Origin of the sequence: Oryzomonas rubra (assembly GCF_008369015.1) — a bacterium.
Classification (GTDB): Bacteria; Desulfobacterota; Desulfuromonadia; order Geobacterales; family Pseudopelobacteraceae; genus Oryzomonas; species Oryzomonas japonica.
Map to the genome: position 1 here is coordinate 171,222 of NZ_SRSD01000008.1, position 57,671 is coordinate 228,892.

Consider the following 57,671-nt stretch of genomic DNA (forward strand, 5'->3'; position numbering starts at 1 on the left):
GCTTTGAGAAGGACCCCTTCTTTGGTCTGGATATCCCCACCAGCTGCACGGGGGTGCCGGCGGAGGTGCTGAATCCGCGCAACACCTGGGCCGATAAGGCCAAATACGATGAAGCCGCCCGGAAGCTCGTCGAGTTGTTCCGGGGAAATTTCGAGAAGTATCGGGCCTCTGTCCCGGATGACGTGGCAAACGTCATGTGATCCGGCTCTAAAGCAAAAAAGGGCGCTGCTTCCGGCAGCGCCCTTTTCTATTCATCCACCTCGATTTCCCGGACCCGCATCTCTTCCCCTGTTTCGATGGTCACCCGATAGCCGCCGCAGCGGCTGCACGATCCAAAGGCCGCGGTGAGCGGCGTGTCCGTCCCGCAATCCAGGCAATGCCCCCGGCCCGGAATCCGCAGGATATTCAGGCGCGCCCCCTCCAGCAGGGTGCCGCGGCTGCATGCCTCGAAGCAGAACTCCACCGCGTCGGGGACAACGCTGCTCAGTTCCCCGATCTCCACGTCCAGTGAGAGCACGCGCCTGCCGCCGGCATGTTGTTCGCAAATATCGATGATTCCCTGGGTTATGGACATCTCGTGCATGGTGGGCTCTCCTGCGGTAGCGCGCATTCACCCGCTGCGCTGCATTGGTACTGCTCGAACTCGGATAATTGAACACAAAAAAAGCCTGCGGGTTACCCCGCAGGCTTGTGCAATCCACACAGGGAAAGCAGAATTACTTCTTGTCGGCAGCAGGAGCTTCCGGAGCCTTAGGAGCTTCAGCAGCAGGAGCTTTAGCGGAAGACATCGGTTTCTGCTCAGGAGCCGGAGCAGCGGCAGGAGCCGGAGCAGGAGCAGGAGCTTCTTCCGTTTTTTTCTTGCAGCCAGCAGCAAAAACGGTAGCAAGGGCCAGTACCAGCGTCAGGGAGATCAGTTTTTTCATTTTGTGTCACCTCTTTCTCTTAGAATTCACCATTTGAACGCTATGCGCATGGTTTTGAAAATCAAACACGAAATATACTCGCAAAAAAAACTATGTCAATATTTTTTTGTGCAAATAGAGCTATTTTTTTAGAAAAAATAATTAGAACACAAATTAAACCGTCTGCGGCACCGGTGCGCTGTGGGCCGCGGAGATCAGTGGTGAAAGCGCCCTTTACGCCCCTGATGCGCCGGCGTCGGTGATTTGTGACAATCAAAACATGCCAACTCCTCGACCTTTTTGGTGTCAAGGGGAGATTGCTGTTTGCCCTGCTGGGAGAGGTTATATTCCGGCGTCTGGAAATATTGCCTGCCCCGTTCATCGGACACCATGGCCGGTTGATAGGTGACCTGCCAATTGGTGGAGATCGCCAATGTGTGGCACTGGTCGCAACCGCCGGGTGGCGGGATGCTCTTCCAGGCGGAGAACATGGTGCAGCCGCTGAGAGCCAGGCCAAGGGTCGCCGCAACAGAGGCAACAAGATATTTCATGATGGTGCTCCTCGCAAGGGTTGACGACAAAGCTTACCCTCTGATCTTGACCTAAGCAAGTCATTTTAAGCAAATTCGCTAAAAATAGCTGGAACCATCCGCCTGAAGCATCCAGTACGGTTGATTTTGTGGTCAAGACCTTTGCGGCATCAGGGAGCGGTTTCTGCGCATCGGTTGCGTCACCAAGAGGTCGAGGGCACATGAAAACGGGCCGCACTTGACGGCCCGTTTTCATGCCTGCCGGTGTCCCCGGCGTCTTACGGCGCGACAACCTCGAATGGCCGCATCATGTCGTTATCCTCGTGTGAGAGGATGTGGCAATGCCACATATAGATGCCGAGGCGGTCGAATTTTGCGCGGATGCGCACATATCCCCGATTGTTGGGGTCCGGGTCGCCATTCGGGTCCAGACCGCCCGGTGGGACCTTTACCGTATCCTTCAAGCCTGTTTCGTTGCCGGTGACGGTGTAATTCCGGTCGAATTCGGGGTCAAGCGGCGTCCGTCCGGCCGGGTCGGTATCTTTATTGAGTGCGGCATAGCGGGGCGGCAATCCGAGGGCGGCCGGGATGTAGCCGGTCAGGGTTCCCTTCTCCACGACCTCGAAGCCGACCAGATGGAGGTGCATCGGATGCATATCGACGGTGCCGTTGACGATGATCCAGTCCTCCACGGTATTCAAGACCGGTTTTTCCGTGATCGGGTCCGAAAAAAGGTTTCCGTTCAGGAGCAGGAGGTGACGGTAGAAGAGGGTCCCCTCGCCGGCCGGATCATAATTGATGCCGAAGATATCGCGCAACTCCTGGAGATCGACGATACGGACGTTATCCGCAGCCGCCAGAGGCGTGTGCGGCCGGGAGGCGGTGGCCGCGCTGGTATCGGTGCCTGAAAGGGGTTTCGTCACCGTAAATTGCATGATCTTGCCGGTGGTCTTCGGATCGGGCGGGTTGCCGCCGGGGTAGGGGCCGTTGGCATTATTGCGCATGGTGATCTTGGTACCGGGCGGTACCTTTGAAAAGTCGATGATGAGATCGGCACGTTCGGCAAGCGCGAGCAGGATGCCATTGTCCTCCGTGTCGCCCACTGTGGCGGGCTTCGGGAGCAGACCGCCTTCATTGCCGATCTGGGTGATCATGCCGGCGGGGAGCGGGCTGCCGCCGGGCAGTTCGATCCACAGGTTGTAAAAGCGTGAATCGGAACCGTTGAGCAGCCTGAAGCGATAGCGCCGTGGCTCGACCTCGAGTTTTGGCCAGACCTTCCCGTTTACCGTGATGGTGTTGCCGAAGAACTCGGGAAGGGACGACAGAACAGGCTTGCCGTTTGCGCCGATGATCGGCAGGTGGGTGTAGGGGTCGAGCAAGGGGGTTGTGGGGTAGGCGATGGAGCCGTCCTCGTAGAATGATTTGTCCTGAATGACCAGGGGAATCTCGTAGTTCCCCTTGGGCAGGTTGAGGCTGTCCTCGTAATTGTCCCGCAGGATATAAAAGGCGGCAAGCCCGGCGTAAACGTTGAGCCGGGTAATCCCCATGGCATGGTCGTGGTACCACAGTGTGGTGCCCAATTGGTCGTTGTCATAGGTATAGGTAACGGTATTCCCGGCCGGCCCCCCCATGCCGTTGGCGGGAGCGTTCGGGTTGTTGGTGAACCAGTACAGCGGATTCCCGTCAAAGCCAGACTGGGTGTGGCCGCCATGGAGGTGGGGAACGATACGGATTTCCGGCTCTCCATTGTTGGTCCCGTCCAGCGTCGGATCAACGTACAGGAGGTGTTTCGTGAGCAGGTTGCCGGCAGCGTCACGGAGATCATTGATATATTTAACCACAACCTTTCTACCCGATGTGTCGAGGGTCGAGCGGGCCTCGATGGTCGGCCCCAGATATCCTGCGCTGAGGCCGTTCACCGAGTAGCCCCAGACCGTGCTTCGGACGGGTTTGCCGGTGTATGGGTTCTTGAGCTCGCTGCCGTCACTATTCCTCAGCCCGAAATCATAGTCGGCGCTTTGCTGGGCCTTGACCACGTAAAAGTCGGATCCGGCGACGGATGTCGTGTCGGCGGTGGCCGCCGGGATGATCGGCAGGGGTGTGGCAAATTGTTGGAGCATCAATGGGTTGAGCGGGCTCTTCGAACCGGAAGAGGCGGAAAGTGTCGAAATATTTGTGGTGTCGCCGTTGCATCCCCACATCGCCAGGGCGCAGCCGGCAAGCAGTATGGAACGATAGTACAGATACACCCGGTATGTCCATTTCCCCATTGCCATGTTGAACCTCCCCACTGTTTTTGTTGGATCGTAGAGGCGGACTGGGGGCGTATTGCTGACACGACGCCCCCCAACTCATGATTTTCGCGAGTGAGTTTGCAACTATCGAGCCCCAAAAAATAGATTAATAATAACGGGATGTTATTGAGATGTTTGCACGGGGTGGCGAGACGGTGCTGCAAGAAACATTGCAGAAGATGCGCGGCAAAATGCGTGGTCTAAGCCCGCGAGAGATAAGGAAAGAAGCCGATGTCAATATTTGTGGATTGTGCAACAAATATGGATAGGGAGCGTTGCTGATGTGGCTAAATCACGAGAGGAGGGATGGCGCCATGGGGGATGGGGGCGCTGCAACCGGCCGATAATGAACAGGTCTACGACATTGTGCCGTTTGTTGCGGTACGGCCGCTACGGGATAAGGCGAGTCAAGAGACGTTGCTCTCCCCGGAGAGGCTGAGTATCCTGACGGCATTATCCCGTGTGGCTGCGGCAACGATTTCCGGCGTGCTGTCTTTGGCCGCCGCGAGGGCGAGCAGGGTCTCGACCATCCAGGCCGGCTGGTTGGCGCTTCCCCGGTGGCCTTGGGGGGACATGTCGGGGGCGTCGGTTTCCAGAACCAGATGTTCCAGCGGGACCTCCCTGGCGAGGCGCAGGGGGCGCACCGCGCCTGGCCAGGTCAGGGTGCCGGACAGGGAGATGAGGAAGCCGAGGCGAATAAACTCCCGCGCCATCTCCAGGGACCCGGAAAAGGCGTGCATGATGCCCCCAACCCGGTCGGCCCGTTCCTCCCGCATGATCTGCAAGGTCCGTTGGAAGGCCCGGCGGCAGTGCACCAACACCGGGAGTCCCCGGGAGACGGCCAGTTTGAGTTGCCCGCGGAATGCGGCCTCCTGGATTTCGAGGGGGACGGGGTACGTCGGGTCCAGGCCGATCTCGCCGATGGCAACGCTGCCGGCGGCCAGCCGGGCCAGGGCGGAGAGGGCGTCATCGTCCGCCAGAGCGGCATGCATGGGATGGATGCCGACGGCGGGCAGGATCTCGTGGTGCGCTACCGCCAATGCCCGGATCCGCTTCCAGCCGTCGGGATGCACCCCGGGCACCACGAACCGGGTCACGCCGGCCCGGCGCGCCGCTGCAAGCACCTGGGGCAGGTGCGGGGCAAGCGGCTCCAGGTCCAGGTGGCAGTGGGTGTCGATCAATCCCGCGTGAGCTTCGGATTGCAAATATGGCTGATTCGGATACACTGGTCTTCATTCTCCCGGAGCGCCCATGACCAACGATTACACCCCTGAACTCTCCATTATTGTGCCGGTTCTCAACGAGGCCGCCCACGTGGCGCCCCTGTTCGCCACCCTTACCGCCCAACAGGGCATCCGTTTCGAATTGATCCTCTGCGACGGCGGCTCGGGCGATGGTACCCCGCAGCGGGCCGCCCAGCTGGCCCGGCAGGCGCCGTTTGCAACGGAGGTCGTCCCGGCGCCCCGCGGTCGCGGCCGCCAGATGAATGCCGGCGCCGTGGTTGCCCGTGCCGGTACGCTGCTGTTTCTGCACGCCGATTCGACGTTCGCTGCGGCAGATGCCCTGGCCTGCGGAGTCGCGGCGCTGCGGGCCCGGCAGGCCGCCGTCGGGTGCCATGAGGTCGCCGGGCGTTTCGCCCTTGGTTTCCTCCGGAGTGACGCCACACCATCCCCGGCCTACTTCTTCTACGAGGCCAAGGCGCGCCTCGACCGCCCGGAGTGCATCCGGGGCGACCAGGGCTTCATGCTGCCCCGCCCGTTCTTCCGGTCCCTCAACGGTTTTGACGAGCAGATGCCCTTTCTGGAGGACCTCCGCTTCGCGGATGCGGTGGCGGCGCGGTGCGGCTGGCTGCTCCTGCCCGCCGAGATCGGCACCTCGGCCCGCCGCTTTGAAGCGGAAGGGCTGTGGGAGCGGCAGGTGCTGAACGCCATCATCGTCAACTGCCTTGTGGCCGGCTGGACGGAGTTTTTCACCACCCTTTCCGGGCTGTACCGCTTCGACGCCGTTACCGGCCGGCTCTCGCTCCACCCGATCCTGGACGGCATCCGCACCCTGCTCGCGTGCCGCTCAGGGGAGTGGCGCCGCTCCTTTTGGCGTATTACCGGCCGCCATGTGGCCGCCAACGCCTGGCAGATCTTCTTCTGGCTGGATACCCGCCGCGCTTTTTCACAAGGGAGGGGGCCGGGAGGGGTTGCGCCTTGTTGGCTTCGGCTGTACGAGCGGCGCCTGAAGCAGCTCTTTTGCACGCGCCCCGCGGCGATGGCGGCAGCAGGGTTGGTCCGGCTCTGGTTCGCCTTCATGCTCATGCGCCCTTTGCAGGGACCGGCTACAAAAACCAGGCAAACAGGTTGACCAGCTTCTCCAGCAGCTGAGACAGCTTGCCCCGGCGCTCGTGGTCTGCAAGGGTGATGGCCCGCGAATTGCGGAAGTCCTGTTCCAGCATCCGGGCGATCTGTTTGCCGAAGGAGTTGTTGTCGATGATGCAGTTGATCTCGAAATTGCGATGGAAGCTGCGCTGGTCCAGGTTGGCCGAGCCGATCACCGTCCGCTCGCCGTCGATCAGCATGACCTTGGCGTGCAGCACCTCCCGCTCCACCTCGCAGATCTCGATGCCCACCTTGAGCAAGGCCGTATAGTAGCTGCGTCCCACCAGCCGCATCAACGGCACGTCGCTTTTGGCCGAGAGCAGTATGCGCACCCGCACGCCGCGCCGGACCGCCCGTAGCAGGGAACGAATGATGCGCGGACCGGGAACGAAGTAGGGGGTGACGATGAGGACGCTCTCCGAGGCGGAGGTGATGGCGGCCAGGAAGGCGTTGCGTATGTAGGAACTGCGATGGTGCGGTCCCCCGCTGACGATGATGACGTTGGCCCGTCCGGGGCGGGGTGCGCCCGGGCCCCTGCCGCCGGTGGGAACCCGGGGCGGTTCGTCCCGTTCCATCTGCCAGGTTTCGGAAAAGATGCGTTCCAACTCATGCACGGCGCTGCCGGTGATGCTGAAACCCACGTCGCGGAATTTGACAGGGCTCGAGACCAAACCGGCATATTCGTCGCCGATGTTGAATCCTCCCAGAAATGCCCGGCGGCCGTCGATGATGGCCATCTTGCGGTGGTCGCGTTTGTCGAACCAGTGGATGCCCCGCTTGAATGAGGGCACGTTGAAGGAGATGGGCTTGATACCGTGCTGGGTCAGGTTTCTGAAGTAGGCGGAGGGGGTTTCGACGCAGCCGATGTAATCGTAGATCAGGAACACCGGCACGCCCCTTTGCTGTGCATCGAGAAGTTCGGCGGCAAAGGCGGAGCCGGTGGTGTCGTTGCGGATCAGATAATATTCCAGGAGGATGTACCGCTCTGCCGAGCGGATGGCGCCGAAGAGGGCCTGAAAAAAATCAGGGCCATCCGGGTGGAGCACGACCCGGTTGCGCCGGTAGGTGACCGGCTGGCCCACGAAGCGGATATGCCGGAACAGGCGCAACATCCGCACCAGGCGCTTGTTATGCCGAATGGGAGTACCCTTTGCCATGACACCCCGCCTCGCATCCCGTCTTCACGGCATCTTTGCCCCGGCCTCAATCGCAAAATCCTCGACGTAGCCCTGCTACGCCTGCGGTTTTGCTCAATCGGCCAAGTCAAATCTGCCGCAAATCCGGGCGCGGTACTCGCAGCAGTTATTTACGGACAAGCTCATTGATTTGGAATCGGTATTATTCGACAGTAACGCTCATCCGCCCCACGCCCGTGATCTCGGCAACCATGCCGTCCCCCGGCTGGACCCGGCCCACGCCGGCGGGGGTGCCGGTGAGGATCACGTCCCCCTCTTCCAGCGTAAAGATGGTGGAGAGATAGCTGATGATTCTGGCCACCGGATTGATCATCAGGCCGGTGGAGCCGTTCTGGCGTTCTGCGCCGTTGAGCAGCAGCCTGATGGTCAGATCCTGCGGATCGGGAACCTGCGCCGCAGGGGTAAATACCGACAAGGGGCAGGAGGTGTCGAACCCCTTGGCGATCTCCCATGGCAGCCCCTTCTTCTTGAGGCTGTCCTGCACATCCCGCAGGGTCATATCGATGGCGACCCCATAGCCGGCTACATGGGACAGTGCCTCAGCCTCGGGGATATCCTTGCCGTCCGTGCCGATCAATACCGCCAGTTCCGCCTCGTAATGGCATGCCGTGCTGTAGGGGGGGATGACCACGGTGCCGCCGTCGTCCACCACCGCGGTGGCCGGCTTCAGGAAGACCACCGGCGCAGCCGGGGTCTCGTTTCCCAGCTCCTTGATATGGTCCACATAGTTGCGGCCGATGCAGAGGATCTTGCCGATCAGGTATTCATTGTCCGTGGCGGGTATCTTTGCGGTTTTCATAGCAGACTCTCTCCTGTCATCTCAGTGGGTTGGGCCAGGCCCAACATCTTCAGCATGGTCGGTGCGATGTCGGCCAGCCGGCCCCCTTCGCGCAACACGGCATCTTTACGGCTGTCGTCCACCAGGAGCAGCCACACCGGATTGGTGGTGTGGGCCGTGAACGGCTCGCCGTTGTCGTCCGCCATCTGCTCGGCGTTGCCGTGGTCGGCCGTGATCAGCGCCGCGCCTCCCTTTTCCCGCACCTTGGCCACGATCCTGCCCACGCAGTCGTCAACGACCGTGACCGCCCTGGCGGCCGCCTCCAGGATGCCGGTGTGTCCCACCATGTCGCAGTTGGCGAAGTTGAGGATGATCACATCGTAGAGGTCCCGGTCCATACGCTTCAGCAACTCCTCCGTCACCGGGTAGGCGCTCATCTCCGGCTTCTGGTCGTAGGTGGCTACCTCCTTGGGGGAGGGTATCAGACAGCGCTCCTCGCCGGGGAACGGGGTTTCCACGCCGCCGTTGAAGAAAAAGGTCACATGGGCGTACTTTTCGGTCTCCGCGATGCGCAGTTGCTTCAATCCGGCATGGGCCAGGACATCGCCCAGGATGTTGGTCAATTGCTCGGGCCCGTAGGCTATGGGCAGGCCGAAGGTGGCGTCGTATTCCGTCATGCAGACATAGTCGGCCAGCTTCGGACGGCAGCGGCGCTGGAAACCGTCAAAACCGTCGAGGGCCAGGGCGCGGGTGATCTCCCGGGCCCGGTCGGAACGGAAGTTGAAGAAGATGAAGCCGTCGCCGTCCCTGATCGTGCCGACCGGCGCGCGGTTTTCCGTGATCACGGCCGGGACGACGAATTCGTCGTGCACCCCGCCGCCATAGCTGGCCTCGATGGCCTCCCGGGCCGAGGTGCGCTGTTCCCCCTCGCCGCACACCATGGCGTTGTAGGCCTTTTCGACCCGTTCCCAGCGGTTATCCCGGTCCATGGCGTAGTAACGTCCCATGACCGTGGCGATCCGGCCGGTGCCGATTCGCCCGATCTCCGCCTCCAACTGGGCTAGGTAGTCGCTGCCGCTCTGGGGCGGGGTGTCGCGGCCGTCCAGGAGGCAGTGCACGAACACCTCCTTCACCCCTTCCCGTTTGGCCATCTCCAGCAGGGCATACAGGTGGCTGTTGTGGGAGTGCACCCCGCCGTCGGAGAGGAGCCCCGCCAGATGCAGCCTGCCGCCGCCGGCCTTGGTCTTGGCGATGCACTCCAGCAGCACCGGGTTGGCAAAGAAATCGTTGTCCCGGATCGATTTGGTGATGCGCGTTAGGTCCTGATACACGACCCGGCCGGCGCCGATATTGAGGTGGCCGACCTCCGAGTTGCCCATCTGGCCGTCGGGTAGGCCCACCGCCATGCCGGAGGTATGGATCTGGACATGGGGGTATTCCGCCAACAGCCTGGTCAAGTTGGGGGGGTGGGCCAGGGCGACGGCGTTATTCTCGGGATTGGCGTTGATCCCCCAACCATCGAGGATCATCAGGAGAAGCGGTTTTTTCATGGGCGGACCCCGTATTCATGGAATGGTGGGTACTGTAAACACGTGGCATAACTGTAAGTCAAAACAGCCGGGGCTTCAAGCGCTATATCGAGCAAGGGCGCACACAACAAAAAGGGCCCCGAAATCGGAGCCCTTTTTGTTGCTATAACATGCTTAAATTAATAGGAGACTGCCGCTATGGCGGCAATCTGGGCTGCCGTCAGCCCAAGGGACCCCATTCCGCCCCGGTTTGCCGTGATCGCCGTCTGAATCTGGGCGGCAGTCCTGACGCCCAGCGAACCGTGGCATCCGAGGCAGACGGAATTATAGTATGCCAAGGCATCAAAGGCCGGCGCCGAGGTGGCTGCCGATATCTGGGCCGAAGCGGCACTTTCACCGGTGCTGTTTACTGCGGTTACTATGTAGTAGTAGGTGGTGCCGGCCGTCAGTCCGGTCTGGACATAGGGAGTGGTGGCTCCGGCGATCTTGGTGCTGTTGGCGGTCGTGACCCCGCTGGTGGTGGAATAGTAGAGGTTGTACGAGGTAGCGCCGCTGACCGTCGACCAGGAGACGGTCACCTGGTTGGCACCACCGGTGGCGGTTACCCCGGTCGGTACGGCCGGTACGGTCGGAGCCGGCACGGCCGCCAGGGTTGTCGCGGCAATCTGCACGGAGGCGGCGCTCTCGCCGACGCTGTTGACGGCGGTTACCACATAGTAGTAGGTGGTGCTGTCGGAGAGCCCGGTCTGGACGGCGGGGCTGGTGGCGTTGCTGATCTTGGTGCCGTTGGCGGTGGTGACGCCGGAAGCGGTGGCATAGTAGATATTATAGGAGGTGGCTCCGGAAACTGCCGGCCAGGAAATAGTCACCTGCTTGGTTCCGCCGGTGGCGGTTACGCCGGTCGGCGCTACCGGTGCGGCCGGGGTCGCCACGGCGGCGCTGGTGGTGGCCGATACCTGGGTCGAGGCGACGCTTTCGCCGGTGCTGTTGACGGCGGTGACCAGATAATAGTAGGTGGTGCCGGCGGAGAGACCGGATTGGACGTACGGGGTGGTGGCATTGGCGATCTTGGTGCCGGAGGCGGTGGTGACGCCGGAGGTGGTGGCGTAATAGACGTTATAGGAGGTTGCATTGCTGACGGCGGTCCAGGAGACGGTCACCTGGCCGGCGCCGCCGACTGCGGCTACCCCGGTCGGCGCTACAGGGGCGGTTGGGGTCGAGGGGATGTTGCCGGGGTAGAAGTTCCCGTTGGCAATGTCGGTCAGGTTGCCGCTGTAGATAACGCCGCCGTTGTTGTTGAGGATCGACAGCACCCCGTTGGCCACGGTGATTTTCACGTTGTCGAACATGCCGTCAAGGTCCATATGATTGGCAATGTAGCGTGACGTGATCGGGTTGGTGTTTTGGGCATTGTATTTTTGGAGGAGGAGTTGCAGCTTATTCAGCAGGGCATCCACGGTCGCCGCCAGGTTCCCCTTGATCTTGATGAGTTTGTCGTGATCGGCGTTGTCGTAGGATTTTGACGCGTCGGCATCCCCTGCGGCGCTGGCTACTATGGCGTCGGAAAGCGGGTTGATGTTGGCGGTGCCGGTGCCTTCGGCAAAGGAGTGCAGTTTATAGCTGGTCCCGGAAGCGCTACCGGTCGCCTGGAGGATAAAGGGGGCCTGCAGGCCGGTGACATCGATGGCAAACGTGCCGTCGCCGGCGATCACGGTCGTTCTTGTCTGGGGTGCATTCGAGGAGTCCTTGAGGCTTACCTGGCCGGACAATGGCGCCCCGACGGCGGCCGTGCCGCCTACGGTCTGGGAGGAGAGCCCTCCTCCTCCGCTGCCGCAGCCGGCAAGCATGAGGCCAACCGTTGCCAGAGAGAATACCGTGATTGCTGCAAGTGCTCTTTTGATCAGGTTTGTCATTGATGCTCCTTTCTTTGATTCATGTGGTGTGCGGTCTGCCCTGTCCATATGAGTCTCCACTTGTTCTCCTTGCTTCCTGCTGCGCTCGGTCGAAGGATGAGCAGCATTTGTCTGTTATTTTTCAGTAGGTTCTGCTTGCCGTCCTGCAGGATGCCGGGCACAAAAAAACCGGGGCCCAATATCGAGAGTGATATTTCGGCGACCCGGCTGTCTCGGTGAGACCCTGTAGGCTTTCCGTCCCATCCTCGCGGATGGTTTAGTAGTATCGTGTATCACGGGTATCTTGTACCGGTTTTACAGGCAATCTTGCCCGGTACAAATGTCCGCCCTTCAGGCGTTGCAACGCTGGTGTTCTCTCTACCCCCTCATTTTCGATTTCGGGTACAAAAAAACCGGGGCCGAATATCTGGTATGATATTTCGGCGACCCGGCTGTCTCGGTGAGACCCTGTAGGCTTTCCGCCCCATCCTCGCGGATGGTTTAGTATTGTCGTTTATCTTGATCGATGCTATTTTGATTAAAGTTGTTTACAGAATATAAAATGATACCATTAAAGTCAAGAATAAATTTTCACAATGGTTGTCATTTTGAGTTTAGCGCACAGGGGAGGCTGGCTGTCAGGCTGAAAATGGGGCGTAACGGGGGATGGACGGGAATCCTTGCCCTGGCGTGCCAGATGATGTATTCTGCATCCGCCTGACAGGGGTGCGACGGTTTTCAGCGGCGTTACCCTGTGATACTATTGCAGCATGTAGAAAAGTAAAAGAGTTTGTCATGTGTGTGTAATTGAGTTTGTCACGCAAAACTAACCGGATTTAAAGGAAAATCTAGTTTAGAGGTTTAGCATGGCCCAACTGCAGCAAATGCAGTTGGGTTTTTCTGTTTACAGCAAAATTTTAATCGGCAAAGTGTGTAAAAGAGTTTGTCACGTGTGTAATTAAGTTTGTCGCACTTAACTTATTAAAAATAAATTGATTCTGTGAATTGGTGGTGGGCATCATGCGCTCAGGCATGACACATTAAGAATTGAAGAAGTTGTGAGAAGTTGTGCAGCAGGAGTTCGCGCGACTTGGTAAGAAACGTTCATAGCGGAGTCATTCCGTCACTTTGCAAAACAGCTATTGAAGTCCACCGGTATATCAAGCTCAATTGTCATTTTGGCCACCAACATCTTTTTCTCCTGGATCAGATGGGCCGGCAAACGTGCGATCCTCCTTAAGCCATTCATTGAGAGAATCATGTCGGTTCCCACATACTGTTTGATGGCCCATGTGATGCGGCGGACAACGAACTCATCATAGGTTTCAACATGCCGGGATAGAGCCTCCGAAAGTTTTGGAAACTTATCTACATTCATGCGATATCTGCTTTGGATGCCAAGCTTCTTAAGAAGCGCGTTTTTGCTCAGATAGACTGGACAGTCATTGGCTGCGCACTGTTCAACCGTTTGGCGCTCCAACTCCTCCGTCTTATCTCGATCAAAGCCTTCCCAGTCGCAACGCGGAGTACGCTGCCTGGCCGCCGCCTTTTTTCTGGTCGGGAACTGCTTCAGAAACCACTCTCTATCGCAACGAGCCATGAAGTCATACGACCCGGGCAACCGTGTCATAATGTCACAGCGAACAGCACCAGGGTTTTCCTGAATAAACTTTGTCACCGCACGACGATGATTGTCCCTCGTTGCCGCCCTTGCTGATTCGCGATGCACCCCGTTGAGATCCGGCTGGTCCAGTTCGATTAGGATGATGGTCTCCTCGCATAAGCCATACTGCCGCATGATTGCGTTCTTAGGCTTCCCTGCTCTCAGATCTGCGCGGACCTGTTCGAGGATTGGTCCCAGCTTCTTATGCATTTTCGGCGACAGTGGCACAGTCGCTTTCAGCCGGCGCAACTCTCTGATCAGCGTGCCATAACTCGCATGAAAGTGGTCCATCACATTCTGAAGCTTGAAATCCTTTTCAACGAGAACCTGCAATACCCCTGGAAGCCGTTCGTTAAGTTTCACTGGTGCATGAGCAACTGGTGCGGAGACAGTCCCGGTACCCTCATGCAACTCCTCGAAATTTTTTACAGACCGAAAGACTGAGCCCAGTACCAGAAGCATAAGCACTGCGGGCTTACCTACAAGATCTCTCTGCTTGACATCGAATAGACGTCGTAGCCATGAAGCTGGTCGAGCCCCTTGCCAGGTATTGATGCCGAGCAGTTGCAGAGCCTCCATCCCGAATCGCTCATCGATCGCATCCGCGATTTTTTCAGGAAGAACCAGACCACCCTTGCACATTCCCTTGTCAAGCATGGCGTTTTTGATGGCAACTCGTGGAGTGCCATGGATAGTGCCATTGCTCTTGAGCAGGTACTCGCTTTCTCTGGCCAGCCAGATCAGCGGTTCAAGGTTTTCTGGTGCAGGAACGACTGGAAGAGGAGCGTAATTTTCGCAAAGACAGCAGCCTGGTATGAGAGCATGCCGTCTTATGGGATACGTTCCGCAGATTGCGCAGCCGTGGTACAAGACCGATTTGTGTTTGGCACAGACAAGGACACCCGGCAATTGGTGCTGCCTTTGAAAAAAGGAAAAACCATATACTTGTTTTTGCTGGGCTGTACACTGCGGGCAATATCTATGTGTTGGCGGTTGAGCAGGTATGGGGTATCTTGTCAGCCCGAGGCTTAACCGTATGGTGCTGATATGGTCCACCTCTGTAGTTTTTTTGAAAAGCTCGTGGCGGACAGATGCTGGTGCAAAGAAGGTGAAATAGGGAAAGCATGTGTGGTTGGCAACGATGTAGCCGGGATCCTGGAACAGATGTCCTGAAGGTACATGATAGGCAATGGAGGCAATGTACCCAGGGATCGAGCCATTCAGAGCGTATTTGAAGCGTTGGCCCGTCAAGACTCTGAGGATTACTTCTTCCAAAAGCCCGGAGCGTATTACGCTGCGCACAAAAACGGAATACACGGTTTCATCAGGTGCGGGCGCTGGGAATGACGGAAGCTGTCTTGCGTCCGATGGCATGGCTTAGGAATTTAAGAGGTTCACTGCCTGGCTCCCATCAATGGCCAAATGTTCCTTCATTTGATCATGGGACAGAGCAGGACGAACATTTTTTCGTTGCGAGCGGGGTAACCTTGGTGTCTTACTGGTGGTATTTGCAACAGCAGCAGAACTTTGAAAAAACTCTTCATAGAGCCGAATACGCTCGGGAATCTTTGACTTCCAGGCTTCAAGAGCGTCGTGAAGCGGCCACAAATCGTATTGGTAAACTTCCTTGAGCAATGGCGCATCAATGTACTCTTGGCCGCCAATCGCTCGTTGTTGTGCGTTTATGAAAAGCGTGAGCAGAATCCCCGTTATGCCCTGGCTCTTATCAAACAGGGCCTCGATAATCTCCTCTGTCAACTCGCGGGGGTCTTTCACCCACTGGTAAATCCAGAGAATTTTGCAGAACTGCAACCATTCAACGTCATCATGAGAGCGTGGCGGGAGAAGTTCCAGGAAACCGCCCTCAGATACCCGGCGGGCGACACTCATCCGCCCTTGCAACAGTTCGAATAACTCTGTGGTTCCTACCAGGATTAGGGGCACCCCCAGCTCATCCCGGAAATTGCCAATCATGGCCAGCAGTTCATCTCGATTAGTACCTCTACCGTGTAAGAGATTCTGGATCTCGTCAATGATGATTGCGCCGACATTAAAGTTACGAACCGACTTCTGAAGCAGCCCCACGTAGTCGTTCTGGGTCATATTCCTTGCTAGCGACCGGCCGAAAAGTTCCTGACCAAGGACGATGTCAACCTCGCGGACGAGTTTTTGGCAGAGCCCCTTTGTAGTACATATCTCCGGTACGTTTTGCATAAGGTACAGTATCTGTGTGTCGGCATAAGGAACACCTTGATACTCGGTATGTTTTATCACCTGTTTGCCTATAGCTCTCATGATTCCTTTAACCAGTGCTGATTTGCCCATTCCTGAGAGTCCGGTCAAAAGATATATCGAGGACGGCAGTCTCGCTCCGTGTTGCCATTGCTGCCCTTCCGGCGTCAGCGGATTTCGCTTGGCATAACCGTAGAGGATGTTGTTATAGAGCTTGGCAAAGACTTTGACCTGCTGATCCATGGGAAACATGAAGTCAATCAGACGGCATGTAGCCGCTTTACGGCTCTCTTCGGGAAGATTCAGTTCACCTTCATCAAAATCAGGCTCTCGCATGAGGGCCTGGATAAGGCTCTCCTGACTTTGATTTTGTTCAAGCGGAGCAATGACTGCAGCCGCTGGATTTCCCCTGAGTTCTTTCAGAGCATGGTTATGGTATGTCGTCGGAGCATCTTCATTCATTATCGTTTGCCCCACAGGCGTGCACTTATCTCAGCTACGCTCGGATTCTTGACAGATTGATCGTTACGAGTTGAAGTATCCGCAATAGTCTTTTGAGGCGCCGTATCAATGGGTTCAGTTTCGACCTGCTGCCTCATCACCAGTTTTTCAATTATCCTGTTCTCCCTGATGGCCTCCTTGCCCTTTCGGGTTTTCGTGCCCATCCTTGCATTGGCGGTTGCAGTTATTGCATCTTTCTGTATTTTTCTTATCTTTCTATTTCGCTCAGCCTTCTGATGCTCTCTTTCCAACGACGATGCATCGATTAACGCCGCCTTCATTTCGAGATAATTATCGAATTCATAGGCAGAAATAGGCTTATTGACATATGCACTCGTCGCCTGCTCCCACTTATTTGTCAGGCGGTTATTAAAGTAGATGAATGACACGTCATGCTCGTTCAACCTGACTTCAACTTTCATGGAGGTATTGCTACGGCCCAGAAGCGCGCGCGGCAGACCTGGCTGCAGCCTATATAGATTGCGGTTAAATTTTATCCCTTCCCTGCTGACGAATCCCCAGCCTGGCGTCAACAGCCCGTATAGGACTTCTTGTTCCGTCATCGTGCGGGTGTATCCTGGTTTATGCTCGATTCCCCAAGTATAAAGCCCGATCCTGCTTACATCGGTCTCGCCACGAGCAACCATTTCTGACGGGATGCGTGCGTGATGCACTGCTTGGCTGTTCAGGTCGAGGATGATTTCGACGAGTATCTGCTCCAACTCAAACAAAGTCAGAACTGCGTCATCCTTGCCGTCTTTTTCGCCGCGCACACGGAATTTGGGGTACTCACCCGCAAGCTTCACGCCTCGCTTATTCTTTATTTCGTTGAATTTCTCCTCAATGGTCCCTTTCATGTCGCCGCGATACGGTGGACAAATCTGAACATTGATGCCGATCTTCGGGACATTCCCACTTTTGTTGGAGACCAATTCTGCCCTGTCGGCAGTAAGAAATGTTGGTAGATGGTGGCATGGCCAGTCTTTATCGGTATATGGCAGAGTAAGTCGCCTAAATATCGATATTTTCTCTTCGAAAGCATTTCTTAGCGCTGCAGCAGCCATCGTCCAGCTAAAGTTTTCGATTGAAAGACAATACCCGACGATGGCACTGGACCAGACATCGACAAGGATATACAGAGATGGTGCCCCGATTAATTTCGTCCGGTCATATTGTGATACCAGCTGTATCTGCAGTTTGGTGGCGTCAATTTCGAAACGGAAACCGGGCCCTGGCACGTGATCAGTAGCCTTCCCCCGTCTCTCATGTTCAACCTCACGAGGTCGGGCATACCCTGGGATGTGACGTCTCACAAGCCCCTCATTGATCATCCTCTTGTATTCATAGCAAAACTGCCCAAGCGATGGGCGCCGCTCTTCGGATATCAGGATGTCTTCCAGTCTTGTGGCTGCTGGGTCAGTATCGGGACGCCTGAAAAATTCTTTCAGTGATTGAACATATGCATGCCGTAACGAGGCCTTTTGATGAAGCAGATATTTATTGATCCCTTTACGGTTCAAGTCTTTAATTTCGGGACGTGTCAGTTTGAACTTGGTGCGTCCGCTTGATGATTTTTTCCCGCGCCTTGCTGTCCCAGGTCTTTGTTCATTGCCACCGCAGTTCCTGTAGGAGGGGACAAGGGCAAGAGGGGTCCTGCCTCCGGCAAGGTACCCATATAAGATTCTTCTGAGATTTCGCTCCGAATGAGCGTGCTCTTTGGCTTGCGTCTGAATCCATTTGAGCATGACCTGCTGGTCGAAGAGTATCTCATCGCTTTGAGGTATATTGGCAATAATCCTCTTTCTAGCCTCCCAAATTCGTCTACATGAATCCGACAGACCATCCGTGCCGACTTCCGGATGGTCATAGTCAGCCTTCGTGACGTTGTTGATCCGGATTTGATGCACCAACTCCGTCAATGAGACTATTACCGGTCCTCGGTATGTCTTAGCCGTCATCGGGTTTTTTTCAGAAGATGGGATCTCGATGATGGCGGCTTGATCTTCATTGGCGGCAAGGAATCGACATAAACCATGAAATGGCGCCTGCTCCCATTGGTTCGAGATGTTATAAACAGTATCCCTGTCCAGCATGAACTTCTACTCCTAACTCTGAATGAGTCTCACCGGAGAAAAATGATCTATTGGTACTTCAAGATCTATCGTCAGAAGGCGCAGCCATACTGCTCGCCCGAATATGCAGAAGCATTCCTTGACGGGAAGGTCAAGCTCCTTACCGACGTCCGCCAGAATTTGATCAAGGTTTTTATGAGGCCCCCAGAATAACGGAAACAGCGCCACAAACTCTGCAATGAAGCCGTTCAACCAGTCCAATTCCCTGGAGACCATTGAAATTCGAAGGTTTGTCAAGTTCCTCGCTCGGACTAGGGATATTCTTCGCTCCGTTGAAATGGTCCAGGCGATGCCTCGTCTTCTCCAAAACTCCTTCTCGATGGACAGCTTCTCCAGCATGCGGGGGGAGGGCGATGCTGCATCTACCACCGCCGAAGGCTTTATGCAAAAAACCACCAACGTATTCTTGGTCGTAGTTAGGACGATATCTGAGGTCATCACGATGGGGACCTGGGTACCCGGGTATCGTGGATGGATGATGCCGAACTGCGTAGCAATTGTTTGTGTCTCTTCCCACGGCAACAACGCATACTGCTCCCTGATATCCACCACATCTGGACAAAACTCGGCGCATATATGGTGATAAAACTCTATATCGGACAAGTAGTGATGTGTTCTGTTGGTTTTGAGCCCATGAACCATTGTTGATCGGCCAAGGGAGGGGACGTCGCGGACATGAAAAAATGGTCGGTAAGCACGCCCTTCCCCTTGTCCGTCACCGCGCTTGATCCATTTTCTGACTAGCTCGTATGTTGGCTTACTACTTTTTCTCATGTCGCACCAAAAAGATCTTTATTGATCGAGACTCACGTAATACCTGTGGCCGCCATCCTCTTGTGATTCACCTCAAAACATCCTGTATCGAGGATTTTCGAGTCCTCATGATAACTTCCAATATCGACAGCATCAGCAGTCAGCAGGGCAACGTTTTTTCGCCATGCAAAAATGCTATCATAAAATACGCCCATTTGCTATAAAAACTCTTTAATTCCAAATATATACGCTAATTTTGTCAGTATAGTTTCTATAAGTTAATTGACATCGTTTAGGCACTTGTATTTATTGCAACATCATGTGTCAGGGTTGTTCCCGTGGATAGTTAAACAAAAACGGCAGGTTGTTGTTACTGTCAGTATTGTTCTGTCACTTAATCGGCAGGCTCCTGTAAATTTTTTTTGTTATGTCAATTTCAGTCCACTTTTGTGATCCGTTGACAGGTGCGCTCTGCCGGGGTAAGGTGATGCATTTTTATGATATGGATATGGGGATGGCGGGATAGAGCAATCGGACGACTATAAAGGCATGAGAACCGCATAAGATTGGGTCTTGCTGTCTGATTACTCAAGTTCCCCCACAGGATTTTCCTGCATGAAAACTGAGCGCCAGACAAGACAGGAAAAAATCGACCTTCAACTGGGGCGGGCCGGTTGGGCCGTAGGCAGCAGGCGGTTGATTGAAGAGTTTATTATCGCGCCAGCCTCCTCTTTACACGAATCGGGGGCCGATTACCGTGCAGTAAATCAGTTTGCTGATTATGTGCTCTTGGACCGTTTCGACCGGCCACTCGCCATTGTTGAAGCCAAGCGTTCCAGCCGAAATCCGCTCGAAGGGGAACGCCAGGCAGCCGACTACGCCGATTCGCTACGGGTCAAGCACGGGACCGATCCCTTCGTTTTTCTAGCCAACGGCAATGAAATCTGGTTTTGGCATCGAAACCTTTACCCGCCTCGGAAAGTTAGCGGATTTTTTACAGAAGAAGACCTGCTGCGCCTCGCCCACCTAGACAAATTCGGCCAACCGCTCACAGGGGCCATGCCGCTTGAAGGCATCATTGATCGTGCCTATCAAATCGAGGCGGTCAAAACCATCGCAGAGCGGATCGAATCAGCCAAGCGGAGTTTTCTCATGGTGCTCGCCACCGGCACCGGCAAGACCCGTGTCGCTGTGGCCTTGGTAGAATTGCTCCAACGACAGGAGCGCATCCAGCGTGTGCTCTTTCTTGCCGACCGCAGGGAACTGGTGAAGCAGGCGCTCGGGGCTTTCAAGGAGCACCTTCCCGGCGCTCCCCGGTGTTGGATTGAAGGGGGCACCATCGATAAGGATGCCCAGATTCACTTTGCCACCTATCCGGGGATGATGGCGCTCTACCAAAGGCTCTCTCCCGGTTATTACGACTTGATCATCGCGGATGAAAGCCACCGTTCGATCTACGAAAAAGAAAGCTACGGCGGCATCTTTGATCATTTTGATTCCCTGCTGCTCGGGTTGACCGCTACGCCGACCGACTTTCTCGATCATAATACCTTCAAGTTGTTCGATTGCCCCGATGGCAACCCAACTTTCTACTATGGCTACGATGAGGCGGTGCGAGACAAACACCTCGTCCCCTACCGTCCGGTTCATGTGGCCCGCACAGGTTTCCAGATCGAAGGATTAAAGCCTGGTGAACTGCCCGACGAAGTAAGTAAACAGGTCCGCGAGCAGGGGGTTAATCCCGATCAGTTCAGTTTCGAGGGGTCGGAACTGGAACGCAAAGTCACCAACACCGGCACCAATGACGCCATTGTCCGGGAGTTCATGGATAATGCAATCAAGGACGCAGTCGGCACGCTTCCGGCAAAGACCATCATCTTTGCTGTTTCCCACAATCACGCACTTGAAATCTTCAAGAGTTTCAACCGTCTTTATCCTGACCTTCAGCGTAAGGGGCTCGCCAAGGTCATTGACAGCGCCATGGAACGGGCCGAAAAGACCCTCGACGATTTCAAAAACAAGAACTTTCCTCGTGTCGCCATCTCCGTGGATATGCTCGACACCGGCATCGATGTGCCTTCTATCCGTAACCTGGTCTTTGCAAAGCCCGTTTTCAGCAAGGTGAAATTCTGGCAAATGATCGGTCGTGGCACCCGCACTTGGACAGATCCGGTAAATGGACAAAAGAAGGCCGACTTCCTAGTCATTGACCACTGGGACAATTTTGATTATTTTCAGGTCAACAAAGATGGCCGTGCCGGTGCGGTTTCCGAGCCGCTTCCATCCCGCCTGTTTCGTCTGCGTTTGGAAAAACTCCAGATTCTCGTTGGCCGGTCGGATTCCCCGTCCGCAACCTATACGGTCCGACAGCTTCGCGACCTAATGGGTTCCCTGCCTCTGGACAATATTAATATAACTCCTCATGCAGATGAAATCCGGCGTCTTGCCGCCAATGATGAGCCATGGCTCAATCTGACCGACGAAAACACCGCGCACCTTTCCCAGATAATTGCGCCGCTGTTGCGCTTCTCCGTGGCCGGTTCCTATGCGGAGCTTCAATTTGAGAACCAAACCGAGCAGCTTGCACTTGCCCAGCTTAAAGCCGATGTTGAAGAGATCGCCAAACTCCGCGAGCGCATCACGGAACATCTGTCGCTGCTCCCGGCAAGCATCCCGGAGATTCAGCCTCATCTTGAAGCACTCGTAGCTGCTCAGACCGATGCCTTTTGGGGAAATCTGACCTGCGCCCGGATCATGCAATTACAGGAGACCTTTGCGCCGCTCATGCGGTTTCGCAACCGCCGTCCGCCCGGTATCTTCGTTCACCTCACGCTTCCCGACCAGATCAAGCGACGTCATTGGATCATCTATGGCCCAACCGGTGAGGGAGCGTTTGCAGAATCATATCGCGCCCAGGTGGAGGCCCTTGTCAAGGACCTTGCAGGGGACAACCCATCCCTGCAAAGGCTCCAGCGGGGCGAAGAGCTTTCACCAGAGGACATTGAAGCCGTGGCCGCCGCGCTGAATGGCCCCGACCTTTTTGTGACCGAGGAGCGCCTGCGCGAAGCCTATCACCAGCCCAAGGCCAACCTTGCCGACTTTCTACGCCACATCCTGAATATAGTCATGCTGCCGTCCCGAGAAGAGTCCATCTCCCGAGCTTTTGACGAATGGGTCCGCCAGCATCCCCGACTCACCGCCACCCAGCTGATGTTCGTCAGGACGCTGCGTAAGGCCGTGATGCAAAAGGCTGAGATCACCTCGCTCGCGGCATTACGTAAACCGCCATTCAACACCATCGGAGACCCCGAACAACTATTTAAACTATCGGAGCTTTCCGAGCTTTTCGATCTAATCACTGACATCGCTGCATAAGGAACGTACATGCTCTCGCCGCAACTTCGCCGCAAAGTCCACGATCTTTGGTCGCTTTTCTGGTCCTCAGGTTTGTCAAACCCGCTCGTAGCTATTGAGCAAATAACCTACCTGCTTTTCATCCGTCAGTTGGAAGCCCTCGACCGCGTCCGTGTCAAGGCAGGCAAAACCTCCATCTATGCGCTGACAAAAGAGGAAAAGAGCAAACACAAAAAAGAAAAGACGACGCCTCCTGACTACGAAAAATGCCGTTGGTCATATATTCGGCAAAACGTCTCATTCGGATTGCTCAATGATACTGTCTTCCCCTGGCTCCGCAGTCTTGAATCCCGCGTCGGTCCTGCGCAGAATGGTAACACCACCCTTGGCCGCATCTCTGGCCGCCTGAGCGACGCCTACTTCATTCTTGACGTCAACAAGACTGATACCCTTAAACGCGCCGTCAGCCTCATTGATGATCTTTTCCGGCAGCTCGACACCCGTTCGGTCAATTCCGATATTATGGGTGATATTTTCGAGTATCTGCTTGAAGAGGTGAAGGAATCCGGCAAGAACGGCCAGTTCCGCACACCGCGTCACGTCATCCGTTTCATGGTGCAGTTGCTCGATCCGGAGTTGAAAGCCGACGTCAAAATCCTCGATCCTGCCTGCGGTTCGGGTGGCTTCCTGCTCAACTCCCTTCTGCATTGGAAAGCAGAACATACCGCCTCTGATGTCCTGCGACTTGAGTGGGACGGGACACCTCACGATGTTCTTCCAGTTTGGCCCGAAGGTGAAAAACTCAATTTCAGTAACATTTTCCACGGTTACGATAACGACCGCACTATGGTCCGCATCGCCTGGATGAACCTTATCCTGCACGATTTGGAGATTCCCGAAATCCACCAACTCGACGCACTCAGCAAGCGGCTCAAGGACGAGGAAAGCGGCACCTACGACTACATCCTCGCAAATCCTCCCTTTTCGGGCAGTGTTGACGAGGGTGATCTCAGTGAAAACCGGCAGCGTTTTCCTCGTAATGGCAAAGGCGCCGTGCCTATCACCAACAGGAGCGAGTTGCTTTTTGTTTGGCTCATGCTTGATCTACTCAAAATTGGGGGGCGTGCAGCCGTTATTGTGCCGGATGGCGTTCTGTTCGGTTCCACCAAAGCTCATCGAGAACTGCGTCGCCAGCTCCTGTTCGAAAACACTCTTGAGGCTGTAGTTTCTCTTCCAGCCAATATGTTCCAGCCTTACTCGGGCGTGAAAACCTCAATCCTGCTTTTCCAGAAGGCTGGAGACCCCGTGGCTGCCGGCTCCGAACCGCGCACTCGCGAAGTCTGGTTTTACGAGATTACTGACGAGGCATTTTCGCTCGACCAGAAACGCAAGGCACTTAATGGCCAAGACAACGACCTTTGGGACGGCCTCGAGAAGTTCAAAGCCTGGAACAGCTACCGCCAAGGTGATGCCAAAGATCTAAAAGGCGAAACTCTTTCATCTCTTCGTGCAGCCGCTATTGCCAAGGATTATCACCAGCCCGACTATTGGGAGGAGCGCTGGCGCAGTGTAGATGACGAGTTTTTGGCTATATTTCCTGAAAAATCCGGTGATAAAGGTCACACTTACCCACTGCACGAGTTGTGGCCGCAGGATTTCAAGTTATTTGATCATGCCGACACACGCGGTTCTCGACAGTATGACGATGCAGTCCTTGCCATCGTACGTCCCAAGTTCGAAAAAACGATAGGCACATTAGTCGAACAGACTGTTAAGCACGCCTATGATACAGCTCGCAAACCCGATGTGGAAAAGGCAATTGCTGCTGCCGAAAAGAACGTCAAAGCCGTGGCCAATCAACTTAACAAGCAGGTCCGCGACAAAGGTCTGTTAGACCGCGAATTTGACCAATACGGCCTGAACGCCCTTAAGACTGTACTCAAGGAAATGACCGCCAAGGTAAAAGAATGGGCAGCAACTGTCCGCATTCCGGAAAAGAAACCGAAAAAAACAGCGGCCGAGCCAAACGTAGAGCGGACTGTCAATGTCCTTGTGCCGCTACTTAGCGAGCTTGCCAAGCTCGATGGCTATAATGTCTGGCGCCGTAGCCACAAACCCGAATGTTACGCCGGAAAGCTCACACTCTCCGACAATGGCGAGCCCAAGCGTGAGCCTACCCTGCACAGTTGGATCGTCCCGGTCCGCCATTGGGCTGAACTGGAAAGCTGGGGTGAACATCCAAAAACAAAGAAAACGGTCAATAAGCCCACTCACCAGGGCGGCGTCATTGATCCCGAATACCTTGTCTGGTTACGCGACACCCTGAAAGTGTTCGATGATGATGCCACGGTGAAGGAAGATTTTCTTCACCGCCTTGATCCTGACTGTCTCGAAGCCCTGGACTTCAATCTCTCTGCTGGTCGTCATAAACCCTTCATCTTTGACGCCGGTCTGCATCGCCCGCCTACCGAACTCATTGGCGAACTGCAGGCTATTCACGGAGAGGTAAAGAAGCGGCTTGAAAAACTACTTACCCTTATTGAGGCCAAATGATGGATTCGCTTCTCAATAGACTTCCGTCAACGTGGCCGTTGGTTCCAATTGGCGCTATATGCCAAGTGGGTGCTGGAAATGGAGCGCCACAAGGTGACTCCTATTTTGTCGGAGGCACTTATCCGTTTGTGCGTATGCAAGATGTCGGGCGTTGCCAAACTCCATATATCACGACAACAACAGACCGCCTGAACGACTTGGCCATTGAAAAACACTCTCTCCGACAGTGGCCCGCTGGTTCTCTTCTTATTCCCAAGAGCGGCGCATCGGTGGCGCTCAACAAACGCGCGTTACTTCGCGAGCCCGCTTATGTGGTGAGCCATCTTGCAGTGCTGATTCCCGGTGATCTCATTGATCCTGAATATCTCTACCATCTCACATGCACTTTGGACATGATGAGGCTCGCTTTAGATCCTGCCTATCCGTCACTAAGAACTTCTGATCTAGCAAGGTTGCGTATCCCTCTCCCAACCTTAAGCGAGCAGCGCTGGATCGTGAATATTCTGCAAGAGGTCGAGGAAATCCGCCGACTTCGTGCAGAGGCCGAAGCTCGAATAGTGAAACTTATCCCGGCGATGTTTGAAGAGGAATTTGGTGATCCCGTTCAAAATCCTCGAAAATGGGACATCAAATCGCTGGCGGCTGTAATCAACGGCACGCCAAAAAATGGACTATATAAACCGGCAGATCTGTATGGTGATGGGACGCCAATTATACGTATTGGCGATTTTACTGGTGGTAACCTCCGTACTTCTAAGAATCTACAGCGAGTGCGAATAACGGACGAAGAGGTCGAGCAGTTTAGCGTGGGGAGTGGCCAAATACTTATCAACCGAGTCAACAGCATCGAACATTTGGGAAAGAGCTTGCTGGTCGCATCGCTGACTGAGCCGACGGTATACGAGTCTAACATGATGCGCCTTGACCCAAAGACGGAAAAGGTTCTCCCTGACTTTCTTATTGCCTGTCTGCAACATTCTTCTATCGTAGCCAAGCTTCGTGCCAAGGCCAAAAAAGCGATTAACCAAGCCAGCATCAATCAGACCGATGTCTTGACTCTTCAGATCCCTGTTCCTCCTCTCTCAGTGCAGGAGGGCTTTGCATTACAGGTGGCTCAAGCAGAAGGATTACGCACATCTGGAGAACGTTCCATGCGAACAGAACGGGCACTTAATGCGGCCCTTTCCGCTCACGCCTTCTCCGGTCAGCTCACCGCAGACTGGCGGGAAGCCAACAAGGATAAGCTCGCCGATGAGGCCCGTGAGCGAGACGGCTCCCTCAAAAAAGCCGGAGCAGTCTTTTCCCATACCCGCCTAACCATGGCCGAAGAGATTGAAGAACTCTTGCATGATCGTACCGATGGCATCTATGCAGCCCTCAACCGCGAGCAGCGTGGTCTTCTTGGTGAGATAGAGCGCATGTTTGGCGGGGTGGATTATGGTCGCTATTTCACAGCCGAACAGCTTGCAACGGATATAAAGGGGGCTCTTCATCGCCATTCGCAAAGGATAGAATCTCATCTTTCCCTTTTTGCTGCCCGCGGCCTCATCATTCCGGTCAGCCGTCCGCGTTCAGACAGTACAGGGCCTGCCTTTGCCGCCTGCTATCGTCTGCCGATAACCGAAAAACTGGCATCAAACGATGAGAAAGATACGACTGACTTTGACAGTGATGACATTCGCTCCATGCTGATGGAAACCCAACGCAAGCTTGCCACTGGAGGGATATAGCTCGCCATGCGACTTCGCTATCTCTATTTACCTGACTACGGGCCACTCAAAGAAGTAGCTGTTGTCTTTGGTCAGAACCGGCACATTGAGAATCGCAAAGGGACCATCAACTTTGTGGTCGGGCTCAATGGCGCCGGAAAATCTAGTCTGCTGCGCGCTATCTATGACGTATTTCACTGTCTGTCCCGCGAAGAATTGCCCAAATTTCCAGTGACCATGACTTACGACATCGTAAAAGGCTCTCAATGCGTTACAACCGTCTTTCATAGGCCACAAGGCCCCCCGTCGGCATGTTTCCTGGCTCCGACGCCTGATCCCCTTAATTTTGAAACAGCAGAGGAGTGGCAGGGGTATGTGGAAAACACCTTAGTGCCGAAAGGGAATGCTGACATTCTCGACATGTATGTGGCGGGGGACCGTTTAAAGGGGAACGGCAACCTTCGTAATTTGCTGCCAAGCCGGGTGCTGGCCTATACATCCGGTGATCTTACCCCCTGGCATTCCATGATTTATCCCTGTTTTCCGATGGATGAACTCACGGACGATCCCGAAAGTTTTGTCGTTACACAAGAGCGGCCGTACGGATGGACGGAGGAACAGGAATCCGTGGACGCCCGGGTATCAGACGTGTCTAACAGACCGATGAAAAAAAAGAGCGCCGATGATACTCCGTTCAATGAACGCTGTATTCTGTTGTCACCGGGCGACATTCGTCTGGCGGCTGTCTCCGTGGGCCTCTGGAAAGCTGCGCTGGATCTTGAGGAAAACCCCGAAGATGACCAGCAAATGGCCCTGCGGCGGAGGTATTTGGAGCAGATTGAATCGAAAAAAGTACACAGGGATGAAGACGTTGCCCGGCGATTGCTTAATGAACTTGACTGGCTCTGGCCCACGCATGCCAGCTTTCTGCTTGCCGATACCAACAATGTGTCGCGTTATACAACCGATCCGGTTCGCTGCTTTTGGCTGCATGCCTTGGCTGATGCTGTTGTCCGCCATCCGCTCGATGAAAGCCTATCGGTTGTAACTTTGGGACATTGTCCCCCTGTCCGCCCTGAAAAACTGGCAGGTGACGAGGCACTAGAAGAATTGCTGAAGCTCGGCGGTGAGCCCATGAGAAATGCCCGTTGCGGAGCCGAAGCGCTACGACGTCTTTTCGCCGGTGAGCAAAGCGCCGGTGAAAGTCTCTGGAGTATTTTCCAAACGCTGGCTTCTTGGCGCGCTTTGGGTTTGCTCAAGGACGCGCAACTCACCGTGAAACGCATCCATCAAGTACCTGACATAGAAGGGCGACTTGATGACAGCGTGATCAGCTACGACAGTTTCAGCGATGGTGAGCAGATGTTGTTGGGCCGGATGGCTCTGTTGCTCCTACTGCGAGGGCAGGAAAACAGCTTGTTGCTTCTCGATGAGCCGGAGTCCCATTTTAATGATGCCTGGAAGCGCCAGATAATCGACTTGGTGGATGACAGTATCTTGAAGAACACCGCAGCCCACGTGTTGGTGTCCACGCACACGAGTCTGGCGCTGACTGACGTCTTCTCCTGTGAGATCACCCGCCTCTCAAAGGAACAGGGTGTCACGACAGCGCAACCGGTAATGTTCCCGACTTTCGGCGCTGACCCTGGCCGCATCCTACTCCATGTCTTCGGCGCTCCCGATCTCATCGGTGCCCGCGCCGCCGAGTTCCTGCGCAGTAAGCTCGATCCGGCAAAATGGCCTGCGGAAGACCGGGAGAAGCTTCGTACGCTTATAGATGAAATCGGCAGTGGCTGGCCGCGCGCCAAGCTCATGGAAATCCTCGACGAACTGGAAGGTACCGATGCTGCACCAAATCCCTGATTCCACAGAGCGCGCACGCCTGCTGGCGGTGGTCGAGATGCAGCGCCAGCTGATGGAGGCGCTTTGTAATCTCCCCGAGGCCGCCGTGGTTGACCAAACATGGCTACAAGGAGTGTGGCCTGGGTTGCCGGCCGCGTGGATAAAGAGGCTTTGGGAAAACGACAAAGGCAATCGCGCCACGTGGATCGCAACAATTGCTGCTGCCAATACTGATGACAAGCAAACCATTCGCAATATGGTAGCAGAACAGCTTCATTTTGCGGAGCTGTATCACAACCCGCCGACCGTCCGACTCACCAAACACGACTGGAAGCCGACAGTTTTTGCCGCAGTGAACCAGCTCCTTAAATCTTTTTATGATCCGTATTTTTACAAAGAGGAGGGGTTCCACAATCCTGGTGGGGAGAAGTTTCACAAAGAGCATTTTATTGCTGGGTTTACCCCACGTGTTAAAATCTGCCCTTACACCGATAACATTATCCAAGACACGAAACTCGATCACTTCATCCCGAAGGATCAGTACCCTATGTTGTCCTGCCATCCAGACAATTTGATCCCATGCAGCACCGATTCCAACAGCGGTAGTCACAAAGGTACTACAGCACCACTAGACCCTGATGAAGCCGACCAAGCCGGGGCATGGTTTCATCCCCGCTGGCGTAATGCCGTTGGGAAGTATCGGCTGACTTTTCCGGCTGGGCCAGCGCCGCAACCACAAGTCGTTTTCGAAGCTCTAGCTGCTGACGACCAGCCGCGATTGAATAATATGGAGCGAATGTTTGGACTCAGCGAGTTTTGGGGTGGGTTTCTTGATGATGAAGTGCAAATTATAGCCAGTGATGTGCAGGGCTTGCTTCAGTTTGATGGTAAACAGCCAACTGAAGCAAACGTGCGAGCTTGTGTGTTGCTATGTGCCAGTCAGCAACGTAATAAGATTGGGAAAGACGGCTTGGCAATTGTGAAGTCGTTTTTCTATGAGCACATTGCCCACACGCAGGTTCTACTCGATCAGATTATCCGTGCATGCGTACACGGCACCTAATTATGATTGGATGTAACAGTCGGGCCGAATGATAGTAAGAAAGTATAAGATGTGCAATTGTCTCACGGCACACTGGCGGCGCCCGAGACTACTCTAACAGAACATCCTTGATGAGCGCTTTTATTTTTGCAGAGTCGATGCTGCCATTCGACTCGTCTTGAGTAATGATAAGTGCTCCGTTCCGCCCGCCGCCATCCTCATAAGGCAGCACCCCATTTTCCTTATACCATATGAGCTTTTCTTTCCAACGCCGTCGGTACGTCGGAACATGCAGCATTCCACAATGCTCCCAGTAATACGTAACACCTGACGCCTCGTCCTCTATGGTGAAATCTGGATATTTTGGTGCTCCGCCAAATGCCAGAGGCTGTTCGTAACCATACTCAATCTTTGCGCTTGCCAGATGGTCTGCGATGATCACCTCCGACTTTGATCGAACCATCTCGCCACGGGAGGTGCGGTGGATCAGCCGGTCCTCATAAAAGCGACCATTAACCTCGATCGGAGACGGTGGAACAAAAAGGTTTGTGAGACGCCTGGCTGTCTCCGAACATTCGTCGGACGAAAATTTCAGTATCTCGCTGCGGGCACCCTGATGCAGTATTACTATCCGGTCCGTTTGCCGGGTCAGTGCAGTATAGAGCATCTCACGCGACAGGAGTCGGCAAGGATTTGGCAGGACCAAGATAACGGTCCCGAACTCGCTGCCTTGGGATTTATGCACCGTTAATGCATATGCCAGCTCCAATGCAGCGCTGCCTTCTTCATCAAAATCTTTCCCGAGGAAATCCCACTTAAATCCTGGTTGCGACGAAAACTCGACCTCAAGTTTATAACGAAGGTCCGGCAGTCCTTTTTTCCAGAAAAAGCCGACAGCCATGCCGATTTCACCGTTGGCGATATAAGGGTTCGATTTGTTTGGGTATACCTTCCTGTGACGGTTCCATGGCAATGACGGGTCCGTGTTGTCAAGATTGATCACCTTATCGCCATACACGATCTCTTCAGGTCCCATTGGTTTCGGGTGCTTGCGCTTGTAGCCTCTTCGTCTGGAAGCATCAATCATTTCCTGCCGGAACTGTTTATGGACCAATCGATTCAGGTTCTGCACACCGCAAGCAGCAGCACGAACTGGCGACAGAATTTGCCAGTTCTCCGCCTTCTCGGCTACGCCGCAGTTGAAAAACCACATATCATTCCATTCTTGGCCTCCGAGCTTTTTGTTGAAGCCAGCGACGTCATCAGCATTATCAAGCTTAAGCTCTTTAACGAGTGTATCCATCAGGATCTTCGTCAAATTTTCGGCTGAGTCCCACTGAACGAATCGCACATGCTTGGTATTGCCATCGGTCATCACCTTGCTGAAGATACCATCTTCGCCTGGAGCTATTGAGGATCCGCTGAACCACTCGGCAAGTTGCAGGTCCTCACGGTCTTCACCGGCCTGACGAAGGCGAACTGTGAGCTCGGCGTAACCCTGGCTGACCCGGGGAAATATGCTCGAAATGTTGCTTGGCGCCAAGTGGTTGACCAAGTCCACGAATGGTCGACCGGCACCTATTGGAGGCAGCTGGCGAGGATCGCCTATCAGGATCAGCCGATGGACGCCCTTGAGCCCTTGGATTAGCGCGGCGAGCATCTCCTCAGTCAGCATTGACGCTTCATCTACAATGACTGTACGGGCACCGGCCTCTACTGGCTTATCAGACAATCTATAGCGGGCAGTACTCCGATCATAGCGGTCTGGGGCGAGAAACTGCGCTATGGTGAAGCCAGTTAAGCCCAGATCTCGCGTTGATTGTTCCATTCGCACGCGCGCCTTACCAGTTGGAGCCAGCAGCAGAACCTCGCCTTGGGCGATCTCAGGCTGTTTGCATAGCACTGACAGTAGAGTTGTTTTACCAGTACCAGCAGGACCCACCAACACTGAAAGCCGTGATTCTGAAAGTTCCTTGAGAGCGGCTGTTTTTTCCTGGCGTGCCGCCTCCTCAAGCTCATCGCCGGGCTTTGCTGGAACGCCCTGGCTTGTCAGATGATCATCAAGAAGCACTCGCCAGTCAGCCGATGCAGCCAGGCGGTTGCCCTTGATCCGTTTGTTAATTGCAGTCCGTATCGTCGAGGATACCTCGTCTAATCGTGTGAGCTGCAATGCAGGAGCACCATTCGCCATCTTCGTCTCAGAGATTATTCCCGGGAAATCGTCTTTCGCGACCTCCAGCAAATCACCATCAACCAGACATGGCGGCGTGAGCGGCAAACTGCGAATCCCCAATACTATCTGGTCTTGTTGCAGCAGCGTGCTTCCATTGCGGGCCGCATCTTCCAGTATTTTCACCGAAAGGCCGCAGACCCGCCTCGCATCAGTGCCTGCGTCAAGAGCAGACGGCGACGGCAACGGGTGTTTTTTTCGAATCACATCCTCTGGGAAGACCCCACGATCGATGGTCCAGATCGAAATAGGATCGGCTCCCAGCCGGGTCAATTCGTACAAAAGATAGGGATTGACAAGGATTTCGCTATCAGTACTGTCGATGTCAGCGGCTTGTCGTTCTTCGCCGACATATATGGTCGTCGCCTGATCCCGGGTGAGCTCAAATCGGCTAACAAGCTTCAAAAGTGCACGGCGCTCATCTGGCAGCCGGCTCCATTTTTTGCGGAGCGTGGTGCCAATGGATTGTGCGAGGTATGGCGGAAGGTGTTTTTCAGGCGCCTGAAAGATCTGATCGACAAAAGGCCACGGGTCTTCGTTGTCACCGACCTTGTCGGCAACAGCCCGGGCGACAAAAGCCCCCAGCTCCAATCCAAAAGCAGAAAGAGCGGAGCTAAGGCCAGGGCAGGGGCCACGTAGTTTCCACAATTCGCTCAAACGCAGGTCAATCCAGTCAAGGCATTCGTCCCATGGCCCGGTCAAGCTCTCTTTTGCTTTCCGCAGAGATTCAGCGCAGGCAAGCAATGACGCAATTGCGCCGTCATGAGTAACCAGTTGTGACGCATGTGAAAACTCGAGCATCCGATCATCTGGAGCAAACGCAGCTATACTGGCAGGGTCAAAATCGGGATCTACCTCAGCCTTGGCGATGGCGGCATGATACGGCAGCAGAAAGCCATCCTGGAAATCGGGCCGAATGGTGTGCTGAACCATCAACTCCCAAAGCGCAGAACGTAACTTTCCGTCCAGATTCTTGGTGAGGTAAAGGTACTCTTGGCAGGGCGCAACGTGTTGCACACGGCCCACTCCAATTATGATCCGGTTACCTCCGGCATCATCGACAAACGGAACCTGTTTTGCGTAGAAAAAGCATAGGGATTTTTGCGGTTTAAGGTGTGCTGAAAAACAATCAAGGAGAGCTTTTTGATTGGCGTAATCTTGTACCCACTGCGTCTCAAAGCCAAGATCAGGCTCGCGTTCAGGCTGGACATCGAGTCCGTACTCATCTCCATAGGCTTGCATCTCGTCACGAAGCATCCAGGCAAATGGCACTGCGGCTGCCGTGAACGGCGGGTGCCGGAGGGGTGTGTCCTTGAAGTGGCCATGGGAGCTGTCAGGCCCATTGTTGTAAGGATGTCTTGCCGTCCGCGTATATTCGAAAGGGGCCATAAAGGCCATGCGCTCAGGGACGCAACAAGGCCATTGTTCCTCTGGAATATCTTTGATGGATTCATCATGCACCGCCTCTTCGGCTTTTTCATCCCTCTTCTGACCAATGCGCTTAAGCTTCAGGCAAGCACCGTTCAGCCCTGGATGAGAACAGACCCGTCCATCCCAGCCGGTATCATGCCAAGGAACACGAATCGAAATATGTCGCAGAGGGTAGTCCATGCTCAATACCTCTTCTTAATCACTGATTATTAACACCAGAGATTGCTGTATGCGGGATGTTAGTGACGCAAAGGCGCAGTTCACATATCGTCCTCAAAAAAATCGAAGTCGATCTTTTTAATCTCATAGGCCGACGTCACTGATACACCAATGCCGTAATCAATCATATATTCTGCGAGTTGGACACCATCGATCAAGATTATTCTGGAAGTGTATTCCTTGACGGAAGCAAGGGCATCCTTGGTAAAGCACGATGTAGTAATGAAGATGCCCTTTGACGCTTTCTTTTTCGATAGTGCTCCGGCAAACTGATCGATGTCAGGGCTGCCTACCGTTTTGTCTGTCCATCGCTTGGCCTGTATATAGATGTTGTCGAGGCCAAGTTTGTCTTCCCTGATGACTCCATCTATACCACCATCACCGGTTTTGCCCACAGCCTGGCCGGCATCCTTGAGCGATCCGCCGTAACCCATTCTGACCAGTAACTGTATTACCAGCCTCTCGAAAAACTGCGGTGTGCTTTTCTTCACCTTATCAAGAAGCTCAGAGGCGAGAGCCTTTCGGATTTGCTCGTACTGCAGCGCTATCGATTCAATAGGCGTGTCGTGAGACATCGTGGCCAGGTCAGCCTTGGGCTTTTTCTTGCCCTGGAACTCTTTAAACTCCTCGAACTGCGACAACAGTTTGTTGTCGACGCGAGCAGGCTTCTTTTCCAGAACTTGCAAGCCACGCTCTGCCACCTTGAAATAACCGCGACGCGTAGCTTCGAGTAGACCAGCCTTTTGGAGATAAGTGCGGGCCCACGAGACCCGGGAGGAAAATTTAAAAGTGCCCCCGCTCGGCAACAGCTCTTTGCGCTCATCATCTGTAAGGGCAAAATCATTGGCCAGTTGCTCGACTGCAGCGGGCAAAGAAATTTCTTCACCATTGGCCTTTGCAGCCAGCTGCAGCAGTGGGAGCATGAGCGTTTCGTAATCAGGGATCGCCATAATTGCCTCTTTGTCAGTGTTGATCAGATTTTCAGGTACTGCCTACCTCTATTGTTGTTCTTCCGATGTGAGAGTGTCGCTGAAAAGCATTGTCTGTAATGCCTGAAATATTCTATTTACCTGATCCGGTGACAGACCGGAGCGTTTTGGCTCAATGAGCAGCTCAACACCATCCTGAACGTAAATGTGACTCCAGACATCAACATCCCCTGGCTGGCGTTTTAATGGTGGGGGTAATGGTGATTCACCAACCTGGTCATCCAGTATTGATTTGATCCTTTCTAAGGACAATCCTGCCTGCTGCCATTTTTTTATCGACAGTAGCTGCTCTACATGTTTCTGCGTATAGTACGCCCCTTTTTTAACCCCTCTTGGCCTATCCACCACACCATTCTCAACGTAAAACCTGATGGTGCGTTTTGGTATGTCAACAAGAGCGCTGAGCTCGTCAAGAGTATGTCGAATATCAGGGGCCATGTATTTGCCAGTTGATGTGGTAAAAAAAGATGGTAAAATAAAATGGTGCGGGCATGAATCCTGACGGGAGGCATGCATTTCATAGGTTTAGCGGAAATGGTCATTAGATATCAAGCTTTTTGTTGTCGATGATACGGAAATCCGAACCCCGTAATCTCTTTGCTGCTCGGCCAGAAAAATGCTCTGGATACAATTTTCCTGGAGGCAATAATCATGGTCAGATACGTAGTTGTCAGCTTGCTCCTTGGCTGGGATGTTGTCAGTTACTTGCAACAAAAGCCGGAAGCGGCCCAAGAGATGATGGACAGAATTATTAGAGAGCTTGGAAAGATCAGTAAAAAAAGCTGCCGGCCAGAGATCATTGTAGTATTCGGTAAGCTATACAATGATGATGAAGATATTAGTAAAATATCGTTCAAGCAAAGTCGTACTGTTGGTTGGAATCACTACTATATTATGGGTGGAGCATCGCCTGATATTAGTCAGGCGGTTGACAGGAAGGTTGGAGATATCGTGAAGCAGGCAATCCAGGAACTCCTTAACAATATGTTTTTGTTCAAATTTGAACCATTAAGAAAACAAACACATTAGAAACTGGATTTAAAGGAGTGGTTGGTATGCTGCAGGATTGGCCTTCCATACTCTGGCCGGGTGTGCAACTCAGTGGCGAATCATGGGGAAGATTGCATGAAACCAGTAGGTATTGGGACCCTTATCAAGCAGAAGGCTCGGGAGATTGACAGCTTGGGGACTGGGGCCCCCAGCCTGGTGTGTAAGCCAGCCAGTACAAAGTAAACAGTTATTCCTCGTCAAGAAAATGCCAGAAAAGGATTGACAAAAGCGGAGCCAGGTCAGTACCTGACGCCGCTCTTTGCGGACTATGTCGCATGGCATAAGATGGGCTTAACGGATTAGATCAATCCATTCCCCGAATTCTGCATCGAACACCTGCAGTGCATTCTCATAATCCCCGCTGCTCATGCGGAGGCAAATATCGTCTGAATCTTTGCCGTGCATACGAGCCAAATGCCACGCTTCTCGCATCAGTTCAAAAACGTTACCCTGCGGACCCGAAATGTCAATAAAATCCCCAGTTATTTTAATGATTGCAATAACTTATCCGCCTGGTGAAATTTTGTTGTTGATGTTTCAAATATGGTGCCAAAGCAGGACCCCTGCCACGGTTGCTGAAGGGACACTTCTTCCAGATGCGCCGCCAGTTGGACGAGCCTGAGGTAGCCTTATGAACAGCGAAGCCTGCCTGGTAATGATCGATCTAAACTATCTGAGGGTCCGACAGTGAGATTCATTACGGCTGGAAAATTGATGGGTGCACTGAGTACAGGCAGTAGAAATGGCCATATCCTGCTCGACTGATTGGCTGGCAGTTGGCAAGAATGTCCCCTGCCGCACTCCTCAAAAAAATGATTGACACATATATTTTTCAAGTCTAACCGATATTACATCGTTCAACGCTATGGGGGTGCTCCCGAAACTACGCAGGAGAGGAGGAGGTGACAACTAATATTTGATGATTTGGAGGGACAGGCAGCTGAAACCACTTGCAATACGGACTCTTCCCTACGGCCGAATTGACCATCCGAAAGCACGGTCTTCAATTAGAGGGACGGCAGCACCAGGGGACGGCGTCTTGATTCTCAGTCGCATGAAGTCTGCTCCACATTTTGTGCATTTATATTGCGTGTGGCGGTGCCTTCATGGTAATTTTCAATTCGCCCCATTGGGCGAGAGAGCGGGGGCGCCACTTCTGCGATATGATCGTAATCGCCTGTAATTACAAAATTGCCACTAATTTTTAAGCTGGGTTTGAGCCGTGACAAACTTCTTTACACACGTGACAAACTCTTTTACTGCAACGACAATCTTATTTACAAATTAACAAGCAAAAGGAGCACGAACATGGCAAGCCTGAACAAGGTCATGCTGATAGGAAACCTGGGCAAGGACCCGGAAGTACGCTATACCCCGTCCGGGGCTGCCGTTGCCAGTTTTAACCTGGCGACCAGCGAACGCTTCAAGAACAAGAGCGGCGAATGGGAAGAACGCACCGAATGGCACCGGGTCACCCTCTGGTCGAAGCTGGCCGAGATCGCCGGCGAATACCTCACCAAGGGTAAGACCGTTTACATCGAAGGGCGCCTGCAGACCCGCAAGTGGCAGGACAACAGCGGCAATGAGCGCTACACCACCGAGATCGTCGGTGAAAAGATGCAGATGCTCTCCCCCAAGGGTGAAGGGCGCCGGGGCGGCGACGTGACCTCGGAACCGGTGCAGCATGGCGGTGGGGGATTCGAGGAACCGCCGTTCCAGGATGACGATATCCCGTTCTAACCGGTACCTATAAATTCATATGTAGACAAAGTCCCGTCAGACTCAGTTCCGGCGGGACTTTGTTGTTGTTAACCTGCGGAAATCGATTTCCTGATGCGGGATTCCCCTCCACCGTTCGATCCGAAGCGGTAACAAAAGCGGGCGGGAGCCTTTTCCCACCCTGAAGCGAAGTATTATACACAGGGGCTGGGCGCGATCTATTCACCTACCGCCAATTGCCGCAAGTTCGCGATGTCCCGCAACGGCGGCGCCCCGAATAACCGGTTGTATTCACGGCTGAACTGGGAAGGGCTCTCGTAGCCCACTTGAAATGCTGCGGTCGCCGCATCCATACGTTCTGCCAGCATTAAACGCCTGGCTTCCTGCAGGCGCAACTGCTTCTGGAATTGTAGTGGACTGAGGGCGGTCATCGAACGGAAGTGATGATGAAACGTCGCACTGCTCATGCTGGCCTGCTCAGCCAGGTCGTCGATACGCAGCGGCTGGTCGAAGTGGTTCTTCAGCCAGTCGACTGCCCGCGCGATCTGATGGCTCTGGCTCCCCACCGATGCTATCTGGCGCAGGTGCGCACCCTGGTCCCCCACAAGCAATCGATAGGTGATTTCCCTCTGGATAACCTGCGCAAGGATCGGTATATCCTTCTCTTCCGCAAGCAAGTCGATCAATCGCTGAAAGGCGTCGACCAGGGGCAACGTCATTTCGCCGAGCAACATGCCGCGGCCCGATTGCTGTGCCCGAGGTGGGGGGAGATGGCTGTCAACCATCAGCTGTGAGATCTCGCGCTGATCAAGCTTCAATACCAGTCCCAGGCAAGGTTTCTCTTCACTCGCTTCGACAATATGTACCATGGTGGGCAGATGCACGGATGCAATCAGATAGTGGTGCGCGTCATAGACATAGGCGTCATCTCCGAACAGCACACGCTTGGCCCCTTGGGCAACCAGGCAAATGCTCGGTTCGTACAGAGCGTTCTGCGGTGGGGTCGGTTTATCGTGTTGATAAAGCAACAGGCCCGGGATCGCGGATTCAAGCAAGGTGTTTTTGTCGGTCCATCGGGCAATGCTCTCCCCCAAGGCTTCGACCGCTGTTTCCATGCGGTTGCTCATAATAAACCCCTCTCTTGCTCGCTTCGTAAATAGTTTTCTGAAATAATCCCTCGAAAATACTACCAATTCCCCTTACGCATTACAAACATTTCTATGGCATCTTTTAGGATCAGGCAAGAAATTGAGAGGAATGGTCTACAGCATTCGCCCGTCCGGGAGTACTATCCGAATAGAGGGCACACCATACAGAAAAGATGATTGTAAAGAACTCACTTCTAAGGAGATTACCATGAAATTTGAATTTCAGAATCCAACCCGCTTGGTCTTTGCCGCCGGCGCACTCTCTCGCTTGGGCGAGGTGGCAAGCGCGCACGGTAAGCGCGCCCTGCTGGTAACCGGCGGCGGCAGTGTCAAGCGCAGCGGCGTCTTTGATCGTGCCGTTTCCAGCCTGAAGCTTGCCGGTGTCTCGGTGGTGGAATGCTCGGGTATCGAGCCAAATCCGCGGATCTCGTCGGTGATCCGTGGTGCCGGGATTGCCAGAAGCGAAAAGTGCGATGTGGTCATTGCCCTTGGAGGTGGCAGCACCATGGATGCCTCCAAGGTGATCGCGGCGGCTGTTCTCTATGAAGGGGACCCGTGGGACATGTTCCTCCATGGGCAGGAGAACGTGCACGTACCGGCTTCGGCCCTCCCGGTCATTACCGTGCCGACACTGGCTGCCACCGGGTCGGAGATGAACTGCGGAGCGGTCATCAGCAATGAAGATTCGAAGGTGAAGTCGTTCATAAAGGCTGACTGCCTCTACCCCAGGGTCGCCCTGGTGGACCCGGAGTTGACCCTGACGGTCCCGGCGGATCATACCGCATATGGCGTCTGCGACATTATCACCCATGTGACCGAGGGGTACTTCAACGGCGTCGAGGGCACGCCTTTGCAGGACCGCTTTGCCGAGGGGGTCATCCTCACCGCCATGGAGTGGGGTAAAAAAGCGGTGGCCGATGGCAGTGATATCGAGGCCCGCGCCCAGGTCCAATGGGCATCGGTCGTGGCCCTCAACGGCTGGGTGCAGATCGGCACCGATGCGGCCTACCCGGTGCACATGATCGAGCATACGCTGTCTGCCCTCCACGATATCGCCCATGGGGCGGGGCTGGCCGTGGTCAACCCGGCCTGGATGCGCTTTGCCGCCAAAGCCCGTCCCGCCCGCTTTGCGCAGTTTGCCCAGCGCATCTTCGGGGTGCCGGCCAGGCCGGGTGATGAGCTCGGCTGCGCCATTGAAGGCATTGAGCGCTTTGAGGCGTTCCTCGCCTCCATCGGCTGCCCGTTGCGGCTGTCGCAGTTGGGCATCGACGCTGCCCTGCTTCAGCAGTACGCCGAGGATACGCTGCACATCGTACACGATGATCAGGGGCGTCTCCCCGGTTGTCCGCCCATGGGCGAATCGGACATCGTTGACGTCCTGCGTTCGGCACTGTAACGGTTCCAGGCCTGCGCCAGTCAGGTACCGCAAGGTGTGCTCAGCCGGAGTCGAGTTCACCTGCGGTGCTCTGCGAGGGATTGCAAAAAAACGGTTACTGGCTACCATAAACAAGGAGTTATTCGTTATGAACATATCTTTTGAGAACAAAGTTGCTCTCGTTACCGGAGCCGCCTCCGGTCTGGGCCTTGCGACAGCAAAGGCATTTGCGGAGGCCGGCGCTTCCGTGGTGATGGCGGATTGGAATGAGCAAGCGGTACATTCCGCAGCCGGGGAGTTGGCTGCCCAAGGTCACAAGACACTCGCCGTCCAGTGCGACGTCTCCGATGACGCTCAGGTGGAAGCAATGGTTGAACAGGCTGTCGCCACGTTCGGACGGCTGGATGCGGCCTATAATAATGCAGGGGTCCAGAATGTGCTCGCGGAAGCCGCTGATCAGACCCGCGAAGATTTTGACCGGGTGACGGGCATCAATCTCCGCGGGATCTGGAGTTGCATGAAGTTCGAACTGCGCCAGATGCGCAAGCAGGGAAGTGGCGCCATCGTCAACTGCTCGTCCCTTGGTGGACTTGTGGGCGGTGCCGGGCGTGGGATATACCATGCCGCCAAGCACGGCGTGCTTGGGCTCACGAAAAGCGCCGCCCTGGAATATGCAGATAAAGGCATTCGCATCAATGCGGTCTGTCCGGGGCTGATCTGGACGCCGATGGCCGATCAGATGGTGGCCTCCGGCCAAGCCGAAGCACTCGACGGAATGCTGAAGTGTATCCCTATGGGCCGGCATGGACAAGCTGACGAGGTGGCTGACGTTGTTCTGTTTCTTTGCAGTGGGGCTGCAAGCTATGTGACTGGCCAGTCAATGTCGGTGGACGGCGGATTCATCATGCGCTGAGGAGGGAAGATCATATGCAAACGATGGCAGAAAATGGCAGGCAACAAGTGCCACAGGTCGGCAGCGATCAAATCAACAAAAATAGAGCAGTAAACTTCAACCGTAGGTCGTTCCCATTTTTTTGTGCATGGTTGCTTGTACTGTTTTTGTGCGGGTATACTTTTGCCCAAGAGAAAATACCCGTTGTGCGGCTGGCAAGACTCAAAATCGATGCCGCTAAGTTGGAAAGCTATAAAGCAGCACTCAAAGAGGAAATCGAAACTTCTGTACGCGTCGAGCCAGGGGTTTTGAGCCTATATGCCGTGTCTGAAAAGGATAATCCTTCTCACGTCACGATTTTTGAAATATACGCCGATGCAGAAGCGTACAAGGCTCATCTGGAAACTCCTCATTTTAAGAAATATAAACGCAGTACAAAGGAAATGGTTACGTTCCTTGAACTTATGGATGCAACCCCCATTCTACTCGGGATGAATACAAAATGATTGCTTGGAATCCGCCATCCCTATTTCCCCGTTGCTCTGAAAGCCACGAGAGAAGAGTTGGTGGAAAAACTGCCAGTAGAGAGTTTCAAAAAATGTTTTTCCTTTAAAAGAAAGGATTCTAAAAAAACTATGCAAAAACGAAAACTTGGCAATGATGGGCTCGCGGTGTCTGCTCTCGGGCTCGGTTGCATGGGCATGAGTTTTTCCTATGCACCTATACCTGAGAAACGGGAGATGATCTCTCTGATCCGTTCGGCAGTAGAAAATGGAGTAACTTTTTTCGATACCGCCGAAGTCTATGGCCCGTACACTAACGAAGAGCTCGTCGGTGAAGCGCTCCATCCCTTCCGCGGGCAGGTTATCATAGCCACCAAGTTCGGCTACCAACTCAACCCCGATGGAAGCCCAGGCTGGGTTCGCCAGAATAGCCGGCCTGAACACATCAAGAAGGCTCTCGAAGGTTCTCTCAAGCGCCTCAGGGTCGATGCCATCGAGCTCTTCTATCAGCACCGCGTAGACCCAGAGGTCCCCATTGAAGACGTGGCGGGAGCTGTGAAGGACCTTATTCAAGAGGGTAAGGTCAAACACTTCGGGCTTTCTGAAGTAGCGGCAAAAACCATCCGCCGTGCACACGCAGTTCAGCCGGTCACCGCTGTGCAAAGCGAATACTCGCTTTGGTACCGTGATTCTGAGAAGGAGGTGCTACCAACCCTTGAACAACTTGGAATAGGCCTCGTTCCATTTAGCCCTTTGGGAAAGGGATTCCTGACTGGTAAAATTGACGTAACTACAACGTTCGATGGCTCCGATTTTCGCAACACTATCCCACGATTTGCCCCTGAGGCTCGGAAAGCGAACCAGGCTATGGTGGACCTGCTTACGGAAATCGCAGGGCGAAAGAGGGCGACGCCTGCCCAAGTTGCGCTTGCTTGGCTACTGGCCCAAAGCCCCTGGATTGTTCCAATCCCTGGTACGACAAAGTTGAATCGTCTCAAGGAAAACATCGGAGCGGCCGACATCGAACTGACTAAGGATGATCTTCAAGAAATCGAAAACGCTTCCTCAAAGATCACGATTCATGGAGCTCGGTATCCCGAACACATTGAGCGGTTGACAGATCACTCATAACGCGTTGTTGAACGCATGATCGAACAAAAATTAAGAAAATGAGGCTGATATTAAAAGCATTATGATGCAGTCAAGGGAGATAAGAATGAAGACCACAACACTGCTCTTTTTGCCGTTTTCACTTCTCATCGCGGTAGGCTCTTTTGCGGGCCGGGCAGCGGCCGCCGAAGCAGGCAAGCCGTCGCAGAGCATATCTCCGGCCGGTTCCCAGGCTTCCGTCAAAGGGCCTGCCGCATATTTTACCGGTCAGGTCCGTGTTGACCCCCTCTTCCCGGCACATGATGCGGCACCCTATTCCGGTGGACAGGTCACCTTCGAGCCGGGGGCCAGGTCCGCATGGCATATCCACCCGACAGGGCAGCATCTGCTCGTTACCGCCGGTGTCGGCCGGACCCAGGAATGGGGCGGACCGATCGTTGAAATCAAGGCGGGAGACGTGATCTGGTGTCCGCCAGGGGTAAAGCACTGGCACGGGGCCGCACCCACTACCGCAATGACCCATATCGCCATCACGGGCACCGTCAACGGCAAGAACGTCGAATGGCTGGAAAAGGTCACCGACGAGCAATACAACGGCAAACAGGGACATACCCATGAATAGAAAAATCAACGTATTTCCGGCAATCATGCTTGCCGCGTTGTGCTGTTTTTCCACTATTTCGGAGGCGCAAAACATGGACAATAATCTGGTACTGAACGCCAAACAGCAAGGTATCGTCACCATTGCGGCCTTTACCGCCAACGGTGATATGGAGCGGCTGAAGCCGGCATTGCATGAAGGTCTGGATGCCGGCTTGACCGTGAATGAAATCAAGGAGATCCTGGTGCAACTGTATGCCTATACGGGGTTCCCGCGCAGCTTGAATGCGATCAACGCCTTCATGGGCGTTATGGAAGAGCGGGGCAGGAAGGGGATCAGGGACAAAGCCGGCGAGGAGGCAAGCCCCTTTCCCGCCACTAAAAGCAGTATGGAGCTTGGCACGGAAATCCAGACACGCCTGGTAGGAAAGCCGGTCACCGGGGCGATATATACCTTTGCTCCCGCCATCGACCGGTTTTTGAAAGGACACCTGTTCGGAGATATCTTTGGGCGCGACAATCTGGACTTCCAGAGCAGGGAGCTTGCCACTATTTCGGCCCTTGCCAACATGAAAGGCGTCGATCCCCAGCTGCAGGCCCATTTTGTCGTCGGGTTCAACACTGGGCTCACTGAGGCTCAGATGAGGAGCCTGATAACCGTTTTCAAGGTCAGGGTCGGTGAGAAAGAAGCCGAAAATGCCAATGACCTTTTGGGGAAGGCTCTCAGCAGCAGGGCAAAAGAGCGTTCACTGAAATGAATCATGAAGATATGGCCTCCTCCCTGGAAACTGGTCCAGATTCTGGGGGAGGTCCAGTGGGAACGAAACCCCTTCAGATGCGATTCTGAGGGGGTTTTTGTTCATATATGACCTGGTCGGCACGGCTCTCCCGAATAGGGGGGCCATGTCCGAAAATGGCGAGCACAGGTGCGCCGCACTATGGTATATTTCTTTTATCGAGAAGGACGTTCGATGGAAGAGGTGCCGTATGCTGCTGGATGCAACAGCCTGTTATACCGCCTTGCGGGCGCGGGATTCCCGCTTCGACGGATGTTTCTTCGTCGGTGTATCCTCCACCGGCATCTATTGCCGCCCGGTCTGCCGGGCCAGGACGCCGAAGGAGGAAAACTGCTCTTTCTATGCCAGTGCCGCGGCGGCAGAGGCGGCAGGCTTCCGCCCCTGCCGGCGGTGTCGGCCCGAATTGGCGCCGGGTTTGGCCCGGGTGGATGCCGAAACGCGGCTGGCCCGGCTGGCGGCACAACGGATGGAGTCGGATGGCCTGTCCGACACGACCATCGCCGAGATGGCGGATTCTCTGGGGGCAACCGACCGCCATTTGCGGCGTGTCTTTGCCGGCGAATACGGGGTCTCCCCCGTTGCCTGGCTGCAAACCCAGCGCCTCCTGGCCGCTCGGCGGCTGTTGACCGAAACCGCGATGCCCATCATGCAGGTGGCCATGAATACGGGCTTTGGCAGCGTCAGGCGACTGAACGCTCTTTTTCGCACGCGGTATGGCTCCACCCCGACGGATTTGCGGAAACGGGGAGGGGCCTGCCATGATCCGGCAGCCCCCATTACCCTGTTGCTCGGGTATCGCCCGCCCTTTGCCTGGGAAACCCTTTTGAAATTTTTGGGAGAGCGGGCCATCCCGGGCGTCGAGTCCGTGGATGCTTCCCGGTACCGGCGCACCGTGGCCATTACCTACAAAGGTGTAGCCCACCGGGGGTGGATAGCCGTCTCACATCGCCCGGAGCGGCATGTGGTGGCGGTAACCCTCTCTTCATCCCTCTTCCCGGTTATCAACCAGGTGTTGGCGCGGGTACGGTTTCTCTTTGACCTGAATTGCACGCCGGAAGATATTGCGGAAAAATTGGCAACCATGGAGATCGGGGGCGCGAGGGTGTTCGAGCCCGGGCTCCGGTTGCCCGGCTGTTTCGATCCCTTTGAAATGGCGACGCGGGCCATCTTGGGCCAGCAGATCACGGTGCGGGCTGCCCGGACCCTTGCCATGCGTATTGCGGTACACTTGGGCGACCGGGTGCAAACACCGTTCAAGGAATTGACCCTAACGTTTCCGACCGTCGAGCGCATATGCTCTTTGGAATGCCCCATCGAGGATCTGTTGGGGCCGCTGGGGGTTATCGGCACGCGCGCCCGGTCCATCGGGGCGTTGGCCGAGGCGATGCGGCAGGGAGTAATCCGCTTGGAACCGGGCGCGGAGCCGGCGCGTGAAATGGCGCATATGGCCGCTCTGCCCGGATTCGGTCCCTGGACCGTGCACTACCTGGCGATGCGGGCCTTGGGGTGGCCGGACGCGTTTCCCCATATGGATTACGGCGTAAAAAAGGCCCTCATGGGCCTGACCTCCAAGGAGATACTGGCTCTGGCCCAAGGGTGGTCGCCTTGGCGCTCCTATGCCACCCTGAGCCTGTGGAGTCACCTTGCTTGAAACGATAGGGGAGAAAAAGCTATGAAACGGTATTGCACCATCCTGACGCCTCTGGGAGAAATGATCGCAGCGGTAGAGCAGGAACACCTCTGCGGACTCTGGTTTGTCGGTCAGAAATATGCCCCGGAACATTTCCGTGAGTGGCTGCCAGACCCGGATCATCAGATTTTCACGGCGCTGCGGGGGCAACTGGATGCCTATTTTGCCGGTCAACTGCGCCGGTTCGATCTGCCGATCGCCCCCCGGGGAACGCCGTTTCAAATGGCGGCATGGGCGCTGTTGCGCACCATCCCCCCGGGGACGGTCACCACATATGGCGCCCTGGCCCGGCAACTGGCCCCAGAGCGCGAAGGGCGCATGACCTCTGCCCGGGCGGTGGGCGGTGCCGTGGGGCACAATCCGATCAGCATCGTCATCCCCTGCCACCGCGTCGTGGGGGCGAATGGCTCCCTGACCGGTTATGCCGGCGGCCTGGATCGCAAGGTCGCTCTGCTGACCTTGGAGAACGTTGCAAACTTGAAGATTTCAATCTAAAATAAGACGCATTGGTTATCATAGGACCGTTTGGCGGCTTGTTTATCCTTTTTCGGTTGATTCCATGAGGCACACGCATTAAAGATCTCGCCCTGTTAGTCCCATACCTTGGAGCGCTCTGCCGCCGCTATGCCGGCGGGGCTCTCTTTCTCTTGCTGACCAACGGCTTTGCCCTGCTGATCCCCTGGTTCATGAAGCTGGCCGTGGAGGGATTGCAGCATCCGGCCGCCGTACGCCTCTCCCCTGCCGCCTGCGCCGCGGTGATCGTTGCTTTGGCTTTGGCGCACTGCATCACCCGCATCTTTTCCCGTACCCTGATCCTCAACGCGGCCCGCATCATTGAGTTCCGTATCCGTGACGATCTTTTTCGTCGCCTGATGCTTCTCGATCTGCAGTATTTTTCCAGCAGCAGGACCGGCGACATCCTGTCACGATTCTCCAACGACCTGACCAACGTCCGCATGCTGACCGGATTCGGGGCCATGAGCGCCGTAAATACCGTAATCCTTTATCTGGCGGCGGTGACGCTGATGGTGCGCATCCAACCCTGGCTGACCCTGTGGGCCATACTTCCTTTTCCCCTGATGGTGCTGGTGGTCAAGCGGATCAGCCAGAGTATGTTCCTGCGCTCCCTTGCGGCCCAGGAGGAACTGGCCCGCCTGTCGAGCATGGCCGAGGAGTCCGTCTCGGCGGTACGTCTGATCAAGTCCTACTGCCGCGAAGATCATTTTCTGGGCCTTTTTGAAGCCATGTCCGGCAGCTATCTGCACCACAACCTGCGCCTGGCCCGGCTGCGCGGACTCGTCTTGCCGGTAATGGCTGCCGCCACCGGGGCCGGCACGCTGGTGGTGGTCTTTCTGGGGGGACGCCTGGTCATTGCCGGGGCCATGACCTTGGGGGATTTTGTCGCCTTCAGCGGCTATCTGACCATGTTGGTTTGGCCGACGGCGGTGCTGGGGTGGATATTGACCCTGGCCCAGCGCGGCGCGGCTTCAATGGCGCGTCTGGCCGTGATTCTGACGGCCGAACCGTCGGTTGGGGATGCGGCCGACGCGGAACCCCTTGAGGAGGTGCGGCAGGGGATCGAGTTTCGCGAGCTGACCTTCGGCTACGGGAATGAGGCCGTGCTGGAGCGGATTTCCCTCCATATTGCGTCGGGTGAAAAGGTGGGGATCACCGGGGAGGTCGGCAGCGGCAAGTCCACGCTTCTCAGACTGCTGCTGCGGCTCTTGCCGGTGGGTGACGGGATGCTGTTTCTGGACGGCCGGGATATCAACCGTATTGCCCTGAACAGCCTGCGTCGCCTGATCGGATATGTGCCCCAGGAAGCCTTTCTCTTCTCCCGCAACATCCGGGAGAATATCGCCTATGGCCTGGCGGCGGGAGCCGAGGGGGCCATTATCGCCGATGCGGCACGGCAGGCCGGGTTTCTGGAGGATGTGGGCAACTTTCACGATGGACTGGACACCATGGTGGGGGAAAAGGGGGTGATGCTGTCGGGCGGGCAGAAACAACGGCTGTCCATCGCCCGGGCGCTGGCGACGGACCCGCGCATCCTGGTGCTGGACGACCCGCTTTCGGCCGTTGATGCCGGTCACGAGGAAGAGATCCTGGCGCAACTGGGGGTGTTCTACCGTAACAGGACCGTGTTGATCGTTTCGCACCGCCTGTCGGCTTTTCGCGACTGCGACCGGGTCGTTGTGCTGAAAAACGGCGGGATCGCCGAACAGGGAAGGCCTGCCGACCTGTTGGCGCAGGGTGGGCTGTATGCGCAGATGTATCGCAGCCAGCGTTTGCAGGAGGAACTGTTATAGTCTCGCGCCCCGGCTGACCGCTGCGGGGGAGGCTTACGGGCTTAAAACGGGTAGCCCAAGCCGACGAATATGGCCGGACCATCCCGGCCGATCCCCATATCGACCCGACCGATGATGTTCGGCCGGACAATGGCGCGGAAGCCGATGCCGGGGTTGAACTCGAAATTGCTGGCGCGGGCCTTGTCAAATGCCTCCATCACCGCCCCCAGATCGACGAAGGGGGCGACCTCCCAATCTGCGGTTACGTTGAATATCTCCCAGCGGAAAAGCCTGATTCGTTCCTCAAGGTTGCAGAGCAGGAAGCTGTTGTCGATGAAACGGTTTCGGCCATACCCCCGCAGGGTGGTCTCCCCCCCCAGGATACTCTGTTCCAGGAAAGGGACGTCTTTCCCCAGGGTTTGATTGTACATAAGGCGAAAGACGCTGACGTAGCGGGCGTCATCCAGGGGGAAGAAACCCTTGGCTTCTGCCTCGTAATGGCGGAAGTCGGCTGCTCCGCCGAGGGCCTTGAACGTAGGCTCAAAGGTTACCTTGGCAAAACCTCCGAAGGTTGGGGTGGTGGCGGAGTCCAGCGTACTGTAGACCAGGGAGATGCGTTGGGAGTGGGTGGCAAATCCGTTTATCCCCGGCACGTGCCTATTGCTGAACTGGTCTTTGATATAGGGGATCCCCTTGACCGCCCCCGGTTCGATACTGACATCACGGTACCGTTCCCCCAGGACCACCTGGAAGTGGCGGCCGATGTCATAGCCTACGGACAGGTTGAAACCGATTTCCGCATCGGTGTAATTGGTTTCCCGTTGTTTGCGACTCTTGGCTTCAAAACCGAAGAAACGGGCGGAGCCGTCGTTGAAGAGATAGGTCGCAAGGTTCAATTCCAGTTGCTTGTCAAAAAAGGTCTTATCGTGGAGTTTGATCTCGTAATCGTTGTTGATGATGGTGGATTGGGAGAGGTCGATCTCGGCGTTCCGGTCGGGAGTGGGATAAAATGCGCCGTACAGGGACGTGGTGACGCCGAAATTCGTGTTATGGTTCACCTGGGGTGCCAAGAGGGCGTTGATCTCGTCATTTTTGTTGTGAAACAGGAATGCGGTCAATGCGCCGGCGGTTATCCCCTCGTTGGGGCTGGAGGCAATTACCGGCAGCGGTATGGCGACCACCTTGACCGGGGTGTTACTGGTATAGGAGGCAAATATGCCGGGGACCTTTTCCCGCGGGATGTAGCTCGTACAACCGCCGAGCAGCATTGCAAGGAACAGGAAAAATGTAAACGGAATCAGGCTCCTGCCTGGTATGTGGCACAATTTTGACATAAGTGATATATGTATCATTCTGTCGAGCAGGGTGTCAACGCCGCAGTTGTGAACAAGGTTATAGCGCTTGTTTCTGGCGTCCCCCTGAGCTATACTTTTGCATTATTTCGGCTAGGTAAGGGTCTCCATGAAGCTCAACGCCAAACTTGTCATTATCATGCTCACACTGCTGGTGCTGGCCATGCTGACCCTCTTTATCCTCAACCAGTCCGCCCAGGACGACCTGGTGCGCGAGATCCAGGAAAGCTCCCAGGAGATCTCCAAAGCGGTCCAGATGAGTATCGCAGATCTTACCTCGGACGCGGAGACCTCCCGCCTGACCGATTATCTCCACGATGCCCGCGACAAGGGCATCAATGAAATCAACATCATCAGCAATGAAGGAGAGATCATCGACTCCTCCGACCCCGAGAAGATCGGCAAGAAGCGGGAGGTGAAGAAACTGGAAAAGGGCATCCGGGCGGTCCAGCGCCCCATCGGCGGTTCCCTGCTTTCCCAGAGGCCCTATGAGGTGGTGGTTCCGGTCATTGTTGGCGATGAACAACTTGGCTATGTGCAGATCAACATGCTGCTGGACAAGATTCGCGACATCCAGCATGCCAACTTCATCCGCCGCTTGTTTGCCACCAGCATGGTGTTCGTGGTCGGTATCGCCCTGACCATCTTTCTGGCGCGCCGTTATACGGACCCGATCCATCGGTTGGTCGATGTCTTCAAGCGGGTTTCGTCGGGCGACCTGTCGGTGACCATCACCGCCGACAGCAAGGATGAGATCGGCGACCTGGCCACCGGCTTCAATACCATGGTGGAGAAGCTGCGTGAACGTGAGGCGTTGGAAAAACGGCTCTATGAGGCCGAGCACCTCTCCCGTGTCGGCCAGTTGGCGTCGGGCATCGCCCATGAGATCCGTAACCCGCTGAACTATATAAGCCTTGCCATCGACCACTTGAGGGCCGACATGCTCCCCCTGTGCGGGGATCGCCAGGAAGAATTGGAGGATCTGGCCGGCAAGATCAAGGAAGAGGTGCGCCGGGCCAACTATATGGTGCTCAATTTCATGAATTACGGGCGGCCGCTCAAGCTGCGCCGGGTGCTGATCCCCTATGAAGATATCCTGGCAAAGACCTTGCCGCTCTTGAACGAGCGGCTGTCGGAGCAGCGCGTCGTCCTGGAGCAGCACCTTGCCCCCGGCCTACCGCCCCTGTGGGTCGATCAGGAGTTGCTGCGCAACTGCATCATAAACTTCGTCAGCAATGCCGCCCAGGCCATGAATGAGGGCGGCACCATCATCCTGGGGGCTGCCAGGGACGAGGCGTCCGGGCGGGTGCGGTTGACCTTTGCCGATCAGGGCAAGGGGATCAGCACGGAAGATCTTACCAAGATATTTCAGCCCTATTTTACCACCAAAGATGTGGGCATCGGCCTGGGCCTGGCGATAACCGAACGTATCATCAAGGAGCATGGCGGTGAAATCCTGGTGGAAAGCCGGCTTGGCGAAGGCACGACATTTACCGTGACGCTGCCGCTTCAGCCGGAGGAGCCGGACAATTCCACAGAACAGGGGGCCGTCTAGTGGCTGCCACACAGGGAAGCATATTGATCGTCGATGACGAAAAGGGACAGCGGGAGATTCTCACCGTTATCCTGAAGAAGGAAGGGTACGACGTTGCCGACGTACCCGGGGTGCGCGAGGCTTTGGAACAGTTGGACCGGCGGGAATTCGACCTGATCATGACCGACCTGAAGATGCAGGGGCAGAGCGGCCTTGATCTCCTGGAGGCGATTCAGGCCGCCGACCCGCAGCAGTGTGTCATCATTATGACGGCGCATGGAACAATTGACTCGGCGGTGGAGGCCATGAAGAAGGGGGCCTTCGATTATCTGGAAAAACCGCTGGAACGTGACAACCTGATCCTCACCTTGCGTCGGGCCTTCGAACGCATCGGGCTGGTCCGGGAGAACCGGGTCCTGCTGAAGCGGGTCGAGCAGATTCAGACCATCCCCACTATCCTGGGCGAACATCCGAAGATGCGGGAGGTCTTCCGCATTGTGAGCAAGATCGCCGCAACCAATTCCACGGTGTTGATCGTGGGTGAATCGGGCACCGGCAAGGAGTTGGTCGCACGGGCTATTCACGACGGCAGCCAGCGTCGGGACAAGCCGTTTATGGCCATCAACTGCGCGGCAATCCCCGACTCCCTGATGGAAAGTGAACTTTTCGGCCATGAAAAGGGGAGCTTTACCGGGGCCAACGCCCGCGAGATCGGCATCTTCGAGGCCGCCAACGGCGGCACGGTGTTCCTGGACGAGATCGGCGAGATGAATGTGGCCATGCAGGCCAAGCTGCTGCGGGCCATCCAGGAAAAGGAGATTCGCCGGGTGGGGGGCAAGGTCAACATACCGCTGGATGTGCGCATCCTTTCCGCCACCAACAAGGAGTTGGAACAGGAGATCAGGCGGGGCAACTTCCGCGAGGATCTTTTCTACCGCCTCAATGTGATCCGCATCAATCTGCCCCCGTTGCGCGAACGGGGCGGCGATGTCAAAACTTTGGCAGAATATTTCGTGAAAAAGTACAGCCAGGCCTCCGGCATAGGGGTGGAGGGCATTTCCCGGCCGGCATTCAAATTGCTTATGAATTACACGTGGCCCGGCAACGTGCGCCAGTTGGAGTCGGTCATCGAGCGTTCCGTGTTGATGGCGGAGAGCAATTACATCGAGCCGGAAGACCTGCCGGCTGAGGTTACCGCGGCGTCTGCCCTGGGTGGCGGCATCCCCTTTGAGCTGCCGCCGGAGGGGATCGCCTTCGAGGAACTGGAAAAGGGGATCATCGTCAAGGCCATGGAGCGGGCCGATTGGGTGATCGGCAAGGCGGCTCCGCTTTTGGGGATGAGCTACAAGACCCTCCAGTACCGCCTGGAGAAGTTCGGCATCGAGAGACCGGAGCGCCGCCCGAAACTTTAGCAGGCTGTCTTGCCGATAGAGATTGTTATGCCAAGCTACCAGAACGCAGCAATCATAACGTCCCAGACTATCCACGCGCTCGGCATGACGCTGTTGCAGGCGGGCAAGGTCAACGAGGCGGCCTTCCAGTTCAGGAAGGCGCTCGGCCTGGCGCCCGGCTTTACGGACGCATACCTCTGCCTGGGGCATTGCCTTCACCTTGCAGGAAGGTTCGATGAAGCCCTCGAGGTGTATGACCGGGCGTTGCGGATTTCGCCGGATAGTGCCCCCGTCTGGAACAACCGGGGTAATGCGCTCTTGGAGTTGTGCCGGTATAACGATGCAGCAGAAAGTTATTCCCGGACCCTGGAGCTGGCTCCTGATTTCCACGACGCCCGAGTGACGCTGGGCACCTGCTATCAGGCCTTGGGGCAGTTTGCAAAGGCGCGGGCTGCCTGCGAGGCGGTTCTGAGGGTAGATCCCAACCACGCCGAAGCCCACTGGAACCGCGCCCTGCTGCTCCTTCTGCATGGCGATTACCACGAGGGGTGGCGGGAATACGAATGGCGCTGGCTGAAACGCAACTTTACGTCGCCGCTGCGGGATTTTGTCCAGCCCCGCTGGCAAGGTGAGCCCATTGGCGGCAAGACCCTCCTGATCCATGCCGAACAGGGATTTGGCGATACGCTCCAGTTCTGCCGCTATGTCCCGCTGGTGGCTGCCCTCGGCGCCCGGGTCGTCTTCGAGTGCCACCCGCCGTTGGCGTCGCTGATGAATATGGTGGGGGTGCGGACGGTTCCCATGGGTGAACCACTTCCCTCCTTTGATCTGCATGTGCCGCTACTCAGTCTGCCGATGATCTTTGGAACGAGCGTGGAGACCATTCCCGGTGAGGTCCCTTATCTGACGCCCCCCGCGGATCGTCTCCCTTTCTGGCGCAGCCTCGTTCCGGATGAAGGACGCTTGAAGGTCGCCCTCTGCTGGGCTGGCAAGTCGTATCCCGATCCCGGCCGGAGTTGCCCGCCGGAGTTACTGGCACCCTTGGCGACAGTAGAACATATCTCCTGGTATTCGCTTCAGTTCGGCTGGAAGGAGGCGTTGCCGTTGCCGATGGCCGATCCAACGGGCCATGTCAGGGATTTCGGCGATACCGCCGCCCTGATTGCTCAACTCGACCTGATCATCACCGTGGATACGGCCGTGGCGCACCTGGCGGGAGCTTTGGGAAAGCCCGCCTGGGTCATGCTGCCCCATGCCCCGGACTGGCGCTGGATGACAGGGCGGGAGGACTCTCCCTGGTATCCGTCGCTGCGCCTTTTCCGTCAGGCGAGGCCTGGTTCGTGGCGGGAGGTCGTCCAGCGGGTGGCGCATGCCCTGGAGAACCGGGCAAGGCCGGCTCGTCTCGCTCCGGCAGACTGATATTCTGCCGCCTGGGGCACCCGAAGCCGTTCATGGAAATCTAATAACTAAACAACGAATTCTTTGTGCCGATAGTATAGTTATGGGGCATTGCTCTGTAACAAGAGACCGAGGAGAAACCCATGAGTTCTTCAACTTCTGATTACACTGTTTCCTTTGATCTGACATCCATCTATCAAAATGTACAGGATCAGCGCACACAGTTGGCTCAGTACGCCATCATGCAGGCGGCGACCTATATGCAGAACAACAAAACAGACCAGGCGGTCTCGGCCTTCAAGAAGGCCTTGGGCCTGGATCCACAGAACACCACCGCTTACAACTATTTAGGCCAGATATACATGTCCCAGGGAAAGAATGCCGATGCCATCAAGGCGTTCCAGCAGATCGTACGGATACAATCCAATGCCGCTACCGCAGACGGTTCGTCCACCGCGCCTACGTTGGCAGATGCCCATATCAGTCTGGGAAACGCCTATTTGCAGAATAAGCAGTACACCCAGTCAGAGAAGGAATATAAAACAGCTGCGCGGTTAAATCCCCAGAATCCGGTTGCCGTTTACACCTTGGGACAACAGTATGTCACACAAAATCGCCTCAGCGAGGCGGAAGCGCAATTTAAACAGGTGCAAAAGTTATCCCCCAAGGATGGCAATGTCTACTATGCCCTGGGGCAGGTTTACAACAAGGAAGGGAAATACGACGAGGCGGTAACAAATCTGGAGAAATCCCTTACCCTGAAAACAAAGTTCCCGTCTGCCAACTATGAACTCGGCGTGGCCTACAACGGGTTGGGCAGGACTGCCGACGCCAAGAACCAACTGTCCATTCTGAAGAACACGGATACCACCCTGGCTTCGCAGCTGCAGTTTATCATCAACAAGCCGCAGATGGTCGCTATCAACACAACCGCCCCCGGAGCATTCAACGACATCCTGGGACCGAGTACCCCCCTCTGGTATCTTGATTCGTCTCTGGCCGTGCCCAACAGTTCAAAGACCTATTCGGTAACCATCAGCTTCACCAATGCCATGGATGTGTCCTCCATCACCAACCCGCAAAACTGGTCGATTTCACGCGCGAATAGCACGGCAGCGGGCTTCTACAATAACATGATGCCGGTAAGCGACAAGGACGCCACAATCCTGAACACCCCTCAGGCGATCACCTATAACCCCCTCACCAACGAGGCAACCGTGAATTTCCGCATCAGTCAGAATGCCGCAGGTACAGCGGTAATTGACCCGTCCCATATCGTCTTCAAGTTCAGCGGGCAAGACGCAAGCGGCCGGAGCATGGATCAGACTGCGGACGAGGTCGACGGATCCAGCACCACCCCGTTTTAAGGTTTTTTGATTGTATTGTAACGGATTTTTCTCTATATAATTAAGAATATACCGTAATTTTAATCTGTGAGAGGTCGCATGTCGTTACCTACCAACCAAAATTTGATTGCCATCGAGGGCGCTGCCACCTATGAGCGGATTCTTGCGGCCATCCGTGATATCGAAATCGAAGAGGCGATCCGGCACCTACAGGATTTTTTGAAGATCTACCCGGAATTTGCCCAGGCTCACAACGATCTCGCGACGCTTAATTATCGAACCGGAAATAACCTCAAGGCCCTGGCCCATTATGAAAAGGCCCATAAACTGGACTCCGCGAACATAACCTACCGCAAGAATCTGGCAGACTTCTACTTTGTCGAATTGGGGTGGTCTGACGACGCCATCTACACCTATCTGGATATCCTCAAGGACAATCCGTTCGACGTTGAGGCCTTAAACTCCCTGGGCTCCATCAGTCTGAGCCTGGGACGCCGGGAACAGGCCCGGCAGTATTTCTCCCGGTCCCTGCAGCTTGACACCCGCAACGGTGATGCAAGGCAGGCCCTGCTACAGTTAGGGGGCGCGCAGCCTTCGAACGACCCCTGCCCGCCTCCTGAGGTTTTTGCTCCCGCCCCGGGAGAGTTGCAGCCGGCGGCACCCGCTCCCGTCACTCCGGCAGCGCCAATCGTTTTTCCCGGATTGCAGCCCGAACCGGCGCGCTCTCCCGAAGAACTCCACCGGGCTGCCCTGACCCTTGCCAACGACGGGCAACCCCATGATGCGGTCCGGCTGCTTGAACAATTGCTGGAGCAGTACGGCAATTACGCGCCCGCTCATAACGACCTGGGCGTCCTCTATCAGCAACAGGGCGACTTGCGGCGTTCCCGCCGCCACCACGAAGAAGCGGTTCGGCTTCAGCCCGTCAACACCGTCTTTGCAAAGAATCTTGCCGACGTCCTCTGTATCGGTTTTGGGGAGGTTGAAGAGGCGCTGAAGATCTATGTTCGACTTCTGACCGCTGCCCCGCAAGACATCGAGATCCTCATGGCCCTCGCCACCATCTGTCTGGAGGTGGGGCAGGAGTCCGACGCCCGTTTTTTCCTGGAGCGTATTCTCGCCGTGCAGCCATGGAATAACGATGCGCGTGCGACCCTCGCGGTTTTAGAAGGCCACATGGGAGCAGAGAGTTGAGATGAAGGTTTCCATGCCCAGCGGACGAACTCACGGGTGGGGGGTCGCCGGGGAGTACTTGACGAAGGAAATTGCGGAGCTGCCGCCTCTCGATGGCGTGACCCTGCACTGTATCAGCGGCCATGACTTCCGCCCCATGCAGCCGGCCGACTGGGATCGGATCAACATCGGCTACTGTTTCTTTGAAAATGATATCGAAGCCCTCCGGCATACCCGTCGGGCCGCCCGCGAATGGGACTTCATAGTCGCCGGTTCGTCGTGGTGCGAGCACCAGTTGCGGATTGGCGGGGTTCGGCAGACAGCCACAATCCTTCAGGGGATCGATCCGGACAACTTTTACCCGACACCGTTTCTTGAAGACGACAGCAGGTTCATAGTCTTCTCGGGCGGCAAGTTTGAGTTCCGCAAAGGGCAAGACCTGGTGATCGCCGCCATGCGTACGTTCATGCAGCGCCATCAGGACGCCTGCCTGGTCTGTTCCTGGATCAACCAATGGCCTTTTTCCCTTGCCACAATGGCCAACTCTCCCCACATCTCGTTCCGGTTGACAAACGACGACTGCCTGACGATCCTGCAGCGGACACTTCACGAGAACGGCATACCTCTGGAGCGGGTCTGTCTGACCCCCCTTGTCGATAATACCCAGATAAGGCAGATCTACCAGCAGAGCGACATCGGCATCTTTCCCAACCGTTGCGAAGGCGGCAACAACATGGTCATGTGTGAGTATATGGCCTGCGGGCGGACGGTCATTGCCAGCGATGCCACCGGCCAGGCGGACATTATAACCGACCGGAATGCCTTTGCCCTTGCCGACTATACGCCTCTGCTGGTCAAGGACGCCGCAGGGCAACCTGCCGGCATCTGGCATGAACCATCCGTCGAAGAGCTTATCGAACAGCTGGAATCGGCCTACCGGAACCGGGACATCCGCCGCCACAAGAGCGCCGTTGCCGCCGAGGACATGAAAAGACTGGCGTGGGACAAAGCGGCGCACCAATTTCATTATATCGCCACGAAGCTTAACAATGCGGCCGCATTCGGCCATTCAAAAACGTGAGGAATATTTGATGGATGTTTCATTCAAAGGGATTGCCCGCCTAGTCTCCTTTGTGGATAAAATCGAGAGTGAAACCTATCCGGAGGCACCCTCTTGCATTCACTCGGAGATTACCGCCAAGGTACTCGAGACGCTCCTGCCCACGTACCAGATCAGTGAGGATGCGCGGATACTGGACATAGGCTGCGGCCAAGGGCCGGCCTTGGATATATTCCGCACCAAAGGGTATCTGTCCGCGATCGGCATTACGTTGAACAACGAGGATGTGCGGGTCTGTCGAGAAGCTGGGCATGATGTGCACAAGATGGATCAATCGTTCCTGGACTTTGGGGACGAGTCTTTCGATTTTGTCTGGGCTCGCCACGTGATCGAGCACAGCATCTTTCCGTACTTTACCTTGACCGAATTCGCCAGGGTACTGGCGAAGGGGGGCATGCTCTACCTGGAGGTGCCTGCCCCTGAGACAGCCTGCCATCACGAGACAAACCCAAATCATTACAGTGTCTTCGGTCACGGCTCGTGGACCTCGCTTCTCGACCGTTGTGGTTTCATTGTCCGCGATACGGTCCGGTTTGCCTTTACCACCCCAATGGGCCCCGATGAGTACTGGGGGTTCATTTGCAAAAAGCCGTAGTCAGCTCAGAACTCATTTCGGGGACAGCATGCAAGATATGAAAATATGGCTTAGCTACGTAGCATACCCGGTAACAACAGCAGTTTATTTCGAACGGGCGCTGCGCAAAATATGCCGAACCACCACCGTTGGACCTCCCCTCCCTGCCGATCTCATTGACAGATGGCAGCTGCAGAACATGAAGCTCCCATTGGGGGAGCAGGATATCTCTACCGGGTTCACCCCGGATATGGCCGAGATCCTCGGTACTATCCCTTCCTCCGAACATCCCGACCTGTACCTCTGGATCGAGTCGGTGGGTGGCCATTATCCCCGGAATCTCGACAAGCTCGCCTGCCCGAAGGTATGCTACCTGATCGACAGCCACCTCAATCTGGAGATGCACCTGAAATGGGCGCAACAGTTTGACCGCGTTTTCATCGCCCAGCGGGAGTATCTGCCGGCATTCCGGGA

At 55.4% G+C, this 57,671-nt stretch carries 44 protein-coding genes and 2 riboswitches (2 of these 46 cut by a window edge); of the genes, 26 read left to right on the forward strand and 18 right to left on the reverse strand.

From position 1 onward, the window contains the following. Positions 1–200 carry the end of a phosphoenolpyruvate carboxykinase gene (locus tag ET418_RS13695; RefSeq protein ID WP_149308433.1) on the forward strand. The gene continues 1,393 nt to the left of window position 1, outside the view, so the window shows 200 of its 1,593 coding nt (coding positions 1,394–1,593); the start codon falls outside the window, past its left edge; its stop codon occupies positions 198–200. A gap of 47 nt (positions 201–247) precedes the next feature. Here ET418_RS13695 and hypA read toward each other — a convergent pair whose 3' ends face one another. From hypA to ET418_RS13720, 5 genes are all read right to left on the reverse strand, one after another. Then, positions 248–583 (reverse strand): hydrogenase maturation nickel metallochaperone HypA, encoded by a 336-nt coding sequence (gene hypA, locus ET418_RS13700; protein WP_149308435.1) that lies wholly within the window; start codon positions 581–583, stop codon positions 248–250. 133 nt (positions 584–716) lie between these two features. Then, on the reverse strand, positions 717–923 hold the full coding sequence (locus ET418_RS13705; protein ID WP_149308437.1) for a hypothetical protein: 207 nt from the start codon (positions 921–923) through the stop codon (positions 717–719). Between the two features lie 194 nt (positions 924–1,117). After that, entirely contained in the window at positions 1,118–1,453 is a 336-nt protein-coding gene (locus ET418_RS13710; RefSeq protein WP_149308439.1) for a cytochrome C, read from the reverse strand. 257 nt (positions 1,454–1,710) lie between these two features. Beyond that, positions 1,711–3,708: a multicopper oxidase family protein gene (locus ET418_RS13715; protein ID WP_149308441.1), complete on the reverse strand. Its 1,998-nt coding sequence runs from the start codon at positions 3,706–3,708 to the stop codon at positions 1,711–1,713. A 425-nt stretch (positions 3,709–4,133) separates the two neighbouring features. Next, entirely contained in the window at positions 4,134–4,931 is a 798-nt protein-coding gene (locus tag ET418_RS13720; RefSeq protein ID WP_246153083.1) for a TatD family hydrolase, read from the reverse strand. A 46-nt stretch (positions 4,932–4,977) separates the two neighbouring features. Here ET418_RS13720 and ET418_RS13725 point away from each other — a divergent pair, with 46 nt between their 5' ends. Beyond that, positions 4,978–6,078 carry a glycosyltransferase gene (locus tag ET418_RS13725; RefSeq protein ID WP_149308443.1) on the forward strand — a complete coding sequence of 367 codons (1,101 nt, stop codon included), beginning with the start codon at positions 4,978–4,980 and terminating at the stop codon, positions 6,076–6,078. Here ET418_RS13725 and ET418_RS13730 read toward each other — a convergent pair. From ET418_RS13730 to ET418_RS13765, 8 genes are all read right to left on the reverse strand, one after another. Further along, the gene (locus ET418_RS13730) at positions 6,053–7,249 is read right to left on the reverse strand and encodes a phospholipase D-like domain-containing protein (RefSeq protein ID WP_149308445.1); all 1,197 of its coding nucleotides are present in this window, start codon (positions 7,247–7,249) and stop codon (positions 6,053–6,055) included. The two genes, ET418_RS13725 and ET418_RS13730, sit on opposite strands and share 26 nt — an antisense overlap. A 181-nt stretch (positions 7,250–7,430) precedes the next feature. After that, positions 7,431–8,087 (reverse strand): fumarylacetoacetate hydrolase family protein, encoded by a 657-nt coding sequence (locus tag ET418_RS13735; protein ID WP_149308447.1) that lies wholly within the window; start codon positions 8,085–8,087, stop codon positions 7,431–7,433. Further along, entirely contained in the window at positions 8,084–9,616 is a 1,533-nt protein-coding gene (gene gpmI, locus ET418_RS13740) for a 2,3-bisphosphoglycerate-independent phosphoglycerate mutase (protein WP_149308449.1), read from the reverse strand. Before gpmI ends, ET418_RS13735 begins: the two co-directional genes overlap by 4 nt. A 158-nt stretch (positions 9,617–9,774) precedes the next feature. Next, positions 9,775–11,508, reverse strand: coding sequence for a fibronectin type III domain-containing protein (locus ET418_RS13745; RefSeq protein ID WP_149308451.1), 1,734 nt, complete (start codon positions 11,506–11,508; stop codon positions 9,775–9,777). Between the two features lie 194 nt (positions 11,509–11,702). Then, a riboswitch (cyclic di-GMP riboswitch) is annotated at positions 11,703–11,779 on the reverse strand. 147 nt (positions 11,780–11,926) lie between these two features. Continuing rightward, a riboswitch (cyclic di-GMP riboswitch) is annotated at positions 11,927–12,003 on the reverse strand. 607 nt (positions 12,004–12,610) lie between these two features. Beyond that, positions 12,611–14,524 (reverse strand): TnsD family Tn7-like transposition protein, encoded by a 1,914-nt coding sequence (locus ET418_RS13750; protein WP_149308453.1) that lies wholly within the window; start codon positions 14,522–14,524, stop codon positions 12,611–12,613. Between the two features lie 3 nt (positions 14,525–14,527). Then, positions 14,528–15,844: a TniB family NTP-binding protein gene (locus ET418_RS13755; protein ID WP_149308455.1), complete on the reverse strand. Its 1,317-nt coding sequence runs from the start codon at positions 15,842–15,844 to the stop codon at positions 14,528–14,530. Beyond that, positions 15,844–17,976 carry a hypothetical protein gene (locus ET418_RS13760; RefSeq protein ID WP_149308457.1) on the reverse strand — a complete coding sequence of 711 codons (2,133 nt, stop codon included), beginning with the start codon at positions 17,974–17,976 and terminating at the stop codon, positions 15,844–15,846. Before ET418_RS13760 ends, ET418_RS13755 begins: the two co-directional genes overlap by 1 nt. A 12-nt stretch (positions 17,977–17,988) precedes the next feature. Then, positions 17,989–18,789 (reverse strand): TnsA endonuclease N-terminal domain-containing protein, encoded by an 801-nt coding sequence (locus ET418_RS13765; RefSeq protein ID WP_149308459.1) that lies wholly within the window; start codon positions 18,787–18,789, stop codon positions 17,989–17,991. Between the two features lie 594 nt (positions 18,790–19,383). Between ET418_RS13765 and ET418_RS13770 the strand changes: the two genes are divergently transcribed. Genes ET418_RS13770 through ET418_RS13790 form a run of 5 tightly spaced genes read left to right on the forward strand, consistent with a single transcriptional unit; the run spans position 19,384 to position 29,289 of the window. After that, positions 19,384–22,143 carry a type I restriction endonuclease subunit R gene (locus ET418_RS13770; protein WP_149308461.1) on the forward strand — a complete coding sequence of 920 codons (2,760 nt, stop codon included), beginning with the start codon at positions 19,384–19,386 and terminating at the stop codon, positions 22,141–22,143. Positions 22,144–22,152: 9 nt separating this feature from the next. Continuing rightward, the gene (locus ET418_RS13775) at positions 22,153–24,675 is read left to right on the forward strand and encodes a class I SAM-dependent DNA methyltransferase (protein WP_149308463.1); all 2,523 of its coding nucleotides are present in this window, start codon (positions 22,153–22,155) and stop codon (positions 24,673–24,675) included. Then, a complete protein-coding gene (locus ET418_RS13780) occupies positions 24,672–26,405 on the forward strand; it encodes a restriction endonuclease subunit S (RefSeq protein ID WP_149308465.1) in 1,734 nt (577 codons plus the stop codon). Before ET418_RS13775 ends, ET418_RS13780 begins: the two co-directional genes overlap by 4 nt. A 6-nt stretch (positions 26,406–26,411) precedes the next feature. After that, complete coding sequence (locus tag ET418_RS13785) at positions 26,412–28,247, forward strand: AAA family ATPase (protein WP_149308467.1); 1,836 nt, start codon at positions 26,412–26,414, stop codon at positions 28,245–28,247. After that, entirely contained in the window at positions 28,228–29,289 is a 1,062-nt protein-coding gene (locus ET418_RS13790; protein WP_149308469.1) for a hypothetical protein, read from the forward strand. The genes ET418_RS13785 and ET418_RS13790 overlap by 20 nt, the downstream gene beginning before the upstream one ends. Positions 29,290–29,377: 88 nt before the next feature. Here ET418_RS13790 and ET418_RS13795 read toward each other — a convergent pair whose 3' ends face one another. From ET418_RS13795 to ET418_RS13805, 3 genes are all read right to left on the reverse strand, one after another. Continuing rightward, positions 29,378–33,109: an AAA family ATPase gene (locus tag ET418_RS13795; protein WP_149308471.1), complete on the reverse strand. Its 3,732-nt coding sequence runs from the start codon at positions 33,107–33,109 to the stop codon at positions 29,378–29,380. An 80-nt stretch (positions 33,110–33,189) separates the two neighbouring features. Further along, positions 33,190–34,098, reverse strand: coding sequence for a restriction endonuclease (locus tag ET418_RS13800; RefSeq protein WP_188055568.1), 909 nt, complete (start codon positions 34,096–34,098; stop codon positions 33,190–33,192). Between the two features lie 48 nt (positions 34,099–34,146). Continuing rightward, the gene (locus ET418_RS13805; RefSeq protein ID WP_149308473.1) at positions 34,147–34,575 is read right to left on the reverse strand and encodes a helix-turn-helix domain-containing protein; all 429 of its coding nucleotides are present in this window, start codon (positions 34,573–34,575) and stop codon (positions 34,147–34,149) included. 213 nt (positions 34,576–34,788) lie between these two features. Here ET418_RS13805 and ET418_RS13810 point away from each other — a divergent pair, with 213 nt between their 5' ends. Continuing rightward, positions 34,789–35,166 carry a hypothetical protein gene (locus ET418_RS13810; RefSeq protein ID WP_149308475.1) on the forward strand — a complete coding sequence of 126 codons (378 nt, stop codon included), beginning with the start codon at positions 34,789–34,791 and terminating at the stop codon, positions 35,164–35,166. Positions 35,167–36,495: 1,329 nt separating this feature from the next. Beyond that, positions 36,496–36,927: a single-stranded DNA-binding protein gene (locus tag ET418_RS13815; RefSeq protein ID WP_149308477.1), complete on the forward strand. Its 432-nt coding sequence runs from the start codon at positions 36,496–36,498 to the stop codon at positions 36,925–36,927. 197 nt (positions 36,928–37,124) lie between these two features. On the opposite strand, the gene ET418_RS13820 is transcribed toward ET418_RS13815, so the two are convergent. Further along, entirely contained in the window at positions 37,125–38,033 is a 909-nt protein-coding gene (locus tag ET418_RS13820) for an AraC family transcriptional regulator (RefSeq protein WP_246153085.1), read from the reverse strand. Between the two features lie 229 nt (positions 38,034–38,262). On the opposite strand from ET418_RS13820, the gene ET418_RS13825 reads away from it, so the two are divergent. The 9 genes from ET418_RS13825 (at position 38,263) to ET418_RS13865 (ending at position 47,330) form a co-directional block, all read left to right on the forward strand. Beyond that, the gene (locus tag ET418_RS13825) at positions 38,263–39,450 is read left to right on the forward strand and encodes an iron-containing alcohol dehydrogenase (protein ID WP_149308479.1); all 1,188 of its coding nucleotides are present in this window, start codon (positions 38,263–38,265) and stop codon (positions 39,448–39,450) included. A gap of 127 nt (positions 39,451–39,577) precedes the next feature. Next, positions 39,578–40,342 (forward strand): SDR family NAD(P)-dependent oxidoreductase, encoded by a 765-nt coding sequence (locus ET418_RS13830; protein WP_149308481.1) that lies wholly within the window; start codon positions 39,578–39,580, stop codon positions 40,340–40,342. Positions 40,343–40,356: 14 nt separating this feature from the next. After that, positions 40,357–40,827: a putative quinol monooxygenase gene (locus ET418_RS13835; protein WP_218043397.1), complete on the forward strand. Its 471-nt coding sequence runs from the start codon at positions 40,357–40,359 to the stop codon at positions 40,825–40,827. A gap of 129 nt (positions 40,828–40,956) precedes the next feature. Further along, the gene (locus tag ET418_RS13840; protein WP_149308549.1) at positions 40,957–41,955 is read left to right on the forward strand and encodes an aldo/keto reductase; all 999 of its coding nucleotides are present in this window, start codon (positions 40,957–40,959) and stop codon (positions 41,953–41,955) included. Positions 41,956–42,040: 85 nt separating this feature from the next. Then, positions 42,041–42,556 (forward strand): (R)-mandelonitrile lyase, encoded by a 516-nt coding sequence (locus ET418_RS13845; protein ID WP_218043398.1) that lies wholly within the window; start codon positions 42,041–42,043, stop codon positions 42,554–42,556. Between the two features lie 73 nt (positions 42,557–42,629). Then, entirely contained in the window at positions 42,630–43,292 is a 663-nt protein-coding gene (locus ET418_RS13850; protein ID WP_246153087.1) for a carboxymuconolactone decarboxylase family protein, read from the forward strand. A 229-nt stretch (positions 43,293–43,521) separates the two neighbouring features. Beyond that, the gene (locus ET418_RS13855) at positions 43,522–44,982 is read left to right on the forward strand and encodes an AlkA N-terminal domain-containing protein (RefSeq protein WP_149308487.1); all 1,461 of its coding nucleotides are present in this window, start codon (positions 43,522–43,524) and stop codon (positions 44,980–44,982) included. 21 nt (positions 44,983–45,003) lie between these two features. Beyond that, positions 45,004–45,516 carry a methylated-DNA--[protein]-cysteine S-methyltransferase gene (locus ET418_RS13860; RefSeq protein WP_149308489.1) on the forward strand — a complete coding sequence of 171 codons (513 nt, stop codon included), beginning with the start codon at positions 45,004–45,006 and terminating at the stop codon, positions 45,514–45,516. Positions 45,517–45,668: 152 nt separating this feature from the next. Then, a complete protein-coding gene (locus ET418_RS13865) occupies positions 45,669–47,330 on the forward strand; it encodes an ABC transporter ATP-binding protein (protein ID WP_246153088.1) in 1,662 nt (553 codons plus the stop codon). A gap of 41 nt (positions 47,331–47,371) precedes the next feature. On the opposite strand, the gene ET418_RS13870 is transcribed toward ET418_RS13865, so the two are convergent. Further along, positions 47,372–48,577 (reverse strand): BamA/TamA family outer membrane protein, encoded by a 1,206-nt coding sequence (locus ET418_RS13870; protein WP_246153090.1) that lies wholly within the window; start codon positions 48,575–48,577, stop codon positions 47,372–47,374. A 193-nt stretch (positions 48,578–48,770) separates the two neighbouring features. On the opposite strand from ET418_RS13870, the gene ET418_RS13875 reads away from it, so the two are divergent. The 8 genes from ET418_RS13875 to ET418_RS13910 all read left to right on the forward strand — a co-directional run. Then, positions 48,771–50,216 (forward strand): sensor histidine kinase, encoded by a 1,446-nt coding sequence (locus tag ET418_RS13875; RefSeq protein ID WP_149308495.1) that lies wholly within the window; start codon positions 48,771–48,773, stop codon positions 50,214–50,216. Further along, positions 50,216–51,607, forward strand: coding sequence for a sigma-54-dependent transcriptional regulator (locus ET418_RS13880; RefSeq protein ID WP_149308497.1), 1,392 nt, complete (start codon positions 50,216–50,218; stop codon positions 51,605–51,607). The genes ET418_RS13875 and ET418_RS13880 overlap by 1 nt, the downstream gene beginning before the upstream one ends. Before the next feature lie 27 nt (positions 51,608–51,634). Beyond that, positions 51,635–53,005 (forward strand): tetratricopeptide repeat protein, encoded by a 1,371-nt coding sequence (locus ET418_RS13885; protein ID WP_149308499.1) that lies wholly within the window; start codon positions 51,635–51,637, stop codon positions 53,003–53,005. Positions 53,006–53,127: 122 nt separating this feature from the next. After that, on the forward strand, positions 53,128–54,351 hold the full coding sequence (locus ET418_RS13890; protein ID WP_149308501.1) for a tetratricopeptide repeat protein: 1,224 nt from the start codon (positions 53,128–53,130) through the stop codon (positions 54,349–54,351). Positions 54,352–54,429: 78 nt separating this feature from the next. Beyond that, a complete protein-coding gene (locus ET418_RS13895; protein WP_149308503.1) occupies positions 54,430–55,524 on the forward strand; it encodes a tetratricopeptide repeat protein in 1,095 nt (364 codons plus the stop codon). A gap of 58 nt (positions 55,525–55,582) precedes the next feature. Beyond that, a complete protein-coding gene (locus ET418_RS13900) occupies positions 55,583–56,584 on the forward strand; it encodes a glycosyltransferase family 4 protein (protein ID WP_246153091.1) in 1,002 nt (333 codons plus the stop codon). Positions 56,585–56,594: 10 nt separating this feature from the next. After that, complete coding sequence (locus ET418_RS13905) at positions 56,595–57,218, forward strand: class I SAM-dependent methyltransferase (protein WP_149308507.1); 624 nt, start codon at positions 56,595–56,597, stop codon at positions 57,216–57,218. A 178-nt stretch (positions 57,219–57,396) separates the two neighbouring features. Next, on the forward strand, positions 57,397–57,671 hold the start of the coding sequence (locus ET418_RS13910) for a glycosyltransferase family protein (RefSeq protein ID WP_188055571.1). 1,561 nt of this gene lie beyond the right edge of the window; the window shows 275 of its 1,836 coding nt (coding positions 1–275); the start codon lies at positions 57,397–57,399; its stop codon lies beyond the right edge, outside the window.

Coding starts and splice junctions, on each gene's coding strand:
- hypA (WP_149308435.1), bottom strand. CDS start 583: ATGCACGAGATGTCCATAACCCAGGGAATCATCGATATTTGCGAACAA.
- ET418_RS13705 (WP_149308437.1), bottom strand. CDS start 923: ATGAAAAAACTGATCTCCCTGACGCTGGTACTGGCCCTTGCTACCGTT.
- ET418_RS13710 (WP_149308439.1), bottom strand. CDS start 1,453: ATGAAATATCTTGTTGCCTCTGTTGCGGCGACCCTTGGCCTGGCTCTC.
- ET418_RS13715 (WP_149308441.1), bottom strand. CDS start 3,708: ATGGCAATGGGGAAATGGACATACCGGGTGTATCTGTACTATCGTTCC.
- ET418_RS13725 (WP_149308443.1), top strand. CDS start 4,978: ATGACCAACGATTACACCCCTGAACTCTCCATTATTGTGCCGGTTCTC.
- ET418_RS13730 (WP_149308445.1), bottom strand. CDS start 7,249: ATGGCAAAGGGTACTCCCATTCGGCATAACAAGCGCCTGGTGCGGATG.
- ET418_RS13735 (WP_149308447.1), bottom strand. CDS start 8,087: ATGAAAACCGCAAAGATACCCGCCACGGACAATGAATACCTGATCGGC.
- gpmI (WP_149308449.1), bottom strand. CDS start 9,616: ATGAAAAAACCGCTTCTCCTGATGATCCTCGATGGTTGGGGGATCAAC.
- ET418_RS13745 (WP_149308451.1), bottom strand. CDS start 11,508: ATGACAAACCTGATCAAAAGAGCACTTGCAGCAATCACGGTATTCTCT.
- ET418_RS13750 (WP_149308453.1), bottom strand. CDS start 14,524: ATGCCATCGGACGCAAGACAGCTTCCGTCATTCCCAGCGCCCGCACCT.
- ET418_RS13755 (WP_149308455.1), bottom strand. CDS start 15,844: ATGAATGAAGATGCTCCGACGACATACCATAACCATGCTCTGAAAGAA.
- ET418_RS13760 (WP_149308457.1), bottom strand. CDS start 17,976: ATGCTGGACAGGGATACTGTTTATAACATCTCGAACCAATGGGAGCAG.
- ET418_RS13765 (WP_149308459.1), bottom strand. CDS start 18,789: ATGAGAAAAAGTAGTAAGCCAACATACGAGCTAGTCAGAAAATGGATC.
- ET418_RS13770 (WP_149308461.1), top strand. CDS start 19,384: ATGAAAACTGAGCGCCAGACAAGACAGGAAAAAATCGACCTTCAACTG.
- ET418_RS13775 (WP_149308463.1), top strand. CDS start 22,153: ATGCTCTCGCCGCAACTTCGCCGCAAAGTCCACGATCTTTGGTCGCTT.
- ET418_RS13780 (WP_149308465.1), top strand. CDS start 24,672: ATGATGGATTCGCTTCTCAATAGACTTCCGTCAACGTGGCCGTTGGTT.
- ET418_RS13785 (WP_149308467.1), top strand. CDS start 26,412: ATGCGACTTCGCTATCTCTATTTACCTGACTACGGGCCACTCAAAGAA.
- ET418_RS13790 (WP_149308469.1), top strand. CDS start 28,228: ATGCTGCACCAAATCCCTGATTCCACAGAGCGCGCACGCCTGCTGGCG.
- ET418_RS13795 (WP_149308471.1), bottom strand. CDS start 33,109: ATGGACTACCCTCTGCGACATATTTCGATTCGTGTTCCTTGGCATGAT.
- ET418_RS13800 (WP_188055568.1), bottom strand. CDS start 34,098: ATGGCGATCCCTGATTACGAAACGCTCATGCTCCCACTGCTGCAGCTG.
- ET418_RS13805 (WP_149308473.1), bottom strand. CDS start 34,575: ATGGCCCCTGATATTCGACATACTCTTGACGAGCTCAGCGCTCTTGTT.
- ET418_RS13810 (WP_149308475.1), top strand. CDS start 34,789: ATGGTCAGATACGTAGTTGTCAGCTTGCTCCTTGGCTGGGATGTTGTC.
- ET418_RS13815 (WP_149308477.1), top strand. CDS start 36,496: ATGGCAAGCCTGAACAAGGTCATGCTGATAGGAAACCTGGGCAAGGAC.
- ET418_RS13820 (WP_246153085.1), bottom strand. CDS start 38,033: ATGAGCAACCGCATGGAAACAGCGGTCGAAGCCTTGGGGGAGAGCATT.
- ET418_RS13825 (WP_149308479.1), top strand. CDS start 38,263: ATGAAATTTGAATTTCAGAATCCAACCCGCTTGGTCTTTGCCGCCGGC.
- ET418_RS13830 (WP_149308481.1), top strand. CDS start 39,578: ATGAACATATCTTTTGAGAACAAAGTTGCTCTCGTTACCGGAGCCGCC.
- ET418_RS13835 (WP_218043397.1), top strand. CDS start 40,357: ATGCAAACGATGGCAGAAAATGGCAGGCAACAAGTGCCACAGGTCGGC.
- ET418_RS13840 (WP_149308549.1), top strand. CDS start 40,957: ATGCAAAAACGAAAACTTGGCAATGATGGGCTCGCGGTGTCTGCTCTC.
- ET418_RS13845 (WP_218043398.1), top strand. CDS start 42,041: ATGAAGACCACAACACTGCTCTTTTTGCCGTTTTCACTTCTCATCGCG.
- ET418_RS13850 (WP_246153087.1), top strand. CDS start 42,630: ATGGACAATAATCTGGTACTGAACGCCAAACAGCAAGGTATCGTCACC.
- ET418_RS13855 (WP_149308487.1), top strand. CDS start 43,522: ATGCTGCTGGATGCAACAGCCTGTTATACCGCCTTGCGGGCGCGGGAT.
- ET418_RS13860 (WP_149308489.1), top strand. CDS start 45,004: ATGAAACGGTATTGCACCATCCTGACGCCTCTGGGAGAAATGATCGCA.
- ET418_RS13870 (WP_246153090.1), bottom strand. CDS start 48,577: ATGCTGCTCGGCGGTTGTACGAGCTACATCCCGCGGGAAAAGGTCCCC.
- ET418_RS13875 (WP_149308495.1), top strand. CDS start 48,771: ATGAAGCTCAACGCCAAACTTGTCATTATCATGCTCACACTGCTGGTG.
- ET418_RS13885 (WP_149308499.1), top strand. CDS start 51,635: ATGCCAAGCTACCAGAACGCAGCAATCATAACGTCCCAGACTATCCAC.
- ET418_RS13890 (WP_149308501.1), top strand. CDS start 53,128: ATGAGTTCTTCAACTTCTGATTACACTGTTTCCTTTGATCTGACATCC.
- ET418_RS13895 (WP_149308503.1), top strand. CDS start 54,430: ATGTCGTTACCTACCAACCAAAATTTGATTGCCATCGAGGGCGCTGCC.
- ET418_RS13905 (WP_149308507.1), top strand. CDS start 56,595: ATGGATGTTTCATTCAAAGGGATTGCCCGCCTAGTCTCCTTTGTGGAT.